Genomic DNA, 57671 nt, shown 5'->3' with positions numbered 1-57671 from the left:
ATATTTTATTCGTAAGCACATTGAAAAATACCAGATATATGTAAAGAGATGAGTTTTCAACTATATCAACCCCAACTGATATCAGAAAAGGTTTTTTATAGCTATTTAATAACTCTTTTAATGGCAATTTAGATGGATTTTTCTGTCTTTTATACTCTGGGCTTTCATCAAGTATATATCTCATATATATGCTAATTAATCCCATTGCTAAACTGAAAATGAAAGGTAATCTCCACCCCCAAGATTCAAAATCAGACACTTTTTTGCATATGAGTACCGCTATCAAGCTTAATACTGAACCAAAAATTGCGCTTAATACTTCAATGCTGCCAAAAAATCCTTTTTTGTTTTTAGGAGCATGTTCTATTAAAAATGGTGCATTTCCTGCTTCTCCTCCAAGAGATATACCCTGCAATAACCTTAAACAAACTACCAGCATTGATGCTAGTATTCCAATGCTTTGATAACCTGGAACAAAAGCAATTAATACGGTTGATAGAGTCATTAATATAATCGAGAGCAATAAGGCAACTCTTCTGCCATGCTTATCACCAATGTGACCAAATATAGCAGCACCGACTGGTCTCATTAAGAAACCCACTGCAAACACTCCAAAAGCTTTCAATACGCTGGTTAGTTGATCATCCGATGGAAAAAACACACTACCTATTATGTTTATTAAGTGGCCAAAAAGCATGTGGTCATACCACAATAAAGTGTTACAAATCAAACTTGAAAATATTACTTTTGTTATTTGCTGCATAATTTTCTATAGTTTGTTTAGTATTTAGTAATATACATTACTTTTTTTTATATAATAGAAAAATTTGAACATCATATTAATAATAGCATCTTATTAAATCTTAATATTTTTATATCATTGACTATATTCAAGTGTTTTTATATTATTGCCTATATACTTCCATATGTTTTAGTGGGAAGTTATTTTTATTTGTATGCACAGAGTCTCTTGATGGAGCACTATGACACACACTCCAGTTTTGTTAAAAGAGATGCTATCACTACTATCACCGCAGGATGATGGTATATATGTGGACGCCACATTTGGAGCTGGAGGGTATAGCAAAGCAATATTGGAGTCAGCTGATTGCAAAGTATATGCAATTGATAGAGATGAAACGGTAACTAAGTTTTATGATGATTTAAGCATTAGATATCCCGATAGAATAAAACTATTTATTGAGAAGTTTAGTAATGTTAAAAATTTATTAGATAGCAACAATATTGAAGGTATCGATGGAATAGTTTTTGACATCGGAGTTTCATCTATGCAGCTTGATAACGGAGATAGAGGGTTCTCATTTTTACATGATGGTCCACTCGATATGAGTATGGATAACTCTTCTTATATAAACGCTTCAACGTTTGTTAACGCTTTACGCGAAGAAGAAATCGCAAATACTATATATAACTACGGAGGCGAACGTCATTCTCGCAAAATCGCAAGAGCAATAGTAAATGCACGGAAGAAGAAAACTATCAAAACTACATTTGAGCTTGCGGATATTGTACGTTCTGTGGTGTTTCGTGGAAAAAGCAAAATTGATCCTGCAACCAGAACATTTCAGGCAATCAGAATATGGGTAAACGATGAGCTGGGAGAACTTGAAAAGGGCATTAAAGCTGCATCTGAGATTTTAAGTGAGAATGGCAAATTAATTGTCGTCACCTTTCATTCCTTAGAAGATCGTATAGTCAAAACTTTTTTTAAAGATTTATGTGCTACTGATTGCAAGACATTCTCTCTTCTAAATAAAAAAGTGATCGAAGCAAGTATAGAAGAAGTAAGTGCAAATCCGCGTTCACGCTCAGCAAAACTAAGAGCTATACAGAGGTTGTCATGAGAACTTTCTGCATCATCTCAATAGTTATGTTTTTTCTTAGCATTGTAGGACTATTTAAGGTAAAATTACATGTTCAGTCATTAAATAGAGAGCTAATAAAAATAAAAAGTGAAATTAATTTAGTGCAAAGTGATATGAAAGTTTTACAAGCAGAATGGAGCTATTTGAATAATCCAAAAAGGCTTGCAAGTCTTGTAAAGAAATACCTGAAAAATAACTCTTTAATACTGGCTAGCCAGGTTAAAAATCTTGACTCTTTAAATGGCCGCAGTGTGCTAGCACAACTTAAAATCCATGATCAACAGTGAGATTAAGTCTTATTTTTTACAGATGAGCACATCACAATAAAACTTACTTTGTATCCGTTCAGGATAGCGGCAAGGTAGTATAACCATAGAGTAAAAGTGAGTTTACAACAAATGGTGTCATCCCAGTGCTTGACACTGGGATCCAGCCTTTCCATAATCATCAAAAACATTGTATTTTAACGTAAAACAGCTATTTTTATGCTTACCAACTTAATAAAATTCCTGGATCCCAGTGGGCTTTGTTGCATCGCTAGCTATGATGGATTAAAGATAAAAAAGATAGTGAATATCAGTAGCTTATTATTCTGGTATTTATAACAAGAACGGTCAGTGAATACCTAAATTTGAGTAAAAGAAATTTCACTACCACTCACTAATCTGGCTAAAATTCAAGAATTTCAATGCTTTAGCTATTTTCAATAGAATTAAATTTATTAATATAAATAACAAATTACTATTCTTAAATTTGATCAGATTGATTGCAAAAAAACAAGATTTTCAATAGGTTGCTTATAATCCTAACTATAGTTAGCCTTTCATAAGTAGCGATGCAACAAAGCCATCCCAGTGTCTGGGCACTGGGATGACAAAGGAGAGCAGTGTCAGCTACTTGCATAACACCATTTGTTGTGCAACTTACTTTAGTATGAAATTGCTTGCGTAAGATTTTGGCAGCCTCTTAACATTTTTTGGCATTTCAATTATGTATTTAACGTTGCGTTTTTTTGCGTAGAATACTGCTTTTTCACGAGAATCAAACTTTAATACAATCTGTTTTTTTGGATCTTTTGAGCCAACCCACCCCATTAAAGGTTCAATGTAGTAAGAGCCAGATTCAATTTTCAGGTGCCAGAAATTTGTATTACCTAAACCAGATTGTGTTGCAGTTTTTGTTGGTTTATAAATCCTAAAAACTACTTTATCATCAATGCCCATAGTTCTTGTTAAATAAGCTTAAATATATATCTAAATAAATCCTTTCACAAACAATTAGTATGAAAGAATGAAGTTTGAAATAAATATTTTTATGTTATATTATTATTAAATTATATTAAAAGGATTAGCTGAATAGGAGTAACCGATGACGCAACAGGAAATAGTAACAATTAATGCAGAGTTACGTGATATAACAAAAACAAAAGCGATGCATTCTCTAAGGAAGAAAGGAAACATCCCTGGAATAATATATGGAAAGGGCCATGATAATGTAAATTTGACATTGTCTGCAAAGGAATTCACGAAGCAATATAAATCAGGTTCTCTTTCTGCACATTTGATAGAGCTGAATATTTCGGGCAAAAAGGAATATGCTCTTGTTCGCGATATCCAATTGCATGTAGTAAAGGATACTGTGCAACATGTTGATTTTCAATTTGTTGATAAAGGCAGTGAAATTAAAATAGACATACCTCTATCATTTGTGAATGAAAGTAAAGCCCCAGGGATCAAGTTAGGTGGAGTGCTTAATGTTTTGTGTCGTTCTATTGCTGTTAAATGCTCTCCTGATAAAATACCTCAGGTTATTGAAGTTGATTTATCCGGTAAAATGATTGGCCAGTCTATACATATTAATGATGTAAAATTACCAGAAGGTGTTAAGTTTGTAGCCCATGAAGAAGAAAATTTTACCATTGTTACAATTTCTGCTGCCGATAGTGACGTTGAAGAACCTCAAGCAGAAACAGAGGAATAGTGCACCTGATAGTTGGGCTTGGTAACCCTGGTAGTCAATATGAGTTAACTCATCATAATATCGGCTTCATCGTAGTTGATACAATTTGCAAATATTGGAATTTCCAGTCGTTCTCTAAAAAAGCCGATTATCTAATAACCTCTGGCATAATTAATGATAATAAAATCATGTTAATAAAGCCTTATTCATTTATGAATAATTCAGGCATCCCTGTTGCAAAAATACGAAATTTTTACAAATTATCGCTAGATAATATTGTTGTCATACACGATGACGCTGATTTGGAACTTGGAAGAATAAAAATAAAGAAAGGTGGTAGCTCTGCTGGACATAATGGACTTAAATCCATAGATAGTTTTATTGGCAACGATTATTGGCGCTTGAGATTTGGAGTGGGTAGACCTGAAGATCAAAGAAGCTTAGCAGATTATGTGTTATCAAAATTTTCAAATTTTGATAATGTTACTTCCTTAGTGGAAAAAATAGCAAAAAATATACACTTAATGCTGCAAGGAGATAATACAGCTTTTATCAATTTGATTGTATAATATTACGAAACACAGGGAGTGTATGGTCCCAGAGTGTGATGGTGTGGATTTAGTATGAACAATTCAGGAGATTTTGTCCACTGTAAAGATATAAACTCAAAAGGTGTAAGACCCTTAAGAGTTTTGAGTCTTTTAGCATAATTGTAGGCCATAACAAAGTCATAAAGATGCTCTTTGAGTTGCTGGTGAGACTGATAGTAATACTTCTTAACAGTGGCATTCTTTAAAGTTTTGTTCATACGCTCAACTTGCCCATTTGTCCAAGGATGGCTAACTTTTGTTAGACGGTGTTCAATGTCATTTTCTTCACAAGCTCTATCAAATATATGTTGAAAAGCGTATTTATGGCGTTTTTGGTTGGTAAATTGTACACTGTTATCTGTCAAAATAGTGTGGATTTTATATGGTAAAATTTTAATCAAATTACGTAGAAACTCAGCAGCTATAGGTTTTGTAGCACTTTTATACAACTCAACATACGTAAATTTGGATGTTCTATCTATTGCAACAAACAAATATAACTTTCCTTCTTCTGTTCTGACTTCTGCAATATCAATATGGAAATAGCCTATAGGATATTGTTTGAATTTCTTTTTTGGTTTAACTTCGCCATCAACATCTGGTAGTCTGCTAATGCTGTGCCTCTGTAAGCAACGATGTAGACTAGAGCGAGTCAAGTGTGGGATTGAGGTTTGCAAAGCGTAGAGACAATCATCTAATGGCAATAGAGTATGCTTACGAAATGCAACAATTACAGCCTCCTCTTCTAAAGTTAAAACAGTTGATCTTGCATGCTTCGGACCCATATCAGCGTCTTTGGCAAAAGACCGTTTTCTCCATTTAATGATAGTTTTTGGATTAAGGTTATAGTACCTGGAGAGTTTTGCTATGCTCTCTTTACTATTTTGTATTGCTCTACGAATTGTCTCTGTTGTTTTGGCGCACCCATGTAATATTTGTCCCATAATTCCTCCTTTGATGGTATTGTTTTCTCATATTTTATCATACCATCACACTCTGGGACCATACATCCCCCCCTCCCCCCCCTAATTCCTATATCAAACCTTTCTTTACTAGATTATATAGTCAATATAAAAAGCCATATAAAATTGCTTCCACTGCTGCCATGAGGAAATTGCTTATTCTTGCTAACTCTTTAGTCAGAGATGACAGGGTTTTTACTGAGGAATATAACTCTCTGTCTGTTTCTATCTAAGAGCCAGCATAGCTGTGGATAAGTACTTTTATCTGTATAAACGTGCTTATCCACAGCTACATCAATTTTTCTATTGACTTTTAACACAACTGCTGAACAGATACATTCGTCATCCCGCTACGTGTTAGCGGCCAAGATACCGCGGCGGTATGCCGTGGGAAACCTGACTTGCATTAGCTATAAAATAGTGATTTATATAAATCCCATAGCATGCCGAATGAAGCGTTTTTTGAGGAAATTTGAATTTTCAACTGCAATCAAGCCAAGATTTCTTAGTGCTTTAGCGCAGAATATTCTGTTGGAAAACATCCTATTTAATCCATCAGTTGCAAGCGCCATTGTAAAATTATCAAAGTATCTGTTACGTGAAATTTTCTTTAATAAATAACTACTGCCAACATCAATACCAGATGCTTTTGCGGCAACTACGTGCTTTATAATACTTTCTACATCTCTAATTCCAAGATTAAGCCCTTGACCTGCAACTGGATGAATTGAATGTGCTGCATCGCCGATAAGCAAAACTCTACCCTTATATAACTTTTTTGCAAAAGCAAAACTTAAAGGATAAAGTTTTCTTTCACCCTCTAATTTTATCTCTCCTAAATAAGAACCAAATCTTTTTTTAAGCTCTATAATAAATTCTTCTTCAGACAGATCCATTAGCATTTTTGAAATTTCAGATTTTTCTGTCCAAACTATCGAAGAAGTATAGCCACCCTTCATCGGTAGAATTGCAAATGGACCGCCAGGAAAAAAACGCTCTACAGCTAAGTTTTGGTGATGCAGTTTATGCTTTACATTAAATACTATGCTACTTTGTTTATAGTCAAATTTCACTGTCGGTATAGAAAATAACTCTGGTAATTTAGAGTTTTTGCCTTCAGCGCAGATAAGTAGCGATGATATTAATTCCTGGTTATTATCAAGAATAACTTCCACATATCCTGAATCATAAGCAATTGTTTTATAGGAATGTGGAGAGTATATATTTAGTTTATTCAGAAAATTATTGTTGATTGCATTCCATATAGCAGCATTGTTAATAACATAACCCATTGGTTCTTCACCAACCATTTTATGATTGTAATGCACAGTAACCGCATCTAATATGCATATATCAAGTATTGGCTCAGCTTCGCTTTCTATAAACTGCCAAATCCCTAATTTTTCCAATATTTTTTTCGAGCCTTGAGAAATAGCAAATGCTCGGTTGTCATCTACTACACGTGGCAAACTATTTTTTTCAATTACAGCTACAGACACAGAGTTACAACTGAGGCCAATTGCAGTAATAAGACCAAGTAACCCACCACCTGAAATGATTACATCATAATTCATTTTATTTACGCTAATTGTAAAATTATATTTTATCTATTTTGAAAATAGTTTAAACAAACTTTATAGACAAAGACCTATAGCTAACCCAAGAAAGGTTGTAACCAGACTGCATTCTGTGATTTTTAGCAAAACACGATCTTTCATTTGATCTTTCTTCAATTTAAAGTAAATACAGAAAATTGCTGCCTATAGCTAAACTGACTTAGATTTACCGACAACCGTCATCCCGCTGCTTGTTAGCGGGATCTAGAGATACCGCGGCGGTATGACGGTTCGCGGCGGCATAGCTATAGCTATCTTCAAAAATATGGTTGAATAATTGTTAATAATAGTGTATAATTATTAATATTTTTAAGCACTTTGGCTATGGCTTTATCTAAGTTTCTCGACCCTAAGCTGGATTTAACCTTTAAAAGAATCTTTGGCACTGAAAAAAATAAGAATATTCTCATACATTTTTTGAATGATATTTTAGGGTTTACTGAGATAAATACTATACAAGAAGTGGAATTCCTCAGTACTATAATGGATCCTGAAATTGCATCTGATAAACAAAGTATAGTTGATGTTCTTTGCAGGGATTCTAGTGGGGCCAGGTATGTGATTGAAATGCAGCTTACTCGCGATAAAGGCTTCGAAAAACGAGCTCAACTATATGCTGCTAAGGCTTACTCAAGGCAAGCTGATAAATCTGGTAAGTACATTGATTTAAAGAAGGTTTTCTTTATTGCTATCTCTAATTGTAATTTATTTCCTGATAAGCTTGATTATATATCCAGCCACACTATAAGAGATGAGAAAACCAATGAGCATGACTTAAAAGATTTTCAATTTGTATTTATTGAACTACCTAAATTTCCTAAGAATAAGGAAGAACAGCTAGAAAGCATAGTGGATCGTTGGTTATTTTTCTTCAAATATGCAGATGAAACTACGGAAGAAGACTTAAGGAAAATAGCAGAAAAAGCACCAATAATAAAGTTAGCCTACGATGAATTAGACAGGTTTAGCTGGAATGAAAAAGATTTAGTAGCTTATGAAGAAAGAATAATGGATCTACGGAAAGAAGAAGCCATTCTTGAATACAGACTTGACCTTGCTACTGAAAAAGGCATCCAAATTGGCGAAGAAAGAGGCATCAAAATCGGTAAAGAGGAAGGGAAAATTGAAGGAAAAATCGAAGGAAAAATCGAAGTCGCAAAAGCAATGCTGGCTAACAATGTTGATGTCAACACTATTGTCAAATTTACTGGCCTTTCTATTAGTGAGATTGAAGAATTAAGTGTGAACGGTTACCCCTACGTCATACCGCCGCGGCGCTAACTAGTAGCGGAATGACGGTTTTTCAAATTGTAGAGCCACTTTAGCTATAACATCTTTAGCAATACCTTCATAAATCCCTGCTAAATCTTCACTTAACATTAAAGGATTTCCACAATCAGAAGCATGGCATATTTGTGGATCTAGAGGAACTCTGCCTAGAAGTTTGATGCCCAGCTCCTCAGACATTTTTTTTGCACCGTCTTTTCCAAATATGTATATTTTTGAGCCGCTTTGAATGAAATAACTCATATTTTCTACAATGCCAATAACCGGTACGCTGAGCTTTGTAAACATATCATAAATTTTGCGAGCATCGATTAAAGAGAGCTCCTGTGGAGTTGAAACTATTATCGCCCCAGTTAAGTTAAAATTTTCCATAAGACTTAAATGCACATCGCCAGTTCCAGGTGGTGTATCAATTATCAAATACTCTATATCGGACCATTTTGTTCCCATTAGCAGACTATAAAGTGCTTTTGTAATCATAGGTCCGCGCCATATTGCTGCACGATCTTTATCGATAAAATAGCCAATTGAAATAGTATGCAGTCCATACTTTTCTATAGGCATTGCTTTACTATCCTGTATTTCTGGCTTTAATTTTTCAGCGCCAAGCATTTTAGGAATTGAAGGACCATATATATCTGCATCAACCAGCGCAACTTTGTGTTTTAACTTTGCTAATGAGAGAGCAAGATTTAGCGCAACTGTGGACTTGCCCACACCGCCTTTACCAGAGGCCACAACGATTATATTTTTCACTCCTTCGATATGTAATTTAGCTTTTTGTTGCCCAGTTTGTTTTTGACAAGTAGCAACCACGGTCACTTTTGTCACCCCCGGTATAGCTTTAACAGCTTGCTCACAATTTCTTCTTAATTCTTCATTTGCTTGCGTGTTACCGGCAACTTCAAGCACAAAACCAACATCTTGACCTTTAATAATAATTGAGGATATTATGCCAAGAGCGATCACATCTTTACCGCTTTTTTGCTCTATGACTTTTTTTAAGTTCTCTCTTACAATTTTTTCGTTGATCATTAGCCTTTTAGGTGATTTCTTCCTGAAGTCGTTTAATCTCAGCTTGAGGAAGGCCGGTTGTCTGAGAGATAATATCAATAGAGATGTCAGCCTTAAGTAGGTTTTTTGCTACTTCAATCTTTCCTTCAATCTTTCCCTCATCAAGTTTTTTAGCGAGGATGCCTTCTTCTTTCAGCAGATCCATTATTCTTTCTTCATATGCTACTAAATCTTTTTCATTCCAGCTAAACCTGTCTAATTCATCGTAGGCTAACTTTATTATTGGTGCTTTTTCTGCTATTTTCCTTAAGTCTTCTTCCGTAGTTTCATCTGCATATTGTTGTCTAAGTGAAGAAGGTCGCCCCTCCTCACTCGACTTCAAAACCGTACGTGAGACTTTGAGCCTCATACGGCTTCTCTCTAATTTGGTGCTTTTCATGCACACCTCCTGTGTAATTCATCGTGACAATGTCCATGTAACAAAGATAAGTTTGTGATCATATTGTTTCGTCTATTCTGGTCTTTGTGATGTATTTTTATTGTATCATCACTTTTAAACCATAGTCTACAATTATCGCATTTACTTTGGTGCAACCTCAATAATTTTATTACTCCTAGTGGCTTATCTGGTATTTTTCTCAGACGTTTACCCCAATATACCCAATCACCATCATATGGGGATCTGGTTTTTTGCACTTTGTTTAATAACATGATCGCTGTGTATAGTAAGACGTACCTTGTTACTTGTCATAAAGCGCCAGTTTTCGTTATTATACTTCTTAAAGTACTTTCTTTTTATCCAGCATTTCCCTTTGTTTGGGTGCCTAAAGACTGACCTTACCCAGAAAAAGTGGAGAGAAAGAAAGGAGTTTTTTCGGGTAAAATAAAATTTTGGAGGATTAGAAATGGTAAGAGAATATACAGCAGAATTCAAATTGGAAGCTGTTAAACTGGCAAATGAACAAAGAAAGGCAGGTCAAACAATTACAAAAATAGCAAAGGATTTAGGAATAAAGGGTGGTTTATTAGGAAAATGGATAAAGAAACACAACGAAAAAAAGTCGGCAGCAGATGCATTTCCAGGTAGAGGTAACATGGCTCCTTACGACAAAGAGAGGTTTGATTTACAAAGCAAGAGTAACAAGGGAAAGAGACATTTAAAAAAAAGCCCTGGCCAGTCAAAAAGAGTAAAATATTTTTTTATATAGTAACTGCTATAAAGTACAGGAATTATATAGGATTTTCTGCTAGTGGCTACTATAAGTGGACCACAAGAAAAATAAGCAGTAGAGAATCAGCAAATAAAGAGCTACTCGAAGCTATTCAAAAAATATATCAAGTTTCTAAATGTAGATATGGAGCTCCTAAAATTTATGCTGAATTGAAGGCTTTGGGTAAAAGTTGCAATTTGAAAACGGTGCAAAGTATTATGCAGAAAAATGACATCAGGGCTATACTGAGAAGAAAGTTTAAAATTAAAAAACAACAAACAGATAATAGAGCTGTAGCTCCCAATATACTAGATCAAAACTTTATTGTTGATCAACCAAATAAAGTATGGGATTACTTACATCAAAACCAAGGAGGGATGGCTATATTTGGCAGCAATAATTCTCACGTATGGTAGTTAATGAGTAGTGCAATAAATAAACAATTGGTTATGAACTCTTTATTAATGGCCATTAATAGGCGTAAACCTGTTAAAAATCTACTGCTGCACAGTGACCAAGGTTCACAATATACTGCGCAAGGGTATCAATATCTCTTAGCTGTAAAGAATATAGATGAGTAATAAAGGCTGTTGTTACGACAATTCTGTTGCAGAAAGCTTCTTTAGCTCATTGAAAAGAGAAATACTTATTGATACTTCACAACACTCTGCTCAACAAACTAGAACTGCAATATTTGAATACATAGAAATTTTTTATAACAAACAACGTCACTATTAACTATTGCATTCCAGAACAATTTGATGCATCATTCTTTTTGTAAAAAACATTCCACACTTTCTCTCCACTTTTTCTGGGTAAGGTCAATTGACAACTGTCCACTTTCTATTCCCATGGATTCATATTTTTTGCCTTGACCAAGAAAAAATTCAGCTATTGCCTTACTTTCTCTTGCAACAACTTCTTCCTTAACAATTTTTCCTTTCTCATCAACGATACTTATAAAAGTTTCTTTTAGTGAGATCGCTATAATATTCCATGAGACTGCTCCTACTAATAAAAGTTTAAATTATTTTTGAAGAACTTATTCTACTGAATTCGTTACTTCGTGCTAAAATAATGGACTCCATCATTCAACAGCAATTACAGTATGTTTACCCTTTTTCTTGTTATTTTTCTAATCTATAGTCAGCGTTCAAAACCATATTCGAAAAGTATCTCATATATTTCCAGATTTTTTTAATGCTGTTTATTTCATCCTCAACATTGCCTCTACCTTTATGAACTAAGTAGCAGCATTAAAAATTATAACGTATTCCTACTTCTAGAATCGCGTCCGGTATTTGTACTGGTGGTTTAAAGCCACTTAGTTGCCCGCCTGCGGTAATACCAACTGTACCAACTATCTGTGGAGCAATTTCATAATCAACACCGACCTTTAGTTTATAGGAAATAGAACCCAGTATTTTATCTACTACAGATGCCTTCTCTCCAGCAGCTTCAATATCTTTGCTTGCAGGTTCACTTGTACCACTGTTACCAAAGCCAAAAGGTATTACTTGTAGGTATCCTCCTGAACCTCCGCTGACATATAGCTTAACGGGATCAATATCAAGGTTAGGGTAATAACGGTAATTTGCTAATAAGCTAGCCCCCATTTTCTTTTCTTCTTTACCAAACATATCACTTATGTCAGTGAGAACCTCAAGTTCAAACTTAGAGTTTTTGTCATGATGATAACCAAAAACAACGCTAGGTTTTATTTTTAAGCCACCACCCCATCCAGCACCAAAGTTTAAACCTGCATAATACTGATCTTCTGACTTACTTGCACTATTATTAGCTGTACCTGCTAGAGATGAAGTGAGCAACACAGCTAAAGCACATAATCTTTTCATTTTCATATAACTCCTCATACAAAAAAATATATAATGCATAAGTATATATCCTTTATATTAAAAAAGATATAATCGCATGTTAAAAAGAGTATAACCATGAAGTCAAAGATGCGCTACGGATTTTTTATATAACTATATTTACTATCTTATTTGGTACAGCATATACAGTGCGAACTTTGTTTTGATCGATCTTACTGGACACAGAGTCTATCGCTATTTTCTTCAATTCTTCTTGAGGTAAGTTAATTGCCACTTCGATTGTCGCACGCAACTTTCCATTGATCTGCACTGCTATAGTTACCGTATCGTCAACTAATAATGATTCATCAGCTTTTGGCCAAGGTTGACCTCCTATTTCTTGCCATAGGCTTTCAGCTAAATGCGGCATAAATGGTTCGATTACTCTGATTAGTATGCATATACCTTCATTAATAAGAGATTTTCCAGCTGCTACGTCTATTTCAGCTATTAAATTCGTCATTTCACGAAATTTTGCCACTACACAGTTTAATCTGCAGTTTTCCAAGTCATCTGTAAGTCCATGTAAGAGTTTATGAATTTTTTTTCTGTACTCTAGAAGTCCACCCGTAACACTTTTGTTATCATAGTGCATATTCACAGGCTTAAGCTGCATGACCATACGCCACAATTTATTTACATAACGAGAACAACCTTCCACACCATCATCGGACCATTCCATATCTTTCTCTGGAGGAGTGTCAGACAACACAAACAAGCGGGCAGTATCAGCACCATACTTTTCTATGATAAAATTTGGATCAACTGTGTTCTTTTTCGATTTGCTCATTTTCTCGACTTTTCCAACTTGAACCTTAGCTCCTTGTGCAATCAACTCTTTTGCTTCTGCGGGAAATAGCCACTTACCATTTTCGTCTTTATAAGTTGCATGGCAGACCATTCCTTGAGTGATTAAAGTAGAGAAAGGCTCTTTAATATCAAAATAGCCACATTTGGTTAAAGCACGGCAGAAAAATCGTGAGTAAAGCAAATGCAGAATTGCATGCTCTATCCCACCTATATAATAATCAACAGGCATAAAACGATTACATGCATCTTTGTCTATTGATTTATCTTCACTACAGAATGCAGCAAAATACCAGGAAGACTCAAAAAAGGTGTCGAATGTATCAGTTTCACGCTCTGCTTGCTTTCCACATTTTGGGCAATCAACGAACTTCCAAGTTGGGTGTTTATCAAGCGGATTACCACCACTTGTAAATTCCACATCTGTTGGTAGAACTACAGGAAGGTCTTTTTCTGGTACTGGAACAGTTCCGCAGTCTCTGCAATATATGATAGGTATAGGGCATCCCCAATAACGTTGTCTCGAAATTCCCCAATCATGTAAACGATAGTTTGTTGTTTTCTCACCTATCCCTTTTTCTTTGAGCTTTTTAATGATTACTTCCTTTGCTTCACTAACCGTCAATCCATTTAAGAATTCAGAGTTGCACATTATTTCGCCGCCAGTGTAGGCTTCTTCTAGAGTCACTATGGCTTGTGCACCCTTTTCACAAATAACAGGAATAACCGGCAAATCGTATTTCTGTGCAAATTCAAAATCACGCTGATCATGTGCAGGGCACCCAAAAATCGCGCCTTCCCCATATTCCATCAACACAAAATTCGCTATGTAAAGCGGCAATTCCTTATCAAGAAATGGATGCTTGACGTTTAATCCGGTGTAAACTCCTATTTTTTCGTCATTTTCCTCCTTTGCTTTCATGCCATCGATAAAGTCTCGTATTTCTTTGTCCTTAAGATCCTGCACAATAGGGTGTTCTGCTGCTACCGCAAAAAAAGAAGCTCCAAACCAAGTATGAGGAGAAGTTGTAAAAATCTTTAATTTCTTATTTAAGCCAACTATTTCAAAATCTATAGTTACCACTTCAGATTTTCCTATCCAACGCTCCTGCATTGTTTTGACTTTTTCTGGCCAATTTTTCAAACTTTGCAGACACTTGAGTAAATCTTCAGCGAAATCAGTAATCTTTAAAAACCACTGGGATAACTTACGTTTTTCAACAACGGCGCCTGAACGCCATCCTTTTCCATCAACCACCTGTTCATTTGCAAGCACTGTTTGGTCCACTGGATCCCAGTTAACCCATGATTCTTTTCGATAGGCAAGCCCATGCTTTAAAAAATCCAGGAAAAATTTTTGTTCGTGTTTGTAATAATCAGGCTCACATGTGGAGAGTTCACGCTCCCAATTATAAGAAAGACCTATAGATTTCAACTGTGTACGCATATTATCTATATTCTCTTTTGTCCATGTTTCGGGGCTAATATTGTTATCCCTTGCTGCATTCTCAGCTGGTAATCCAAACGCATCCCAGCCAATTGGATGCAAAACCTCAAATCCATTAGCTCTCTTGTAACGCGCTATCACATCCCCTATTGCATAGTTACGTAAGTGTCCCATATGAATTTTACCAGATGGATATGGAAACATTTCCAACACGTAACACTTTTCTTGTTTACCACTCTTGCTTACAGAAAAATCCCATTTATCTTGATAAAATTTTTCAACACTTTTAAAATCATATTTCATATAAATCCAAATTCAATTACAGTTCATATGCATCAAAGGATCAACCGCTTGGCCATTATGTCGTATTGTGAAACACATCTGTGGATCTTTATCTTGTGTGCTTGATTTACCTGCAGATCCAATTACTTGACCTTGCTTTACTTTATCGCCAATTTCAACATGTATGTTTTTTAAATAGGAGTACACAGTCATGTAATTATCTTTGTGTTCCACTATAATTAAATTCCCATACCATCTCAGCCCTTTGCCTACATATATCACTTTGCCTGGTGCAGAGGAAACTACGTTCGTTCCATTTTGAGCAGCAATTTTTATGCCATCCTTACACATTTCATCAGAAGAGGTAGCTGAACCTTTAACTGGCATTACAAATTTACAATTTACCCCCACATTTTGTGTATTATTGTTATCTTTGTATATCCTATTTATGATGGCTTTTCTACTTTCTTTTTGCACTGAAGGCTCCCTAATTAAATGGTACTCTCTTGTATATTCCAGATCTCTTTTTCCGTAAAATTCTTCGCCTTTAAGCAGCACAGGTGCAGGTTTTTGCAGGCCACAGCCTATTAATATTGCTAATAACATAAGAAATGAGGCTATATGCCACATTTTAAACTCTCACAAAACTCCAAAATTTTAGCGAGACGTAGTGTTTCACGCCTGCTTGTTACTTTCCTCGTTATTTATTTTACTAGTTAAATAGTCCCTCAAATCGGTGAGTTCTTGCAACAAATTCTTTGTGACTTTTATATCATTACCAAATTCTTTTTGCACTCCTTTTATTGTATATCCTTTATCATATAGCATGTATTTTACTTTCTTTATGGCCTCTATACACTTGCGATCATATAGCCTTCTTCCTTTACGCTTTGTAGGCTTAATTTGATGAAATTGACCTTCCCAAAATCTCAAAACATGCTGTTCCAAATGTAGCTCTTCAGCTACTTCCCCAATCGTATAAAATAATTTTTCCTTGTTCATTAATTATTGATTGATTTTTTTATAATTTTTGAAGGCCTAAAAGAAACTGAATTTCTTGCCTGAATCATCACTTTCTCCGATGTATTTGGTATATTTCCTGGTCTTTCCTTCTTTTTCTTAACCAAGAATGTTCCAAATGACGATATTTTTACTATTCCATCCTTTACCAAGCTTGTCTTTATTTCGTCCAATATATCATCTATTATCGAAACAGAGTCTTCCTTTGATAATCCTATTTCTTGGTTTATATCTCCAGCTATCGTTGCCTTAGTTACTGTTGTGTCTTTTGTTGTAACGTGATCCATTATTGATAAATATTACAATACGTAAATATAATATAGCAATCGACTCGAGATTCAGCTACTTTATTTTTTAGAGTATGTCTCTTTTGTTGCATAATTTAAAATACCGGCAACTATCAATATCGCAAATATTGCAAAAAGTGCCATTTTATGATCTGTAAAAAGTGCTAACATTGACACTATAACTCCACTGCCAATAAACATAAATCCATTGATAATGGATGATGATGTGCTGATGTATTTTCGTTTCACAATCTCGCTGCCGACAGTAAAATTAAGCATATGTCCTCCCGCAAAAAACCCGAACATTAACATACAAAAGTACACAACGTGGACTGTTAAATGGCTGTATAGTAAAATAATAATTGAGACGCCTTGCAATAAAGCAAAAGCAGAAATTACATGTTTCCTATTTTTAAATAAGTTTGAGATTCGATCTGCAATTGGAGCACCAACTGCAAGACCAAGCCATAGTATTGCAGTTGCTATACCTGACTCCATTGCATTGAGTTCTGAGTTGCCCAGTAACCTTGGAGCCCACAAGGTATTAAGTGCTAAAAATGTTCCAAAAGTAATAGCACCCACCACTGAAGTTATCCAGATATCTCTTAATTTTAGCACTGTTAATATAGAGCACATTACTGTCTTCATAGAGCTTTTTATTGTGCGCTTTTCTGAGCTGCTTTCTGGAAGTGTGTTTGGACAAAAAAGCGTAAGTACAAATATCAACACACCAAATAGTATTATGCATACAATCAGATTTTTCCAATATGCATCTTCGGCAAGCAAGTTAGAGAACAGTATTTGAATTACCAAAGCAGAAAGGCTTGAAATTGTCTGCACTAGTGAAAACATTAGTCCAAATTGGGCAGCGGAAAAACATATGCTACTTGTGTGAGCAGCACCAATAAAACCAAATGATGCTCCAGTTGCAATCAACACTTGAGACAAAATCAAATGGGAGAAATTGTCACTATTAATAAGGACAAAAAACCCCAAGATCATAGTTGATAACGAGAAAAAATAAATTTTTTTACTGGAAAAAACATTAAACGTTGCTCCACTAAAAAATTGTAAGATGGCGAAAGTCCAAGTATATGCTGAATTAGCCAGTGCAACTTGCGCGATTGTAAGTCCAAGTTCCTTTTCGAGATTTACACTTATAAAGGTATAAATTATCTGCATGTTGCTGAATATAACAACCAAGTTACTAATCAGCCAAATGAACCAAGCCTTAGCTCTGCTTTCCATAAGATTTATTTTTATAAGTAATCTATTAGAAATTTAACACTAAGTCTCTTTTTAAGCTATTGTTTCCTGACTACTGTTATAGCTAACCCAAAAAACGGTTTCCCTACGTCATGCCGCCGCGGTATCTCTAGATCCCGCTAACAAGCAGCGGGATGACGAGCTTATCGTCACGCCGCCACGAACCGTCATACCGCGATTCATTCGCGGTATCTCAGCCGCTAACAAGTAGCGGGATGACGGTTGTCAGGGTGTCATGAAAGTAGCTGACACTGGAATCCAGAAAAAAAGAAATATGTATCAGCTACTTTCATTTGCTGCGCCTCGAAAATAAACGTTCATGTAGCTAAGCCATAAATCCAGTATAAAGACCTTTAATCATTGGCTTCGTAGTACTTCTCAACCAACTTATTAAGTAACCTTACACCAAAACCTACTGCTCCTCTTGGACAAATGTCAGTACCTTTCTCGTGCCAAGCAGTGCCTGCGATATCTAAATGTGCCCAGCAAGTTTCATTCACAAAACGCTGTAAAAACTGTGCAGCCATTATGCTATCTCCACCAGAGCCTGCAGGAGCGATGTTTTGAACATCAGCAATCGGTGAATCAATAATTTTGTCATAAGTTTCATTCATAGGAAAACGCCATAACTTCTCATTTACTTCATTTCCTGCATCAATCAGACGGTTTGCTAATTCATCATTATTTGAAAAAAGACCAGCATATTCGTTATTTCCAAGTGCAACCACTATAGCACCAGTTAAAGTTGCAAGATCAATCATAAATTTTGGTGAGAATCTATCTTGCGTATACCATAAAGCATCTGCAAGTATGAGCCTTCCTTCTGCATCGGTGTTCAACACTTCTATTGTTTGTCCAGACATTGAAGTTACTACATCACTTGGTCTTTGAGCATTACCACCCACTGCATTTTCTGCAAGTGCGACCACGCCAATTGCATTTACTTTTGCTTTTCGTCCTGCTAAAGCATGCATCACCCCAACCACAGTAGCAGAGCCTGCCATGTCATATTTCATCGACTCCATACCACGTGAAGATTTGAGTGATACTCCACCAGTGTCAAACGTTATACCTTTACCAACAAAAGCTATAGGCTTTTGTTCTTTAGAAGCTCCATTCCATTTTATCACTACTAATTTTGGTTCTTTACTACTTCCTTGTGCAACTCCAAGCAAGGCTCCCATTTTTTTCTCTTCCATCTGCTTTTTATCAAGCACCTCGATTTCAAGGCCAAGCTTAGTAAGTTCTTTTTTTATATGATCAGCATAGGATTCTGGATATAGAATGTTAGGAGGCTCTGTTATAAAAGAGCGCGCAAGAAATATACTCTCACCTTCTTGCCTTAAGTGCTCAAATGATCTTTCAGCATTACTTAATTGTTCATCTTTTACTAATACGGTAATCTCCTCTACCTCTGTAATTTTCTCATCCTTTTTAGTTTTATACTTATCAAACTTAAAACTACGCAGAAACGCACCATATGCAACATTTGCTGCACTACCTTCGATTAAAACCGCTGCTTTTTTAATTTTTAATCTGCTTAGCTCACAATATATTTTACCACCAATATTTAATTCTTTATTTTCATTCCATTCATCCTTCTTACCCAGTCCAACAACTATAACATTTTTTTCTTCTGGCAAAGCAGTAGAGAAAAATTCACCAAAACTTCCATTGAAATCGCTAAATTGCTTTATATTATCTATGACCTGTTTTCCTTGCAAAACTCCGCCATCATTTACGGTTTCGTTGTCTTCAAATAAACCCATTACTATTGTTTTAAAATCGGGCGAAATTTTAGAAATTGTTATTTTCATTGCTGGTATCTCCGTTGCAAATAATTGTAAACTGTACATAAAACATAGCAAAAACATCAGTAAGATATTTTTCATATACATCCTAAGTACAATAACACTTAAGTTTACTATGGACTCCCTTACATGCAAGGTTTTTTATCTTTTATTAGAGAACTTATTATATCCGCCCAAGGTAATGTTAAACGTATAGGTTTTTATGACCTGATCACTGTAAGTAAATGGTGTTATGAGAAGGCTTGCAAGCCCATTACTAACAAAATCTTCAAGAACAGGATCAGCGCAATTATCGCAATTATGGTCAGCAAAAAACATTTGCGTTGTGAATTCTGGAAAATCCGGATGTTGAACTAGAAAGTTGATATGTGGAGCTCTATCACCAATTTTACCAGGTGCTATCGTAATAAAATTATAATAGCCAAGATTATTCACTACAAACCTTCCTGATCCAGCAAAATTCAGATCATCCTCTATATTCTTATCGTAATGGTTCACGCCGCGTGAATTCGCGTGCCATATAGAAACTACAGCATTTTGTATTGGTAAGCAGTTTATATCAGTAATTCTACCCACTATGTGTATTAATTCCCCTATTGCACTATTTGGAGAACCAGGTTTTCTTCTTAAATTGTTTGAAGAGTTAAAATTTTTTGGCCTTGCATCAAGGTCATATATTTCTGGAGTTTCAATGCAGTTGAGCAAAACAGGATCAGCTGCAAATAGCGGCAAACTGAATACCATTTGTACTAAAAACGCTAATAAGATATTTTTCACATTCATTTCATTTATAATAGACTTCTTGCATAACCATATAACAAACTTTTATTGGGAATAGAAACGAAAAAACTTACTTTACAAACTCCGCCAGCCCTCTTATCATAAAACTGAAGGTATTCAGTTATCTTCATCTGTGCAGATTAAACAGCAAGAAAACAACGTAGTTGGCGTCTTATTTTTAATTTTTTGCACTATGTGCACCTTATGTCTTCACAATATTTCTAGGTTTTTACCTACACAAGCTGAAACGCGCTTATAAGTCGTTCAAGACAGTATAGTACGCCAATTTGCAGGATTAGAGAGTGACAACTAGCTAACACGGGGTTTCTTTTGCCTTTTTTTCTGTTTAGTAAATTGTATCCGTTCAGCGGAGTGGTAGAATAAGGTAGACAAAGTGATCTAAAAAGATAATCATAGAGCAAAAGTGAGGTAATGTGGTAAACCTTTTAGAACTTTGCAAAAATTTACAGCAAAAAATAGAAAAACTGGAAGCAGAGATAGAAAACTTAAAAGCAGAAAATAAAGCTTTAAAGATAGAGAACGCTGAATTAAAGGAAAGGCTTGGTTTAAACTCGAAAAATTCATCTCTACCGAGCTCTAAAGAATTGTACAAAACAAAAAAGGACAAGCCAAAAAGCGAAAGGAATGTTGGCGATCAGGTTGAGCATAAAGGAAATTTTCATGCTACAATGGAAGCGGATAAAGTAGTAAAAATAGAGTCGCCTAATATTTGCGAATGCGGAGGAGAGCTTGTAATATGCGAAAAACCTTATGTTCACCAAAAAGTTGATCTTCCGGAAATTAGGCCTTATGTAGTAATTGGAACATGGTCGTTGTTGGAGATGCAGAAAAAGAAAAAGTAGCAAGTTACCAGAAGGTGTTACGCCAGATACATTTGGTCCAAGGGTTAAGTCTATAATTGCAGCACTCAGCGGATTTTACAAAAACTCAAAGCGTGAAGTGGCTAGTATCATAAATGACATTTTTAATTTGAACATAAGTGTTGGCAGCATATCAAATCTTACTATTACCCACAAATATGAGGTTCGTGAGCAAGTCGCCATCCTTCTTCTAGATCAAAGAAACGTCTCCACCCTTTCCAAAGAGTAATTGGTCCTGGTTTTGGGTCGCTTTTTCTTGCTAAATGACCTCCAAGTTCACGAAACGGCTTCTTTTATAGTAGGGGCTATATTTGGACATGGTTTCCTGTGTATTTTAACATATAAAACTTTCCATTCTTCCTCAGCTAATAAGGCAGTACATGGTAATGTTGGGTTAGTTCTTGCAATTGATGTAATAAAGAAAATTCTCCAAGCAATAATGCTCATGACTGTTAAATACCTCATTAATCTTTCTGCTGTTCCAAGTCTACATTCCTCAACTTTGAGACCGGATTTAAAATTTTATGTAATATCTCTATTTTCCATCTAAGGAAATTGTAAGTTAAAAACGTGATATAAAAGAGATAAGAGAGAAAGATAACCCTGCTCACTAGGAATAGCGGGCGTGCGCGACCGAAAGGAAATTGGTATTACAACCGTTGGTATCAAGGTACGCTAGCCCTATCTCTCGATACGTTTGAATAGTTGCTTGGGACATATATATGCACCCGTTTACAATCTTAAATTAACTAAAACTATCGAGGTTTATTATGGTTACATCTTATCAAAATTTTATTGGCATTGACATCGGAAAATTTAAAAATGTCGTTGCAATTCACAAACAGAAGAATGCTGTCGAATTTGATAATAATGCTTCTGGTTGGCAACAATTATTTCAAGAGTTTTCAGATATTCTACCTAATGCTTTAGTGACTTTAGAAAATACAGGGAAATATGAGCTTGGCTTATCACATTTTCTTACCGACAAAAATATTGCCGTGCATCGAGCTAATACTCGTAAAGTAAAAAGCTTTATTTTATCTCACGGAGCTTTAGCAAAGTCTGATAGATCAGATGCAAGAGCTCTTGCTCAATATGGATTTGAACGCCATAGAACTATCTCTCTATTTGTACCTACCTCTACAGAACAATCAACTTTGGCTGCACTTTGTCAACGTCGTGATGATATTACGCAAATGAGAACTCAAGAAAAATGCAGACTTGAAGCACCGGAAAATGATCATATAAAAGAAAGCTGTCAAAAGACCATTGAGTTTTTCGATAGTCAAATAAACGAACTCAATGATACTATACAAAAGATTATTGATGAAAGCCGCGAATTACAACAACGCCAAAAAATTCTTAAAACAGTTCCTGGAATAGGTAAAAAGTTATCACAAGATTTTTTGTGTTTAATGCCAGAGCTTGGTTACTTAAACAGAAAAGAAGTAGCAAGTCTTGCCGGAGTTGCACCGCATCCAAAAGAAAGTGGTAAAGCTGTTGGTTACCGAAGGATTACAGGTGGTAGAAGTAACGTTCGTTCAAAGCTCTTTACAGCCGCTATGGCTGCTACAAGGTCAAAATCTATACTTGGCGCCTTTTATTCTAAGCTTGTTGAAAGTGGTAAGAAGAAGATGGTGGCTATAACAGCCCTAATGCGTAAAATTATAGTAATTGCTAATACAAGACTTAAAGAAGCAATTAATTTGCATACTTAAAAATCTTCACAACGGTAACTAAAATTGGCTAATGAATATGTGCGTCCACACAGACTTAAAGCACATATTCATTAGCTTAAGCAGAAATTGCTGTGGTAGCTGTTTGATATAAAATTCTATTTCTATGACAAACGGGTTTTTATTGCCCATATAATTTGCAAAATTACACAAATAAAAAAATTTTTAAAAAACATAGTTGATAGCAGAAAAAGCACCAATAATAAAGTTAGCCTACGATGAGTTAGACAAGTTTTGCTGGAATGAGAAAGATTTAGTAGCATATGAAGAAAGAATAATGGATCTGCGGAAAGAAGAAGCCATTCTTGAATACAAACTTGAGGAAGGTATAGAGAAAGGAAAAATCGAAGTTGCAAAAAATTTACTTAAAGCTGGTGTATCTGTTAATTTAATAGCTGAATCCACTGGCCTTTCTCAAGCTGAAATTGTACAGCTTAAGCAAGAAGTAGCCTAAGTATCACGTTTTTCAGGGCTTTTTTAGCTCGGCAGTGGTCTGAAAAGTCCATTTTTCACTTTATAAAATGTTTATATTTTACCACCTACTTTATTTGAATAAGTTCTTCTGCCACACTCTGAACGGATACTTGAATCAGGCTCAAGTTGACAAGTAGATGTTATCTTGTTATAATAAATATTTATTAATTTAATCTTAACTTAAGAGGGTATTTATGGTAGCAAGTGATAGTGTTTTAAAAAGGTATGCGTTAGCCTATATAAAGAAATTAGGTAATAATAATAATATTGAAGGGTTTCTACAGTATTGTAATAATACACCGAATTTAACTTGGAGCAAGGAGAATTTTAAAAATGTGTATGAAGAATTTACACATCCAAATTCAAGCAATAGGCACGATACAGGAAGCAGAAATGATCAATATAACGCAGGGAATAACGCACAACCTACAGGCTCTCAGACTACACATATACATGTATACAATGATAGAGGTTTAGATTTTTGGGATTATTTACTACTTCGCAGCCTGTTTGGTGGTCATACTACAGTTATAAATAACCCTGGTTTCAGTAGTGGTAGCCATCAAAGCAGAGAAGATAAGAAAAAAGACTCAGAAGACAATAGAAAGTTATTAGCTTTAGGTATGGTAGCTGCAGTTGTGTGTGTTGCTTTCCATGCTGGTATGTGTTTTTGGTATAACAGCAGCAGAAAAGTGGCTAGAAAAGAAGAAAAAATAGATTACCTGGATAGTAAATTTAAAACGTTCAGAAATATAGAATTTGCGGTTGGCGCTGTTTCTTTGGCAGCTTTGGTAGCTTGTGCTGTTTACCCAGTCTTACCAGTGTGGGGTTTAGTTATCCTTGGCGTTAATTCTCTTGTGTGTTTTACTGGTGGTTTAGCTTTTCATATGAAGCATGAGGAAGAATCAGAAAATATCGAGAAAGCTGAAAGAGCGGTAGATAGCTATCTTAAACAAGGGCATGGTTATGGAGATTCTTCTCGTTATGATGCACCACCTCCTTACTTTTCTCAAGATCCTAATACTACTCCAACTGCTCCTCCTCAAAATGCATTTGATAATCCTTATTTGCAACAGAAGTTTGGGAATTGTAAGGGGTTCACGCGTGATAAAAATTAACAGTTTTATTTTTAGCCAAATTAATTGAATCAAGCTACAAAACCTGCTAAAGTTAACTTTGTGAAAGCACCCTTAGCTCAGTTGGATTAGAGCATTTGACTACGGATCAAAAGGTCGGGCGTTCAAGTCGCTCAGGGTGCACCACATTTTATAGGAAACAGAAGTCACACTTGAAATTAATATATGTAATACCTATCTTTAAAGGTTAAACACTAAACTATTATATATGAGCAAAAAAGACTACTATGATCTGCTGGAAGTAGGCAGAAATGCCAATATTGATGAGATAAAAAAAGCATATAAAAAATTAGCGTTAAAATATCATCCTGATAGAAATCCTGGCAATAAAGAAGCAGAGGAAAAATTTAAAGAAGTAACAGCTGCATATGAAGTTCTGTCTGACTCTGAGAAAAGGGCAGGCTATGACCGTTATGGCCACGAAGGTGCTTCTGGTGGATTTCAAGGCTTTAGCTCTGCAGGAGATTTTAGCGACATATTCAATGACTTCTTTGGTGGAGGATTCGGTGGTGGTGCAAGTAGATCGAGAGCAAAAAGAAGTACAACAGGAGTATCTGGAGCAGACCTACGTTATGATCTTGAAATTACCTTAGAAGATGCATTTAAAGGAATACAAGCGCCTATACATTATGTGACAAATGTAAAATGTGATACATGCCAAGGCACAGGTGGCGAAGGAGCAATTAAACCAGTTCAGTGCCACACATGCCAGGGAAGCGGTAGGATTAGAACTCAACAAGGCTTTTTTACCATCGAAAGAACATGTACTACATGCTATGGGGAAGGAGAAATAATACAAAACAAATGTAAGAAATGTGGTGGAAGTGGACGTAGAAGAGATGAAGTAAATATATCCGTTTCAATTCCAAAAGGCATAGAAGAAGGAGCTAAGGTAAGGATAAGTGGTAAAGGAGAAGCTGGAACAAAAGGTGGAAAAAGTGGAGATTTATACGTATACGTGAAAATAATTTTCCATAAAATCTTTGCTAGAAATAAAGCAGATTTACACTGTAAAGTGCCTATAAGAATGACACTAGCAGTGCTTGGTGGTGAAATCGATATTCAATCAATTGATGGAGCTAAAATAAAAGTAAAGGTCCCTGAAGGCACTCAAACTGGTACCAAACTACGTTGTAGGGAAAAGGGTATGCCATATATGAACTCACATGCTCGTGGTGATTTATACGTACAGGTAATAGTTGAGACTTTAAATCCAAAAAATTTAACTAAAAAGCAAATTGAACTATTAAAAGCGCTTGAAGAAGAGGAAAATGCAAGTGTACAACAGCAATCTGAAGGGTTTTTTAGTAAAGTAAAAAAAAAATAAGAAATCTGCTAAATGACATAAAGGGGTAACTGTTTACGGGTTTTCATTTAATCCTGCAATTTTTTGATCTCACTCATGGAAAACTTAACAATAATTAGCCAATAGAAACTTCTTAGCTCCTTATAGCCAAAGTGGCTTAGGTTTACCTACAATTTGAAAAACAACAAATTCGTCATTCCGCTACTCGTTAGCGGAATCTATACCGCGAATAAATCGCGGTATGACGTTGGGAAACCTTTCTTGGGTTAGCTATAAAACTATGTAAAAGCAATAAATTTCTTTATTTAAGGTCGAAGTTTTGCTATTCTCAGGTTTTAATAATTTAAATTTAATGAATATAAACAAAAATGAGTTTTTATTTCTTCCGCTTGGGGGAGTAGGAAGAATCGGGATGAATGTTAGCCTATATCATTACCAAGGTAAGTGGATTATGATCGACCTTGGTGTTGGTTTTGCAGATGAAACTATGCCAGGTGTTGAGCTGCTCATTGCTGATATAGATTTTATTGCTCAAAGAAAAAAAGATTTACTTGGAATAATAATTACACATGCACATGAGGACCACTGCGGTGCAGTGCCCCACTTGTGGGAAGAGTTGCAGTGCTCCATATATACAACAAAGTTTACGGTTAATTTTCTTAAAGAAAAACTAAAAGAATTTCGATTGGAAGGTATAGTGCCTGTAAAAGAGGTAGACATAAATGGCAGCATAAATTTGGGTCCTTTTACCGTCGAGTTTATAAATGTAACTCATTCAATTCCTGAGGCAAATTCAATATTAATTAGCACTGAAATGGGTAGTGCACTCCATACCGGAGACTGGAAATTTGATCCAAAACCTGTTGTTGGATTAACTTCTAATATGGAGCGTCTAAAAGAAATTGGCGATAAAGGTGACCTGCTTGCAGCAATTTGCGATTCAACCAATATATTAAGCAAGCATCACCCTGAGTCAGAAGGTGAAATTTATAATAATATTTATAACATAATAAAGCGGTCTAAAAAATTAGTTGCTGTTTCGCTATTCGCTTCAAATGTGGCACGAATTGAAACGATAAGCCAAGCTGCAAAAGCACTAAATAGAAAAGTAGTTTTACTTGGTAGATCTTTATGGAGAATAGTGAAAGTTGCGCAAGATAGTGGTTATTTAACTGATTCTCCTCAGTTTCTTGAAGCAAAGGAAGCAGTAAATTTTCCAAGGGAAGAACTGGTGCTACTTTGCACAGGTTGTCAAGGTGAGCCACTGGCAGCTACCGCAAGACTTGCTGCTAAGAGTCATCAAGCATTTAAAATGCAGCAAGGTGATACCATGATCTTTTCGTCAAAAATCATTCCTGGAAATGAAACTCGTGCGCACAACATGCTCAATGCCTTTATTGAGATGGGGGTAGAAGTTATTACTGAAAAAACAGAGCATGTTCATGCTTCTGGGCATCCAACAAGAGAAGAGCTAAAGGAAATGTATTCTTTAATAAAACCGAAGATGTCTATTCCAGTTCACGGCGAATATATTCACACGCATGCACATGTAAAATTTGCTAAAGAGTGCGGTGTGGCAAAAGCAATAATGATTGCACCAGGTGATATTGTTAATTTGGAGAACGGAGAAAAAGTTGATTCAATTGATGTTGACTACTTTGGTATTGATGGTATGCTGCTACGTCATCCGGAGAGCAGTGTTATAAAAATGCGTAAAAGGATGAGAGATGCCGGAGTTATTGTGGTAACAGCAGTTGTAAACAAGAAAAATAAATTGCTTGCTAAACCAAAAGTATTTGTACCTGGTGTTTTTGAAGTGCTAGAAGATGCAGCTACCATACAGAAAATTGTCAAGAAAGTTGAGTCGTTGTTTAGTTTGCAGCCAACAAAAAAAATTAAAAATAAGATTGAAAGTTCAATATTGAGTATCTTAAAGGAATATTTACTAAAAAGGCCTATAATTGAGGTTCAGATAGAACAGGTATGAAATGAATGAAGCTATTCGTTCATCTGGTGTTATTTATTTCGTTATTTATTCCTTATTTTACAAAAGCTGCTTTATATGTTGATATAAAAAAAAGCAGTGTTGGTAACATTGGTCTTGTTGTATCTAAATGTACATGTAAAACAGCGTTGGAAAGCGAATTAAGCGAAAATATTGCAAAGGTAATAGGAACAAATTTATCTAATTGTGGCTTATTTAATGTAAAACGTGGCGCGGAAGCTGAATCTAAATCTTGGAAAAGCGATACTGTAGTCACAGTAAGTTTAAGCGAAATATCTGGTAGTGCATTAGAGCTATCATTTCGTTTATTTGACACTTTTACAAAAAGAGAATTACTTACTCAGTCAGTTGTTTTTCCAGCAAAAGACTGGAGAAAAATTGGTCACCTCGTTTCGGATGTGATACATGATAGATTAATTGGTGAGAAAGGGCACTTCAACACAAAAATCACGTATATCGCTGAAGAAAAAGATAGCAACTACAAATCTGTGCGTAAAATTGCTGTGATGAATCAAGATGGAAGTAATATAAAATACTTAACAAATGGCAATAGATTTGTGTCAACACCGAGATTCTCACCAAATGGAAAGGATATTGTTTATATCTCGTACGCAAATGGTAAAAGTTATATAATATTAAAAAATTTAAAAGATAACACTGAATCAATAATCAGCGCATTTGAAGGAGTTGTTTCTGCACCAAGATTTTCTCCCGATGGTAAATCTCTTTTAATTTCCCACTCATTGGGTGGTGAAACGAATATATTATCTTTGGATTTAAGTAGTAAACGAACAAAAAAAATTACTAAAGGTTCAGCTATAAGCACTTCTCCCTCTTTTTCTCCAGATCAAAAGTATATGGCTTTTAGTTCTGATATAAGTGGGAGTCAGCAACTGTACGTTATCGATTTTACTAACAAAAGTAAAAAACCTAAAAGAATTAGTTTTGGAAGTGGAAGATATGCTACGCCTGTTTGGTCGCCAAAAGGAGATCTGATAGCTTTTACAAAGATTCAGTCAGGAAAATTTTACATAGGAGTTATGAAGCCAGATGGCAAAGAAGAACGTCTGCTTTCAGAGGGGCATAAAATTGAATCCCCGGCATGGCTACCAAATGGTAGAGAAATCATTTTTACAAGAACAGAATCACCAAGCAACTCTAAACTATATTTAGTAGACTTAGTAAAGAAAAATCAAAAAATGGTTTCCACTCCCACAAATGCTTCTTTACCGGATTGGTCTTATTTTTGAAAGTAGATCTATTATAGGTTTGATATGAGCCTTATTTTACTTTAATCGCTTATAACCTTTGGCACTACAAAATACCCATGCTCAGGTTTTGTATTGGACAATATCTCTTTTTTAATGTTTTGAGAATTTATAACATCATCGCGTACATGAATGTCCTTGTCTATGCTGCCATAACGCATAGGAGAAACACCTTCAGTATTAACTTGCAATAAAGTATCGTGTATCCAATCCAGCATTGTCAGTTCTTTGGAGTAGTGATCAATCTCGTCATTTGATAACTTAATCCTTACAAGCTGTGCAATTTTAAGCATTTCTTCCTTGGTAATTGTTATTTTTCTCTTATTTGCAAATTCTATTAGTGAAGTGATAACGTCTTCTGTTGACTTAGCTGGCATTTCTACCTCCTTGGATGAAGTGAGTTAAAATATTTACAACCGAAACAACTTCTATTTTACCAGTTTTTTCAAGTTTGTGAAGTATGGTATCCGTAATCACTAATTTATCTAAAGAAGAGGAAGAGATTTTCTCAACTGCACTTCCTGAAAGCACACCGTGTGTGATGCATGAAGTTACGGACTTTGCTCCGTAACTTTTTAAAGCAAGAGCTGCATTACACAACGTTCCACCAGAGTCAACTATATCATCAACAATGACACAATTTTTGTTTGCAACTTCTCCTATTATGTTCATTACTTGAGATGTGCCTGCTTTCTCCCTATATTTATCTACTACAATAATCTTATCACTTAACCCTATCTTGTACTTTTCCTCTAAAGCCCTCGCAAAAGCACGTGCTCTGCCAATTGCCCCAACATCAGGTGCAACAATTGCCAAATTTTCCGTGTTTATAGAGTCAACAAATGCTTCAAAGCAGTTCAAATTAGTTACCGGTACATCAAAGAATCCTTCAATTTGACTTGAGTGCAAATCAATAACTGCAACACTACTTGCACCTGCAGTTTGAATAAGATTTGCAACTAATTTAGCACTTAAAGCAGATTGCATATTATTGTTTTTGATAATTCTATCTTGTCTGCTATATCCATAATAAGGAATAATTACTACTATCCTTTTGGCTCCTAATCTATTTACTGCATCAATTATAAGCAGAAGCTCCATAAGGTTATCATTCACAGGGGGAGAAAGAGATTGTACTATGTATACTTCTTGATTATACAGATCATTTGCTACTTCTACATTTACCTCGCCATCGGTAAACTTTGATATCCAAGCAGAGGATGGTTGAACATCTAGCCGGTTAACTACTGATTCCCCTAATTCCTTACTAGCATTACCTATTATTATCTTCATAACGCACTAATTGAGTTTTTAAGATTATACAGAAATTGTAAAATAATTGAAATGTAAGTTTCTTTATCTAGTATTCTTGTCGGCGAATTAGGTATCTCTTGTACAATGACCTGTCATTTTCACGCATTGTTTCAATATACAGACCCAAATTGAAACAACTATACAAAATCCTGCTTATGTTTCAAGATAAATGACTTTAATGAAATATAATTTATCTAGTCATTTGTATCTGCTAACATACTACACTTCCCATTGTAGAGCCTCTGCAACTTACTGAAATTTATAATCGCTTTATAAAAAGTTTTATACTCTTTGCTTAATTGGAGGTGCTACCTCTGCACTTTCTGCTCTGTCTAGGGTACTACTTGGTTTTTCTGCAGTAATTTTTTGAATGCTACCATCTACCTTATTCTTGATATCTGCTCCATATGATCTTAATACTTCAATAGCTTTTTCGTTTCCACTATTCAGCGCAATATCCAAAGCATCCATTCCATCATTATTTTTGTGGTTGATAAAATTCTCTAAATCAAAGATTTTTATATATTGCTCAATGATGAATTCTACCACTTTTCCAGGGCAATTATTAGCGGCAGGAAAGAGTACTGCATTGTTATTATTGTCTTTCTTTGTTACATCTGCTTTGAGCTTGTCTATCAAATACTTGATAATTTCTATTCTGCTATCATCTTCTGCTTCAGTGCACTGCCTAGCAGCTAAAAACAGAGCTGTTCGCCCATTATTGTCCACATCTTCAATATCTTGTCCCTTATCAATTAAGGCTTGTATTATATTTTTGTTCCCATACAAAGCAGCAAAGTGAAGAGGAGTATACCCTTCGGTGCTTTCTCTTTCATTAATCAATGCACCATGGCTAGCTAGTAATTCTATAAATTCTGGCGTATTTGCAAAAACTGCAAAGTGCATTGGTGTTAGATCATCTTTACCATGATTTTGAGTTTTTGCATTAACGTTTGCTCCATTTTTTATTAGCAATTTTGCTATTTCTAATTGTTTGCGTCCGATGGCAATATGCAGTGGCGTACGATTGCGTTCATAATGATCATTGACGTTTGTGCCACACTTTATTAGTAGTTCTGCAGCTTCAATATTACCTTCCTGAATTGCAACATATAAGGAAGCATATCCATCTTTTGTTTCCTCTGTCATACGAAATTGCGAACATGTTAGTTCATATATTATTAAGGATTATTATTAAGTTTTTATTAATACAATATTAATGTAGCGGGATGACGAGCTTATCGTCATCCCGCCGCGAACCGTCATACCACTGCGAACCGTCATACCGCCGCGGTATCTCTAGATCCCGCTAACAAGCAGCGGGATGACGGTTTTTCAAATTATCGTAAGTCAGTTTAGCTATAGCTACAAGTTTCATTCTTCCCTTACAAATAACTTTACTGCGTCCTTTTTTCGGATTCAGAATTAGCAAGAAACGTTCTTGTAAGGTGGTCTACTAAAATTTTGCTTTATAAAACAATGTCTGAACTATGCAATTAATACATTATCAACACAACTGATTCATAAAAGCAAATATTATAACCACGAAGAGAGGAAATGTTATACTTAGTTTAATAAGAAAGACCTTGAGAAAAAAAATGACTCATCAGGTAAACGATTCGAAATTGAAAGAGAAAGATGAAAAAAATATTTTAAAATTAGCATCAAAAATAAAAGGCAAAAAAAGTAGCATTGCTGAAGAACTAGAAAAAATATCTAAAAAGGAAAAACAAAGGATTCTTACTACGGAAGTAAGCAAACATCGGGGTAAAGAACCAACTATTATATCACTTGCTTATGCTATACTACGTAAAGATAGTATAGCTGTTGAGAAAATGTTAAGAGTAGCTAAAGAAAACGGTATTCTGAAAGACATTCTTGACGCAACAACAACTATAAAATATCCAGGTGGTCAGGAAGAAACTTGCACACCACTTACTTATGCCATATTATGTAAAAATAGCAAAACTATTGAAGAAACTTTAAAAGTCTCTAAAGAAAACGGTATTCTGAAAGACATTCTTAACACAACAATAACCATAAAACATAAAAATAATCAAAAAGTAACTGATAAGTTACTTGCCGCATTACATGATCGCAAAGTTATTCAAGAAATTTTAGACATAGCTAGAGAAAACGATATTCTGAAAGACATTCTTAATGCAACAATAACTATAAAATATCCAGATAGTGAAGAAAAAATCTACACACCACTTACTTATACAATATCATGTAAAAGCAACGAAGCTTTTAATACAACAAGAGCTATAAATCAAGATGGTCAGGAAAAAACTCACATCCCATTTCCTACCGTTTCCGTACTTGATGAAAGAGAAACTGAATTAAAATTAAAAGAAAAAAGACAAAGTAGAAGAGATGAGGGATTAAATTTTAACAATGGTAGTAGTGACAAAAATGTTGAAATAAAAGTTAATGGGGATATCTTGTTGCAGCATAGTAGTGGAACTAAAAATGAAATAAATCATACTGCTGTACGTAATGATGTAGGGGGGGTAAAGCCTCTAATAGAAAGTAGAGTAAATGTTAAAGTACAGAATATAAATGCAGTGATTGCAACTTCTGTGACATTTAAAATGATTGCAACTTCTGTGACACTTGAGTTGGTAGCTAGTAAAATAACATGTGTACTGTCAAAACCCACCACTAAATTGGAAGAAGTAGCTATAACATATTTTCAAGGTTTAGCACTATATTTGTGAAACTTAATTTATATGTGCTAAACAAGATGCTGATTAGTTTTATAGCTAACCCAAGAAAGGTTTCCCTACGTCATACCGCCGCGGTATCTCTAGATCCCGCTAACAAGTAGCGGGATGACGATTGTCGTTTAGCCATAAATATTTAAGAAATTTACCAAATGAAAAAAAAGGCAAAAGAAGCCCTGGGGTTATTATCCGCTTTAAAATATTGGCGTTTTTTATGTTTTAAACGCTTGACAAGCAAGATTAAGCTGCTTTTAATTGCAACTAACTTACGCTGCAAATGTTTAAGAAGTTTACTAAGCAGAAAAAAAGACAAAGAATCCCCGAGTTAGCTAGTCTTTTACTATCTCTGTCGAGTATTGGCATTTTTTGATGTCTTGTAACGCTTTATAAGCGCGTTCAGCTTATTTAGATAAAAATCTAGATGTAGATGAAGTTTTGTAAAGACATACAGTATCTATATACTGCAAAAAATTGAACATAAGACGCCGATACATTAAGTAATCCTTACCTTTTAATCTGCAGATTGGCGAAAGCAAATACAATAGCTTCAGTTTCATGATAAGGGGGCTGGCGGAGTTTGTCAAGGAAGTTTTTCGTTTCTGTGAACCACCTGCTAACCGACAGCTAACATTAACTACCGATATCGTATCTGAAGAAGCCCCCTGGCCATTCTAAAAAATTTAATGCTGAGTACAGCTTACTTTTGGCTTCCTCTATAGTGCTCCCTTCTGCTACTATATTTAGCACTCTTCCGCCATCGGAAACTAAGTTACCACTTTCATCGAATTTAGTACCAGCATGAAACACCAACACACCAGGAATGCTTTCAATCTTATCTAATCCTTTAATTACTTCTCCCTTTTGATAATCACCCGGATAGCCTTTACTTGCAACAACTACACAAACTGTAGATTTGTTGTTAAGTTCCACCATTTTGACATTTAACTTTCCTTCTGCAACTGACAACATCAATTTTAACAAATCGCAATTTGAATCAAATCTAGGTAATATAGATTGCGTTTCTGGATCACCGAATCTAACGTTATACTCGAGAAGTTTTGGGCTATCTTTGCAAATCATTAAACCAGCAAAGAGTACTCCTTTATAAGACGTACCCATGTTAACCAATGCTTGAGCTGTAGGGTATATTATTTTTTGGATAATTTTTTGCTCCATGTCCTTACTTATAATTGAAGGTGATGAGTACGACCCCATACCTCCAGTATTTTGGCTTTCATTACTTTCATCAACTCTCTTATAATCTTTTGCACACCCAAGAGTTACTACTTTCAACCCATCAATAAGAGCAAAAAAACTTACTTCTTCTCCAACTAAAAACTCTTCTATGATTATTTCTTCACCTGATTCACCAAATTTTTTCTCCACTAGCATTGAATTTATTGCTGAAAAAGCTTCGCTTTCTGTATTACATATAACCACCCCTTTTCCTGCTGCAATTCCATTTGCTTTCACTACAAGTGGAAACTTTATTTTATTGCTACGTACAAAATCTTTAGCTAACCCTTCATCAACAAAACACTCGTACTTGGCAGTTGGTATACCATATCGTTTACATAGTCCCTTGGTGAAAGACTTCGATCCCTCAAGTTTTGCAGTTGCTTGACTTGGAGCAAAAACATTTATTCCCTCTGCAACTAAATCATCAGCAAGCCCATCAATTATTGGTTGTTCTGGACCAATAACAACCAACTCTATATTTTCTCTCTTGCAAAATTGTGTAACATCTACTGAATTTTGAATATTTACATCCACAAGAGCCCCAAGATCTTTCATAGCTTGGCGACCAGGAGTTACATATAACTCAGTCAAGATAGGAGATTTTTTTAGAGCCCAAAGTAGAGCGTGCTCACGCCCACCAGAACCTATAACCAGAACCTTCATCTTTATTTCCTCGCTTTTCTATATGTCAAAATTATTATTTGCTTATAACAGTATCATTACTCATGTATTTTTGCAACACGTTTGGTATTGCAATCGACCCGTCAGAATTTTGATAATTCTCCATTATGGCAATAATCGTTCTTCCTATAGCTAAAGCTGAGCCGTTTAAAGTGTGAATATATTTTTTCATCTTTTTATCAGTTTCTGAAGAGTATTTAGCGTTCATCCTTCTTGCTTGAAATGCACCACAATTTGAGCAGCTTGATATTTCTCTATATTTATTTTGCCCAGGTAACCATACCTCTATGTCATAAGTCCTTTGTGCAGCAAAACCCATATCGCCACTGCAAAGCAGCATTACTCTGTATGGCAATTCTAATTTTTTTAATATCTCTTCAGCAACACTCGTCATACGCTCAAGCTCATCATTTGATTGGTCTTCAGTTGTGATGCTTACCAACTCCACTTTACCAAATTGGTGTTGCCTTATCATGCCCCTGGTATCGCGACCTGCACTACCTGCTTCTTTACGAAAGCACTCCGAATATGCAGTAAAGCGAATAGGCAGTTCTTTTTCTTCCATTATTTTGTCAGCAACTAAATTTGTTAAAAACACTTCACTTGTGGGAATCAACCTCAATTCGTCGGTAGTTAAATACGAATCGTCAGAAAATTTCGGTAGCTGACCAACATTATACATAGCTTCGTTTTTCACCAAAGCCGGGTGGTACACCTCAGTATAGCCAAATTCATTAACATGCATTTCAAGCATACAATTTATTAGCGCTCGTCCAAGCTTAGCTAACTGTCCTTTTAATATCGTAAATCTTGATCCGGAAATTCTCGCCGCTTGTTCGAAGTCCATTAAACCTAACTTTTCCCCGAGCTCATAATGAGATTTTGCTGTAAAATCAAACTGTCTTTTTCCTCCATATCTTCTCACCTCTAAATTAGAGTTCTCATCTGCGCCTATTGGCACATCTTGCGCAGGAATATTCGGCAAGTTAGATAAAACATTCACTAACTTATCCTTTTCTGCTTGTTCTTTTAAGCTGATTGCCTCTATCTCATTTGTGATGCTTTTTGACAACTCTATTTGCTCTTCACAGGGGCTCTTGCTCATTTTAAGCTTTTTTATTTCCTCTGTGATTTCATTGCGCTGCCTATTCAAATCCTGCAGTTTAGTGGTTAATGATCTTTTCTCGTGATCGATTTCTAATATCTCTTCCGCAGTAGATTCTCTAATTCCCCTGCTTTTCATTGCCTTTTCAAATCCTTCAGGGTTTTTGCGTATATATTCTATATCGTGCATATATTGTGCTATTACTAACATTGTTACTGTACTCCAAAAGCTCTTAATATTCAATATATTCTCATACTACTAAAATTATTATGGTTGATTTTTTTGTTAGAATTTGTTAAAATTTAATTAACTTAGCGTTCATAGGGTGTAGTATGTTGGGTATTACAAAAAATAATCAGAAAGAGAGCACTGACTTTGCTGGTGAGGAATTCGTTATCTACGCTACTTGTGTATGCCTAGCAGCCACATTCGCTGCTGGCTGTTTAGGGGCGGTAATAGGATCCCCTCTATTGACCTTTCCACTTGCTATGCTCATCTCTAACCCCGTAGTTTGGGTTTTAATGGGAATAATTCTTACAGTAGCATACAAAATGGTTGTTGAACCTTTATTTTACTTAGCGAAGAACTATATTAATGGAAAAAGAGCTTCAAAGGGGGAAAAGAGTGAAGAAAAAGATACAGAACTACAAGATTTGCAAGGCAAGACTCCAGAAAAGCAAGCAAGACCGAAAACTCCTGATAGGGATAGTGGTATTTTTGACTGCAAAGAAAATAAGGATTCTTTTGTATATAAGACAAATAAAAAAGAAGATTATAAATTTTGGTTAAGTAATTTTGATATTGCAGAGATTGCAAAAAGTTACTATGGATGGATGCCATATCGTAAAAAAGGTCACAGGGAATTTTCCAAAGGAGTGTTCTTTTCTTGCCTCGATAATCTTACATCTTTTCTGGGGAACCGATTGCAAGAATATAAAGATAAAGTAAAAGGGGATAACAATTTAGTATTATCTTCAATTCTTAACTTAAATAACAATCATTGGGTAACATTGGTTATTTCTCATGATGAAAAGAGTAAAAAGTTTAGAGCATATTATTGCGATTCATTTGGTGAACCATTACCAGAAGAGGTATCAAGTGCGCTACAGAAAACTCTAGGAATAGACAATAGTAGTATTAGAAACTCAAAAGCTAAACAACAAGATGATAAGTATAATTGTGGAATATTTGCCTTAGAGAATGCTAAGAAAATTACAGATATGCTGAAAGCAGGCAAATCGTTTGATGAAATTGATGATCAGCTAAAATATGAACTTAGTTCAGAGCAATTAATAGAGAAGAGAAAAGAATTTGCAAAAGCGTTGAAAAAGGATGAACAAAGCAGGGCTGGCACGCCAAGCCCTGTATTAGGTGGTCCAGGAAATATAAGTCGTAAAGATAGCGGAGTAAGTTTAGATTCAGTAGAAAGTAAGCAAACAAAAATTGTTCAATATAATACTACAGGTGATGGCAACTGCTTTTTCCATGCGGTATTTGGTGATAATAGCTCTGGTCAATATAAAACTGAAAAAGCACAAGATATGAGAATGGAATGGCACAAATTTTTAAGTCAATTTAACTCTTTGAATGATCCAAGGATGCCTGAGTTATTGAAGGGACAGATGCAGAAAGTTTTTGGTGCATTCTTAGAAAATCCAAATCATTTGATTGGTATGTCGGACTCAATAAAAGATTTGGTTCAGCATACAAACAGACGGGTAGAGAAGATCAAAAAAAAGACTAATAAATTAATAAAAAAGTTATGTTGTCTTACAACATTAAAAGAAAATGAAGTTATAGGTGATTTAAGAAGCATTAGTGCTAGTAATCTCAATATTAGTGAAAGAAAATATGATAGAAATTATAATAGTGATACTGCAGCAAATTCTTTTCTCAATGGCAAATCCATTTATAGATCTTATCTAGAGGCAATCAGCAGCCAAAGTTACCATGTTTTCATAGAAGAAATTTCTATCTTAGCTTCGCTGGCTAATATTGAAATTGACGTCTACTATAAAAATAATGGTAATGATGTAAATACATTGTTTCTGCCAAATGCGGGAATGATAAATGAAGGTTATCAGCAGAACAACGAGCTATGGGGAAATAAAGAACAAGAAACGGTATACTTGGCACCTGGTCATTATGAGAGAGCTGAGATAGTAGAGGTAGAGCCTTCTCTTATGGAAAAAGTAAGTTCGGCTATACAAAGTGTTGTAACAGTATGTGTAAATGCGCTAGGTTTGAACACATAGAATATATGTCCCTACAAGTAGGAAATTTGACAATTGATTCTCCAGTTATTTTAGCTCCAATGTCTGGAGTGACTGATTATCCGTTTAGAAGTATTGTGAAGAAACTTGGTGCAAGTTTGTTAGTTTCAGAGATGATCGCAAGCAGAGCTATGATTATGCAAACTCGCCAGAGTTTGCAAAAAGCAAAAGTCGATGCATTAACTGCTGTGCAGCTTGCTGGGTGTGAGCCAGATGTTATGGCGGAGGCTGCAAAATTAAACGAGGACATGGGAGCAAAAATTATAGACATAAACTTTGGTTGCCCTGTTAAAAAAGTTGTAAACGGTTATGCAGGATCAGCGCTAATGCGTGATGAGAAAAAAGCCGCTGAGATAATTGAAGCTGTGGTCAAAGCAGTGAATATGCCAGTTACGGTGAAAATGCGCACTGGATGGAACGATGAAAATCGCAATGCCCCGAGACTTGCGAAAATTGCCGAAGACTTAGGAGCAAAAATGATCACTGTGCATGGAAGAACAAGAGCGCAGCTTTATAATGGTCAAGCAGATTGGAAATTCGTTAGAAATGTTAAAGAGCAAGTGAAAATTCCAGTTATAGTAAATGGCGATATTAAAAATTTAAATGATATTCAGAATGCTCTCAAAGAATCTGGAGCAGACGGAGTGATGATAGGTCGTGGTGCCTACGGTAAACCTTGGCTGATTAATCAAGCAATGAACTTTCTCAGTGGAAGTGAAACTTCTGAGCCAACAGCTTCAGAGAGATTAAGCATCATACTCGAGCATTACGACAATATTCTTGAGTACTATGGAAATGACACAGGAATAAAGATGGCCCGCAAACACATAGGTTGGTACAGTAGCGGGCTTCAAGGCTCATCTGAATTTCGTGTGAGAGTAAATAACATGACAGATAGCACAGAAGTGAAAGAAAATATTATTGGCTTTTTTGGTCAAGAGACACACTAGCTGTACTCAATTCGACTGATCGTATGCCACTACGCTCTCTTCCTCACCAGAGTGTAAATGACAACCATTATCCATCAACCATTCCTCGTCATAAGTTTCAATATCAAAATATTTTTCATATTTATCCACATTATCACAAAGTGAAAGTGCTCTGATCTTATTCATAATCAAACCTGTACCAGCAGGAATTAATCTTCCTACTATAACATTTTCTTTTAATCCACTTAAAGGATCACTCTTCCCGCAGAATGCTGCTTCTGTAAGTACTTTTGTTGTCTCTTGGAAAGAGGCAGCAGAAATAAAGGAGCTAGTTTCAAGACTTGCCCTAGTAATCCCCTGCAGAATAGGAAGATAATGAGTAGACCGTTTGCCAGAGTTACTCATAGCATCATTTTCCCTATCAACTTCCAGCTTGTCAATGCTTTCGCCAACCAAGTACATAGTATCACCAGGATCAGTAATTTCCACTTTTTGTAGCATTTGTTTTAAGATCACCTCTAAATGCTTATTGTCTATACGAACACCCTGCAATCTATAAACTTGCTGTATTTCAGAAATCATATAGTGCGCTAAAGCTTCTAACCCAAGCACACGTAAAATATCATGGAGATCAGGGTCACCATCCATCAATAGATCACCTTTACGTACAAAATCACCTTCATTGACTATTACATGCTTACTTCTTGATACCAAATATTCAACTGGAGAAATTTGTTCATCTACAGGTTTAATTAATATACTGCATTTTCCTCTACGGTCTTTTTCAGAAAACGCTACATAGCCATCTATCTCACTAACAATAGCATGCTCTTTAGGACGACGTGCTTCAAATAACTCTATAACCCTCGGTAAACCACCAGTAATATCACGAGTTTTAACTGACTCTCTTGGTGTTCTTGTAATAACATCACCTGCATGAACCTTCTGGCCATCTTGTACATTGAGCACTGCACCGATTGGTATAAAATAACATGCTTCAACGCCACTTGCGAGTGTCATTACTTTACCATTATCGTCAAGCAGCACAATACGAGGACGTAAATTAGCTCCACCAGAATGCAATTTCCAGTCTTTTACTACTTTGCTTGATATTCCTGTAGATTCATCCATCACTTCAGTGATCGAAATTCCATCTTTTAAGTCCTGATAAGACACTGTACCAGTCTTCTCCGTGATAATAGGCAATGTATAAGGATCCCATTCCGCAACTTTATCGCCAATTTTTACTGACCCACTCTCATCTACATAAAGCTTAGCGCCGTAAGGTACACTGTGCTTCAACTTCTCACTACCAAGGCTATCAATCAACACGACTTCACAGGAACGGCTTATCACAATTTTATTTCCGTTTCTATCTATAATTATATTACTATTGTTTAACTTTATTTTAGCATTAATAGAAGCTATAATATTCGAGGATTCAACGCCTCTAGTCATTACTCCACCTATATGAAAAGTACGCATCGTTAACTGAGTACCTGGCTCTCCAACAGATTGAGCAGCTATAACACCAACTGCTTCACCTATTGAAACAATTTTACCAGTTGCAAGGTCTCTTCCATAACATAAAGAACATACACCAGGACTTATTTCACAAGTTAAAGGCGATCTAATTTTTACAACATCAAGACCTGCAATGCTGATTTGCTTTACTTTATCCTCATCAATTAATTCCCCTGCTTTTACTAATAATTCTTTTGTCACTGGGTTATATATATCATTTGCAGCTGTTCTACCCAGCACAACACTCTCTAGAGATGCAACTATAGTACTTCCTTCAACTGTAGCTCTCACAACAAGACCATTTTTTGTTTTACAGTCATGCTTTGTAACTATGCAATTTTGAGATACATCAACTAAACGACGAGTTAAGTATCCAGAGTTTGCAGTTTTAAGTGCAGTGTCAGCTAAACCTTTACGCGCACCGTGAGTAGAATTAAAGTATTCAAATACGTTCAATCCTTCACGGAAATTAGAAATTATAGGTGTTTCTATAATCTCACCAGAAGGTTTGGTCATGAGCCCTCGCATTCCTGCTAGCTGTTTCATCTGTGAAGTAGAACCCCTTGCACCAGAGTTAACCATCATATACACTGAGTTGTACTTACTATTTCCATCATATATAGATATTGCTTTTAACATATCATTAGCTATCATATCCGTACACTTAGACCATTCATCTATAACCTTGTTATACCTCTCACTTCTAGTTATTAGCCCATCTTGATATTGCATAGAGAATTTCTTAATTTCACCCCTCGCGTGATCAACATGTGTAGCTTTAGTTTCAGGTATAACCATATCACAACGACCAAAAGAGACACCAGAAAATGTGGCATACTCAAAGCCAAGTACCATTAATTTATCAGAAAATGCCACTGTAGCACTTTGACCACAGTTACGATATACCAAATCAACTATACCAGTTATTTCCTTGACTGTTAATATCTGATTTATTAGATCGAAGCCTAGATTCTCATGCTTAGGAAAAATTTGCCATAATATTAAACGGCCAGGAGTTGTACAAACAGTTTTATAGTGAGTTTCACCGCTGCTATTAATATACTCCATCCTATACTTTATACTAGAATGAATATGTAAAGTACCATCACTCAAGGAATGCTCAACTTCACAAAAAGCACCAAAAGATGGTAAATTATCTTCCTTAGGTTCTTGTAAAGTCAGATAATATATACCAAGTACTATATCTTTACTAGGAACTATAATCGGTCTGCCATTAGAAGGACTTAAAACGTTATTAGTGGACATCATCAACACCCTAGCTTCAAGCTGAGCTTCCAATGAAATTGGCACATGCACTGCCATTTGATCACCATCAAAATCAGCATTAAACGCCGTACAGACAAGCGGATGAAGCTGTATTGCTTTGCCTTCAATAAGGATTGGCTCAAAAGCCTGAATACCAAGTCTATGTAGCGTAGGCGCTCTATTCAACAAAACAGGATGCTCTTTTATTACCTCTTCAAGCATATCCCAAACTTCTGGTTTTTCTGCTCTTATCAACTTACTAGCAAACTTAATAGTTGGAGCCATACCATACATCTTAAGCTTTGAGTAAACAAAAGGTTTGAATAGTTCAAGAGCCATTCTTTTTGGTAATCCACACTGATTTAGTTTCAAAGTTGGACCAACAACTATTACAGAACGTCCAGAGTAGTCTACCCTTTTTCCTAAGAGGTTCTGGCGAAAACGACCCTGTTTTCCTTTTAACATATCACTAATGGACTTTTTATATCCAACAGCACCAGCTTTATTTACCAAAGTATTACGACAACTATTATCAAAAAGAGAATCAACTGCTTCTTGTAACATCCTTTTTTCATTACGAATCATAATCTCAGGAGGATTTAAGCTCAACAATTTCCTCAACCTGTTATTTCTATTAATAATAGTCCTATAATGATGATTCAGATCAGAAACTGCAGGACGACCACTCTCAAGCGATACCAAAGGACGCAAATCAGGTGGTAAAATAGGTATAGTTGTAAGTATCATCCACTCAGGCCTATTTCCAGATTTAATGAAGTTTTCAACAATACGCAATCTCTTTATAATTTTCTTTCTTCTTATCTCAGAAGCAACAGATTCTAATTCTAGTCTTAAATCCTTCCTAATTTCATGTAAATCAAGGCGCGTTAGCAACTCTCTTATAGCTTCAACACCTTGCATAGCTACAAAACTATCGATCCCATAGCTATCTTTAGCTTCATTATAAGCTTTTTCACTAATAATCTCACCTTTTTCAAAAGGCGAAACAAGAGGATCTATTACGATATAATTATCGCTATATAAAATATTCTCAATATCTCTGAGAGACATATCTAATAATGCTCCAATTCTTGAAGGAAGCGATTTCAAAAACCATATATGAGCAACAGGAGATGCAAGCTCTATATGACCCATCCTTTCTCTTCTTACTTTAGAAGATGTAACTTCTACTCCGCATTTTTCGCATATGCGACCTCTGTGTCTTCTTTTTTTGTATTTTCCACATAAACATTCATCGTCATTGACAGGGCCAAAAACCTTAGGGCAAAATAATCCACCTTTCTCAACTTTGAACGTACGATAATTTGCAGTTGAAACATCTTCTATCTCACCACAAGATATACGCTTAATACTTTCAGGGCTAGCAATCGATATGCTAACCTCATTAAAAGGTTGTGCAATGTTAGTGTGAGATATATCTTCAATCACTACATCATTTTGCTTTAAATCTACATTTAAACATAAAGAACGTAGTTCTTTTATCATCACATTAAAGGATTCAGGAATTCCACATTCAAAATTACTGTCACCTTTTATTATCGATTCATAAATCTTAACTCTACCATTAATATCATCAGACTTCACAGTTAACATTTCCTGCAAAGTATAAGCAGCACCATAGGCTTGTAATGCCCAACATTCCATTTCACCAAAACGCTGACCACCAAAATGAGATTTTCCTCCAAGAGGTTGTTGAGTAACCAAACTATAAGGCCCTACTGAACGCGCATGAATTTTACCATCAACCAAGTGGTGCAACTTAAGCATGTACATGTAACCAACTGTAACCTTGCGGTCGAATTTTTCACCACTGCAACCGTCATATAATACAGCTTGTCCAGAGTTATCTAAACCAGCAAGTTCAAATAATTTTGCTATTTGTTCATCTTTTGGACCCTCAAATACAGGTGCAGCAACAGGAACGCCATCACGTAATTTGCGTGCAAATTCAATGAGATTATTATCACTAATATTACGAATATCATTACAGATAGATACGTTACTGCCATAGCTATAAACCTCAATCAGGAAGTTACGTAAATTGCTGTATGAACTTTTACAAGAGTTCAAATAGTTCTCTACTAACTCATTCAACTCGTCATTTAGTGCATTCTTATTAGGTGTATTTAAAACAGAAGCCGTTATTTCATCATCATCAATATTTTCAATTTTTTTATTATCAAGGTATGCTACTGCAAATTGTGTAAAATTATCATCGTTAAGGGACCTAATTCCCTTGCAAAAAGCACTTTTGATCTTATTGATCTCATCGAGAATATTACTTACCTTTTCCCCTAATTTTCTACAAGCCCAACCTACATGCGTTTCCAGTATTTGCCCTACATTCATTCGTGAAGGAACACCAAGAGGGTTAAGAATAATATCAACAGGAGTACCATCTTCCAAATAAGGCATATCTTCCACTGGCACAACTCGAGAAATCACACCTTTATTTCCATGTCTACCAGCCATTTTATCCCCTGGTTGCAGACTATGTTTCACAGCAATGAAAACTTTTACTGACATCGACACACCTTGAGGCAGGTCATAACCTTCATGTAATTTTTCTACTTTTCGCTTAAACTGTGCTATTGCATGTGATACTTTTTCATCAAAATCTTTTTTTAAGCTCTTAACTTGCTCAGAAATGGATTGGTTTTTTAATCCTATACCCCACCATTGCTCACGTTCAATAGAGTCAAATTTTTCTCGATCTTGAGAACCAGAATTAATAAGAAGTTTCTTCAATTCATCATAGAAATATTCACTAGTAACATTGATTATATAATCTCGCTCTTCCTCAAAGTCATTTATCTCTTTTTGTTTGATGAGTAATGCCCTTTCATTTTCTTCAACCCCCCTGCGTGTAAAGACTTGTACATCAATTACTGTCCCTTCAACATCTGGAGATGTATATAAAGAGGAATCCGCACAATCGAATGACTTTTCACCAAAAATTGTCATTAATAACTTCGTTTCAGGAGGCAATGAAAGAGAAGGTTTAGGTGTAACTTTACCTACCAGAATATAGCCTGGACCAACTCTTGTACCAATTTTCACTATACCACTATCATCCAAGTGATATAGATTTTCTTCATTAACACCAGGTATAGCACGAGTTATTTTTTCTGATCCTAAAGGGGTATCATGTACAACACAGTCAAATTCTTCTATATGAATAGAAGTAAAGAGATCTTTTTTAACAACTTCACTAGAAATAATAATAGAGTCTTCAAAATTATAACCTTGCCAAGACATAAAAGCGACTAGCAAATTTTTACCAAGCGCCAACTCACCACTGTTAATTGCAGGACCATCAGCTATTACATCACCCTTTTTAACATAATCACCTACGCACACTAGCGGTCTTTGATTAATACAAGTATTATGGTTAGAACGCTGAAACTTCCTTAGATGATAAATATCTACGTCCAAGTAGTTAACCCTTTCTTTATCAAAAGCACGTATAACTATAGAGTTACTATCAGAACTATCAACTATGCCATCGCGTTTTGCTAAAACTACAGCACCAGAGCCAGAAGCTACAAAAGACTCCATACCAGTAGCAACCAGAGGAGCGGTAGGCTTCAATAAAGGTACGGCCTGACGTTGCATATTTGAGCCCATTAATGCTCTATTAGCATCATCATTTTCTAAAAATGGAATCAAGGAAGCTGCAACTGATATTACCTGCTTAGGAGATACGTCAATGTAACTAACTTGGTCGCTACTTACCATGACGAAGCTACCAGCATATCTACAGTATAGCATGTCATCAACAAAGCAATTATTTTCATCAAGCTTTACGCTAGTGTCAGCTATATGATGTGAGCCTTCGTCTATAGCAGAAAGATACTCAATTTGATCAGTAACAACCCTATTGACTACTTTTCTATAAGGGCTTTCAATGAAACCATATTTATTAATACGCGCGTATATAGCTAAGCTGTTGATTAACCCTATATTTTGCCCTTCAGGAGTCTCAATAGGGCAAATTCTTCCATAATGAGTTGGATGAACATCACGCACCTCAAATCCTGCCCGTTCTCTTGTTAAACCGCCAGGACCTAACGCGGATAACCTTCTTTTATGTGTTATTTCAGATAACGGATTAGTCTGATCCATAAATTGAGATAATTGAGAAGAATTGAAGAAATCTCTTAAGACATTAGTTAACACTTTTGGATTAATAAAATCAGATGGAGAAACTTTATCTAAACTAGAAGTGGACATAGAATCAACTATTGCGCGTTCCAATTTCAACAACCCAGTTCTAAATTGATTTTCTATAAACTCTCCAACTGATCTTACTCTTCTGTTTCCTAAATGATCAATATCATCTACAGATCCTTGACCGTCACGTAACAATACTATTTTTTTCACAATTTCAATAATATCTTCATGCGTTAAAACAGTTAAATCCTCATCATAATTTAATCCAAGGTAAGAGTTAAGCTTCAACCTACCAATGTTAGACAAATCATAATATTCCGGACTGAAGAAAAGATTACGGAAAAACTCTTCTATTATCTCTAAAACAGGAACTTCACCAGGACGCAAAACTCTATATATTTCATATAGTGCATCCTGATAAGACATGTTTTCATCTAAGAAAAGCGTATTTAATATATAAGGTCCAACAAACAAATTATCTATGTTCAACACTGATATTTCATCTACAGATAATAACTCAAGCTTCTTTATGTCTTCCAGCTTTATAGATTCACCAGCAGATAAAATTTTCGTAGAGCTAGCACTATCCATTAAATCTTCTGCGAGGAATAAACCACATATAGAATTAAAAGGAACCAGATACTCTTTCAATTCATTATCATATAGCTTTTTAGCTAGTCTTGAGGTAATACGAACGTTAGCTTTAAGCAGCACATTACCTTCAATATCCATTAAGTCGAAAGGCAGCCTCACTCCTTTAAATTTATCAGGAACAAAAGGCACTTTCCAACCATCTTTATGTTTTACATACTTTATTTTCTCATAAAATCTATCGAGTATATCATTATTTGATAAACCCAACGCCTTTAATAAAACTGAGATTGGCAATTTTCTTTTTCTATCAACACGAAAATACAAATGGTCTTTAACATCAAATTCAATATCAAGCCAAGAACCCCTATAAGGAATAATTCTAGCAGAATAGATCAATTTACCAGAATTGTAAGTTTTTCCCTTATCGCTATCAAAGAATACACCAGGAGACCTATGCATTTGTGAGACGATAACTTTTTCCACACCATTAATGATGAAAGTGCCCTTATCAGTCATCATAGGCAACCCACAAAAGTGGACTTTCTGCTCTTCTATAGATTTTACAACGGTTGCAAGTTTAGAATGATCTCCACTCTCTTTAATCGATTTATATTCATCAAGAGAAATACCATCCTGCATAACAACAAGACGTATAGAAGCAATAACCTGAGCAGAAAAAGTTACACCACGCTTTATACACTCAGATTCATCATACTTAGGATCATCCACCCTACAACTTATAAACTCAATAGTAGCCCTACGCAAAGGATCATTTATTGGAAAGATTGTATGAAAGATAACTTCAAGTCTTTCATTACCCTTATTCTGAGGAGTAAATGAATCATACGATTCTTTTTGAACCTTAACCAAATCCAATAAAGAATCTCTTAAATCAATCGACCTAGAATAAGAAACTCTAGGAACAAAAGCACCAGAAGCGTACATATAAGAAGAATCAACCATTAAAATACCCCAAACTAATTAAAAGAGCTATATCAATATAAAATTAATACATTAAATATTATTCAAGCTCCACTTTAGTTGCTCCTGCTTCAATAAGTTTTTGCTTGATTTTTTCTGCTTCGTCTTTAGGAACATTAGCAGTCAAATCTTTAGGTAAAGATTCAACCAACTCTTTTGCTTCTTTTAAACCCAATGTAGAATTAACCTCTCTCACAGCTTTAATAACTCCTATTTTTTTACTCGCATCAATTTCTTTAATCACAACTTTATATTCAACTTTCTCTTGAGCAGCAGGAGCAGCAGCATTATCGCCAACAGGCGCCCCAGCACCAACAGCTCCACCAAGAAAAGAACCAGCAGGCAACCCTATTTTCTCTTCTAGAACTTTTACAAGTTCAGAAGCCTCTAATAGATTTAAAGATAATATTTTATCAACCAAATCACTTGTTACATTACTCATAATTACCACCTTACTTAACAATAAATTTATTTTTTAGAACTATAATAATCCAAAACTCTCATAAGCCTCATAGAAGATGAATTAATAGACAACGCCAATCGAGCAGGAATATCATAAGATATTAAACGCATAATTTTAACACGCAATTCATCCAGAGAAGGCAACTTAGCCAGTTTATTAACATCTTCCACTGTTAACAATTCATTTAAATGAGCCGCGCAAATCACAGACATTTTTTCTTTGTTAGCATTAGCAAAATCAACTATTAACTTTGCAGCTTCTACTATGCCACTAGAGTATATAATAGCAACAGGACCAGAAAATTTGCCTGATAAATAAGAAAATTTGCCAGTCCTTTCCAAAGCCAAGCGAGCCAGAGTATTTTTAACTACTAATACCCCACCTGTTATAGACTTCAGGTTATTCCTCAGGATTAATGAATCATTAGCATTTATAGATTTAAAATTTACTAATATTAAGAAATCATTATTTACAAATACGTTTATTGTGTTCTGTATAAATTCATCCTTATTTTTACGCTTCACGGTATCGCTCCCTTAAATTATATCTTCCACTTTGCTTATCTTATAAGCTTTACCCATAGTTGAATTTAAAAAAACACCCTTAAAGTAAACTCCTTTCACAGAAATAGGTTTATTATCTTTAATTACTTTAAGAAAGGCTTTTAAATTTTCTAGCAAGTCATCAATATCAAATTTAATATTTCCTAATTTACCATGAATAACACCATTTTTATCTGTTCTAAATTTTATCTGACCAGACTTAATGGTTTTAATAGCTTCTGCAATGTTAGAAGTCACAGTACCAAATTTAGGGTTAGGCATCAGCCTTTTAGCACCCAATACTTTTGCAATAGGAGTGATTTTTGCCATAAAATCAGGAGTAGTAATGCACCAATCAACATCTAATTTTCTACCTTTTTTTATTTCTTCAACTAAATCCTCTCCTCCTGCAATATCAGCACCAGCTTTTTCAGCTTCTAATAAATGTTTATCTTGAGCGAAAACAGCTACTTTAATATTCTTCCCGATACCTTTAGGCAAAACTACTGTACCACGCACCTGCTCTTCAGATTTACATGAATCTACGCCTAGATTGACCGCAACATCAACTGATTCATTAAATTTTGCTGAAGCAGACTCAACAATCTTCTCCAAACACTGCTTAGGATTACCATTATATGTATTCATTTACCTAACCTTCCACAACTTCTATACCCATAGATTTTGCAGTGCCTACAACCATTTTCACTGCTGAATCTTCATTATCCACTTTCATATCAACCATCTTGCACTTTGCCACTTTAATTATAGCAGACATAGGTAATTTAGCCACTAATTCTTTACCAGGATTACCAGAACCTTTACTTAATTTAGCTTCCTGCTTAAGTAAATAAGCCACAGGAGGACCGCTGACAGTAAAATCATGAGAGCGATCATCCTTTATGGAAATTCGCACTGTTACTAAATCACCTACTTTATAATTAGCGTTAGCAGCGCTAGTAACTTTATTAAAAGCTTCACAAAACTTAGGAACAGGTATACCACGCGGACCAAGTACTGAAGCAATTTTTGGTCCTGGAACTGCTTTTCCAGCTTCCATAAGTAAGTTAATCTTAGCAACTACAACACTCATAATTAATCCTCTATTTTCTCTACTTGAGCCAGATCAAGCTCTATTATTGTCGGCTTACCTAAAATCGATACTTCCACATTAATAATTTTTTTCTCATCGTTTACCATATTTACCTTACCAGTAAAATTTTGAAAAAGACCATCATTAATTTTCACTTTTTCACCTTTTTCATAACCATAACCTAACTTCTTTGTCTCTTGAGCATTATAAAGTGCATTACACATTGAGTGAATCTCATCATCCAAAATTACCTTTGGAATATTACCATTTTTCAAAAATCCATAAACCTTAAGAGATTTTGGTATATTATTGATAAAATTCAATACTTCATCGCATAAATTCACGTATAAAAAGACATAACCAGGAAAGCATTTCCTTCGTGTAGCAATTTTCTTAGATTTTAACTCTATTTCACTTAGCTCTTCATATGGAATAAAAACTTCCTTAAAGTAATCATTAACACCCAATCTCATAGAATTTTCCAATATATGTTGGCGCACTTTCTCTTCACAATTGGAAGCAACTCTCAAGATATACCATTTATATCTATTAAATTCTTTACACTTTAAACTTATCTCATCATCTGAAATCATCTCAAAATCACCAGATTCGCCACTACAGAATCCAGGCGTTTGATTCAAAATATTTTTGCTTTCATCACACAGATGCATATATACATACACTTCACATAACTCTTTTATATCAGACTTTGAATTACATACCGTTTGATAAGGAATAAACACTTCCTTAAAATAAACAGCATTACTTACCAATTCGCGTATGTTTTGCTCATATCCATAATCAACTTTAATGATATACCATTTATATTCACATTCCATAAATAATTCCAAATAAAGCCTTAATTACGTAAAGAGACATAAAATCCACAAAACAGAAGAAAATCGAAAAGCATAATATAACAATCATTACAACAAATAGAGATGACAACACCTCCTGTTTCTTTACCCAAGCAATTCTTCGTATTTCTTGCTTTATATCACAGAAAAAACCACACAAACTTTTTAACATTTCCACCACAACATTAATGCAGGAGCGATAGGAATTGAACCTACAACCTCTGGTTTTGGAGACCAGCGCTCTACCAATTGAGCTACACTCCTATAACTCAAACTCTCACTCCAAAATTTCAGAAACAACACCAGAACCAACAGTTCTACCGCCTTCTCTTATCGCAAAACGCAATCCCTTATCCATTGCTATCGGTACTTGCAATTCTACTTCTACACTCACATTATCTCCTGGCATTACCATCTCCTTCCCATCTAGCAATTTTATGCTCCCAGTTACATCCGTTGTCCTTAAATAAAACTGTGGCTGGTAATTCGCAAAAAATGGTGTATGCCTTCCTCCTTCCTCTTTCTTTAATATATAAACCTCCGCCTTAAACTTTCTATGCGGTGTTATCGTCCCCGGTTTCGCTAATACTTGCCCTCTCTCCACTTCTTCTCTTTTTGTTCCTCTTAACAATATTCCTACATTGAGTCCTGCACTTCCCTTATCCAGCAACTTCTTAAACATCTCAACACCTGTGCATATCGTCTTTTGCGTCGCTTTCAGACCTATTATCTCTATCTCTTCTCCCGTCTTTATCTCTCCCTTCTCTATTCTTCCTGTTACCACTGTTCCTCGCCCCGATATCGAAAATACATCTTCGATTGGCAATAAAAATGGTAAATCCACAGGCCTTGGTGGAACCGCTACATATTCATCTAACTTTTCCATCAATTTGTCTATTGATTTCTTTCCATATTCGCTGCTGTCATCCTCCAGCGCCTTGAGCGCTGAACCAACCACCACAGGCACTTCATCCCCTGGAAATCCGTATTTACTCAGTAATTCCCTCACTTCCATTTCTACTAAATCTATCATATCAGCATCAGCAACATCAGCTTTATTTATATACACCACGATATATCCAACACCTACCTGCTTCGCCAGCAATATATGCTCTCTCGTTTGTGGCATTGGCCCATCAACCCCCGACACTACCAATATCGCCGCATCCATCTGTGCTGCACCTACTATCATGTTCTTTACATAGTCAGCGTGTCCAGGACAATCAACGTGTGCATAATGCCTTTTTTCCGTCTGATACTCAACATGCGCTGTTGCTATCGTTATCCCCCTCTTCCTTTCTTCTGGCGCTTTATCTATCTGATCGTACGCTACAAAATTTCCATAATGCTTCGTTATCGCCGCTGTTAACGTCGTCTTCCCATGATCCACATGTCCTATTGTTCCCACATTTACATGCGGCTTTCCAAATGCTTCCACTACTGCTGTCATAATTATTACCCTTAATTATACTCTAACTTTAACTCATCAACCACATATTGTGGCACTTGCTCATAACAAGAAAAATGCATACTATACTGCGCCCTTCCCTGAGACATAGAACGCAAAACGTTGATATAACCAAACATATTTGCAAGAGGTACCGAAGCAGTAATTATTTTACTATTATTACCTAAATCGAGCATATCAGCAACATTTCCTCTTCTACTATTTATATCACCCATAACATCACCCATATATTCTTCAGGAGTAATGATTTCAACTTTCATTATAGGCTCCAGCATTTTTGGACCAGCTTTATTTGCCATCTCTTTAAAAGCACCTTTAGCAGCAAGTTCAAAAGCTAAAGGACTAGAATCAACCTCATGAAAAGCACCATCAAGAAGGGTAGCCTTAAAATCAATCAACGGAAATCCCGAAATTACACCACCTTCTTTTATCAACTCCAAGCCATTTTCTACCCCAGGAATATACTCTTTTGGAATAGCACCACCTACAATTTTACTTTCAAATTGAAACCCAGAACCAGGCTCAAGAGGTTCAAATTTTATTTTAACCTTAGCAAACTGACCAGCTCCACCAGATTGTTTTTTATGAATGTAATCAATTTCAACAGATTTAGTGATAGTTTCACGATATGCAACCTGAGGAGCACCGACGTTAGCCTCAACGTTAAATTCGCGCTTCATTCTATCAACAATAATCTCAAGATGGAGCTCACCCATGCCTTTCAATATAGTCTGGCCACTTTCCGCATTTACTGACATTCTCAAAGAAGGATCTTCTGCAACCAACCTATTTAGAGCAATACCTAATTTTTCCTGATCTGAAGTGGTTTTAGGTTCCACAGCAATTTCAATAACAGGCTCAGGAAATTCCATACGCTCCAATAATATAGGAAAATCAACAGAACATAAAGTATCTCCGGTGGTTGTTTTCTTTAGCCCAACTAAAGCAACTATATCTCCAGCCCTAGCCTCAGTTATATCTTCTCGGTTATTTGCATGCATAAGTAACATTCTGCCAATCCCTTCAGTTTCGTTTTTTAACGCATTTGAAACGGTAGATTTAGACTTTAATTTACCAGAATAAATACGGATAAACGTCAAGCTGCCTACAAATTTATCCGTCATCACTTTAAATGCAAGAGCAACAAATTTCTCTTTTTCTGAAGGTTTGACCTCAATTTTCTTTTCTGAATCTTTAGGATCAATTCCAACAATTACATCAACATCAATAGGAGAAGGTAAAAAGTCAACTACACCATCTAAAAGTGGTTGTACGCCTTTATTTTTAAAAGCTGATCCACATAACACAGGAACAAATTTTCCTTTAATGGTCCCATTTCTCACGCATTTTTTCAGTAAATCCACTGGCAGATCATTAGACTCAAAGTAAGTATTCATCGCTTCATCATCCATCTCAGCTGCAGCATCTAATAAAAGATTTCGATATTCTTGAGCCTTATCAAGCAAATCAGAAGGAATATCTTCATAAGAAAATTTAGCGCCCAACGTTTCTTCTTGCCATATAATGGCTTTCATAGAAATAAGGTCAATTATACCTTTGAAATCTTTCTCACTCCCTATTGGTAAATGAATAACTAAAGGTGCTGCACCAAGCTTCGTCTTTATCATATCAACACATCGATAAAAATTTGCCCCTATTCTATCCATCTTATTAACAAAGCAGATACGAGGAACGCTATATTTATCAGCTTGACGCCACACTGTCTCAGATTGAGGTTCAACTCCAGCAACTCCATCAAATACAGCAACTGCACCATCCAAAACCCTTAAAGATCTCTCAACTTCAATAGTGAAATCAACGTGACCAGGAGTGTCTATTATATTGACCCTATGATCATTCCAAAAACATGTTGTTGCAGCAGATGTGATTGTAATACCACGCTCTTTTTCCTGCTCCATCCAATCCATAGAAGCTGCACCATCGTGCACTTCACCAATTCTATTTTGCTTACCAGTATAAAATAAAATACGCTCTGTTGTGGTAGTCTTACCAGCATCTATGTGAGCCATTATCCCTATATTTCTGTATTTAGATATTCCAATTTCCATATCACAATTAATTAGCTAACATTAAAAACGAAGATGAGAAAATGCCTTATTAGCTTCAGCCATTTTATATTTTTCTTCGCACATCTTAAACGCACCACCGCGTTTATTATAAGCATCCAGTATTTCAGATTGCAAACAATCAACAGTGGTTTTTCCACTCTTTTTTCGAGCAACAGAAGTTGCTTTAGCAATCCACCTTAACGCTAAAGAAACCGCTCTATCTTGTCGAACTTCAACAGGCACTTGATAAGTTGCACCACCAATGCGTCGAGAACGCACTTCTATAGAAGGAGTAACATTTCCTACTGCTGTCTCAAAAATTGATAACCCACCTTCGCCTATTTTCTTTTCAGCTAAAGACAAAGCGTCATAGATAATCTTTTCTGCAGTAGATTTTTTACCACATTTCATGATTGTATTAATGAAACGCATCAGCAAAACACTGCCGTAACGCGAATCAGGACTTATTTCTCTTTTTTTTGCTTTATTCCGACGAGCCATAAACTTTAACCAGATTTCTTTACACCATATTTTGAACGAGCTTTCTTTCGATTTTGCACACCACGCAGATCAAGGGCACCTCTTATTATGTGATAACGCACACCTGGCAAATCTTTAACCCGCCCACCACGTATCAAAACAACAGAGTGTTCTTGTAAATTATGACCTTCACCAGGTATATAAGCCGTCACTTCACCATACCCACTAATTTTTACTCTGGCTACTTTACGGAGTGCTGAGTTAGGCTTTCTAGGAGTTGTAGTATACACCTTAGTGCAAACACCTCTCCTTTGAGGGTTGCTTTCTCCCAAAGCTGGTACCTTTTTCTTATGGGTCAATCCTAATCTACCCTTACGTATTAATTGATTTATCGTAGGCATATGTTATAAACTCAAGCTCATTAAAATAACTAAGTTTTTAGTTATAAAATAATAAACCTCAATAGTCAATATAAAAATAAACATTACTACTCTAATAATTAAGCTCAACTGCCTTGAAAGCCATCAGTAGACTTCTTGCACTACCTCCCAAGCCACAACTGTCATTCAGTAGAAACGAAAAAACTTACTTGACACCCTTCGCCAGCCCCATTATCATGGTACTGAAGGTATTCATTTATCTTCAATCTGTGCAGATTAAATGACAACAGTATTACGTAATTGGCGTCTTATTTTTAATTTTTTGCACTATGCACACTTTACGTCTTCACAACATTTCTGGGTTTTTACCTATATAAGCTGAAACGCGCTTATAAAGCGTTTAAGACAGTATAGTACGCCAATTTGCAGGATTAGAGAGTGACAACTAGCTAATACGGGATATCTTTTGCCTTTTTTTCTGCTTAGTAAATTTCTTAAACATTTAAACTAAGGTGAGTTGCATTTAAAAGCAGCTAAATTGCAGTGTTTAAGACTTAAAAAACGCCAATACTGAAAATAGACAATGACTAGGGCTTCTTTTGCCTTTTTTTTTGCTTGGTAAATTTCTTAATATTTATGGCAACATGAACTGAGCAGGAAGGTGTCATTCCAGTGCTTGACACTGGAATCCAGTTTTCCATATAATCTCATCGAAAATGTTGTAACCACTTTCTGTGCTAGTTTGCTTGCTTACAAGCAAACTTTTCTGGATCTCAGTGTCTGGGCACTGGGATGACAGGGGAGGGAGGCTACTTGGATGACACCATTCTTTTTCCTGGATCCAAGTAGTCAGGGCACTGGGATGACAGGAGAAGGTACTAGGATGACACCCTGACCTCGTCGTCCCGCTACGTGTTAGCGGAATCTAGAGATACCGTGACGGTATGACGTAAAGCTCGCATTAGCTATACTTTTATGCTCACCAACTTAGCTGGATCCAAGTAGTCAAGCTACTTGGATCTGCAAATTGCAATGTTCGTACAGCTGCGTGCTTGACACTGGGATTTAGCGCAGCTACCCTAAACTGGAAGCTCATCTTGCTATTTTTGGCTGAAAGAAACATATTTTTAGAATAATGAAAACAATCAGCACTTTAATTCAAGAAGGATCGGAGTTATTATCGTCACATAAAGTTGAATCACCACATTTAGATTGTGAAATCATCATGCAGCACGTACTTGGAGTGGAAAGATCATTTATAATTGTGAACCATGCTGATCAAGTGCCGATGGAGAAAGAACTTTTATTTTGGAAATTAACAAAAAAAAGAGCGGAAAGATATCCAATATCGCAAATAATAGGTAATCGTGAATTCTGGAGTAAAAATTTTATAGTTAACCAGCATGTTTTAGATCCAAGGCCAGATAGTGAAACAATAATCCTAGCAGTGTTAAAATATTACCCAAACAAAAAACAGAAACTAAAAATTGCAGATTTTGGTACAGGCACAGGTTGTTTATTGATATCCGTACTTAGTGAGTATGAATATGCTGTTGGCGTCGGTTTTGAAAAAAGCTTGGAAGCATATAAAGTTGCCTATCAGAACACAAAAAAACATGATCTTCTCAGCAGAGCCAAAATATTTCCAAGTTCGTGGACAGAGTGCAGAGGTTCATTCGATCTTATAATCAGTAATCCTCCATATATTAAAAGAAGCAAATTGAAAGACTTGCAAGCTGAAGTGCAAAAGGAACCAAGAATTGCCCTTGATGGTGGTATTGATGGTTTGAGCTGTTATTTGAGCATTTTTCCAATATTGAGAAAGTGCCTTAAAAAAAATGGGTTTGCGATATTGGAGATAGGTGAAGATCAAAGCAATATTGACAAAATAATCCCCTCATACGAATTAGCTTTTCAGGAATATGTATATGACTTAGCGGGAATGAAGAGATGCATTGTTGTGAAAAGAACATAGCTAATGTTTTTTTGCCTTCATCCCATATTATCCTATATCATCCCAGTACCCTCTACCTAGTCATCCAAGTAGCGTGACTACTTGGATCTATATTTAACTAGATCCTATGGTCAAGCCATAGGACGACAGGAACGGTTTTATGCATTTTTTAAAGGGCAACATGTTTAAGCTTTGCTGGCAAAATGGAAAGTAAGACCAGCCTCTATACCGTGTGTGTGAAATAGTTGATTACCTATATTTATTTCCTCAGTTACTTTGCTACCTGAGCTAGGATTAAGCTTCTTTTTTTTATCATTATTAGGGTCGTCTACCACTTGTCCTAACCTTTTTGCTGTAAGCTTAATATCGCTACCAATAGCACCAAAACCTCTATATCCGATATGCATATTTACATCTTCGTTTATGCGATAGTCAAAGCCAGCTTTTAATTGACCTGCGGGTCTTATTGACGGTTTTTCAAACATCGTCATTCTTGTTGCACCGATCCCAATACCAACGTAAGGAGAAAAAGAGAAACGGTCACTTTTCCAATGATGATAAACATTTGCCATTACAGATATGTTCTCAATTTGGTCATGACTAACTGCAGCACTATAGAGATAAGTTTCTTTAT

The 57671-nt window shown here is 35.6% G+C and carries 50 protein-coding genes, 2 tRNA genes and 3 pseudogenes (2 of these 55 only partly in view); 22 read left to right on the top strand and 33 right to left on the bottom strand.

All coding sequences use genetic code 11. From position 1 onward, the window contains the following. Positions 1-763 carry the 5' portion of an MFS transporter gene (locus ABWU40_RS01705; protein ID WP_353279262.1) on the bottom strand. The gene continues 485 nt to the left of window position 1, outside the view, so the window shows 763 of its 1248 coding nt (coding positions 1-763); it begins with the start codon at positions 761-763; its stop codon lies off the left edge, out of view. A 220-nt stretch (positions 764-983) separates the two neighbouring features. Between ABWU40_RS01705 and rsmH the strand changes: the two genes are divergently transcribed. Further along, entirely contained in the window at positions 984-1865 is an 882-nt protein-coding gene (gene rsmH / locus ABWU40_RS01700; RefSeq protein ID WP_015588811.1) for a 16S rRNA (cytosine(1402)-N(4))-methyltransferase RsmH, read from the top strand. Continuing rightward, positions 1862-2173 carry a hypothetical protein gene (locus ABWU40_RS01695; RefSeq protein ID WP_010962410.1) on the top strand — a complete coding sequence of 104 codons (312 nt, stop codon included), beginning with the start codon at positions 1862-1864 and terminating at the stop codon, positions 2171-2173. The genes rsmH and ABWU40_RS01695 overlap by 4 nt, the downstream gene beginning before the upstream one ends. A 636-nt stretch (positions 2174-2809) precedes the next feature. On the opposite strand, the gene ABWU40_RS01690 is transcribed toward ABWU40_RS01695, so the two are convergent. Continuing rightward, positions 2810-3109: an NADH dehydrogenase ubiquinone Fe-S protein 4 gene (locus tag ABWU40_RS01690; RefSeq protein ID WP_141456789.1), complete on the bottom strand. Its 300-nt coding sequence runs from the start codon at positions 3107-3109 to the stop codon at positions 2810-2812. A gap of 145 nt (positions 3110-3254) precedes the next feature. Here ABWU40_RS01690 and ABWU40_RS01685 point away from each other — a divergent pair, with 145 nt between their 5' ends. Together ABWU40_RS01685 and pth are read left to right on the top strand one after the other, a co-directional pair. Continuing rightward, entirely contained in the window at positions 3255-3866 is a 612-nt protein-coding gene (locus ABWU40_RS01685; protein ID WP_010962412.1) for a 50S ribosomal protein L25/general stress protein Ctc, read from the top strand. Further along, positions 3866-4414: an aminoacyl-tRNA hydrolase gene (gene pth, locus ABWU40_RS01680; RefSeq protein WP_015588814.1), complete on the top strand. Its 549-nt coding sequence runs from the start codon at positions 3866-3868 to the stop codon at positions 4412-4414. The genes ABWU40_RS01685 and pth overlap by 1 nt, the downstream gene beginning before the upstream one ends. Positions 4415-4416: 2 nt before the next feature. Here pth and ABWU40_RS01675 read toward each other — a convergent pair whose 3' ends face one another. Both ABWU40_RS01675 and ubiH read right to left on the bottom strand, forming a co-directional pair. Further along, a complete protein-coding gene (locus ABWU40_RS01675) occupies positions 4417-5379 on the bottom strand; it encodes an IS481-like element ISWpi4 family transposase (protein ID WP_015588815.1) in 963 nt (320 codons plus the stop codon). 443 nt (positions 5380-5822) lie between these two features. Beyond that, positions 5823-6971, bottom strand: a complete 1149-nt coding sequence (gene ubiH / locus ABWU40_RS01670) for a 2-octaprenyl-6-methoxyphenyl hydroxylase (RefSeq protein ID WP_141456788.1) — start codon at positions 6969-6971, stop codon at positions 5823-5825. A gap of 366 nt (positions 6972-7337) precedes the next feature. On the opposite strand from ubiH, the gene ABWU40_RS01665 reads away from it, so the two are divergent. Then, positions 7338-8294: an Rpn family recombination-promoting nuclease/putative transposase gene (locus ABWU40_RS01665; protein WP_353279259.1), complete on the top strand. Its 957-nt coding sequence runs from the start codon at positions 7338-7340 to the stop codon at positions 8292-8294. On the opposite strand, the gene ABWU40_RS01660 is transcribed toward ABWU40_RS01665, so the two are convergent. Both ABWU40_RS01660 and ABWU40_RS01655 read right to left on the bottom strand, forming a co-directional pair. Next, the gene (locus ABWU40_RS01660; protein ID WP_015588818.1) at positions 8295-9335 is read right to left on the bottom strand and encodes an Mrp/NBP35 family ATP-binding protein; all 1041 of its coding nucleotides are present in this window, start codon (positions 9333-9335) and stop codon (positions 8295-8297) included. 7 nt (positions 9336-9342) lie between these two features. Then, positions 9343-9753: a hypothetical protein gene (locus tag ABWU40_RS01655; RefSeq protein ID WP_174517022.1), complete on the bottom strand. Its 411-nt coding sequence runs from the start codon at positions 9751-9753 to the stop codon at positions 9343-9345. A gap of 466 nt (positions 9754-10219) precedes the next feature. Here ABWU40_RS01655 and ABWU40_RS01650 point away from each other — a divergent pair, with 466 nt between their 5' ends. The 4 genes from ABWU40_RS01650 to ABWU40_RS01635 are packed head-to-tail and all read left to right on the top strand — an operon-like array spanning position 10220 to position 11263. After that, positions 10220-10522, top strand: a complete 303-nt coding sequence (locus ABWU40_RS01650; protein WP_081818090.1) for a transposase — start codon at positions 10220-10222, stop codon at positions 10520-10522. Continuing rightward, positions 10507-10941, top strand: coding sequence for an IS3 family transposase (locus ABWU40_RS06290; protein WP_320157096.1), 435 nt, complete (start codon positions 10507-10509; stop codon positions 10939-10941). Before ABWU40_RS01650 ends, ABWU40_RS06290 begins: the two co-directional genes overlap by 16 nt. 3 nt (positions 10942-10944) lie before the next feature. Next, positions 10945-11106 carry a DDE-type integrase/transposase/recombinase gene (locus ABWU40_RS06285; RefSeq protein WP_010082071.1) on the top strand — a complete coding sequence of 54 codons (162 nt, stop codon included), beginning with the start codon at positions 10945-10947 and terminating at the stop codon, positions 11104-11106. Continuing rightward, positions 11099-11263: an IS3 family transposase gene (locus ABWU40_RS01635; RefSeq protein ID WP_010082072.1), complete on the top strand. Its 165-nt coding sequence runs from the start codon at positions 11099-11101 to the stop codon at positions 11261-11263. Before ABWU40_RS06285 ends, ABWU40_RS01635 begins: the two co-directional genes overlap by 8 nt. Before the next feature lie 518 nt (positions 11264-11781). Here ABWU40_RS01635 and ABWU40_RS01630 read toward each other — a convergent pair. From ABWU40_RS01630 to ABWU40_RS01595, 8 genes are all read right to left on the bottom strand, one after another. Next, complete coding sequence (locus tag ABWU40_RS01630; RefSeq protein ID WP_353279257.1) at positions 11782-12387, bottom strand: hypothetical protein; 606 nt, start codon at positions 12385-12387, stop codon at positions 11782-11784. A 118-nt stretch (positions 12388-12505) separates the two neighbouring features. Further along, on the bottom strand, positions 12506-14956 hold the full coding sequence (gene leuS / locus ABWU40_RS01625) for a leucine--tRNA ligase (RefSeq protein WP_353279254.1): 2451 nt from the start codon (positions 14954-14956) through the stop codon (positions 12506-12508). A 12-nt stretch (positions 14957-14968) separates the two neighbouring features. After that, the gene (locus tag ABWU40_RS01620; protein ID WP_006279879.1) at positions 14969-15565 is read right to left on the bottom strand and encodes a murein hydrolase activator EnvC family protein; all 597 of its coding nucleotides are present in this window, start codon (positions 15563-15565) and stop codon (positions 14969-14971) included. A gap of 45 nt (positions 15566-15610) precedes the next feature. Then, the gene (locus ABWU40_RS01615) at positions 15611-15937 is read right to left on the bottom strand and encodes a MerR family transcriptional regulator (RefSeq protein ID WP_006279880.1); all 327 of its coding nucleotides are present in this window, start codon (positions 15935-15937) and stop codon (positions 15611-15613) included. After that, positions 15937-16242, bottom strand: coding sequence for an integration host factor subunit alpha (locus ABWU40_RS01610; protein WP_006279881.1), 306 nt, complete (start codon positions 16240-16242; stop codon positions 15937-15939). The genes ABWU40_RS01615 and ABWU40_RS01610 overlap by 1 nt, the downstream gene beginning before the upstream one ends. Before the next feature lie 60 nt (positions 16243-16302). Next, positions 16303-17490 (bottom strand): MFS transporter, encoded by a 1188-nt coding sequence (locus ABWU40_RS01605; protein ID WP_141456806.1) that lies wholly within the window; start codon positions 17488-17490, stop codon positions 16303-16305. A gap of 371 nt (positions 17491-17861) precedes the next feature. Next, a complete protein-coding gene (locus ABWU40_RS01600) occupies positions 17862-19325 on the bottom strand; it encodes a leucyl aminopeptidase (protein WP_353279252.1) in 1464 nt (487 codons plus the stop codon). A gap of 135 nt (positions 19326-19460) precedes the next feature. Then, complete coding sequence (locus tag ABWU40_RS01595) at positions 19461-20102, bottom strand: protocatechuate 3,4-dioxygenase (protein WP_015588781.1); 642 nt, start codon at positions 20100-20102, stop codon at positions 19461-19463. 431 nt (positions 20103-20533) lie between these two features. Between ABWU40_RS01595 and ABWU40_RS01590 the strand changes: the two are divergent. Next, positions 20534-21119, top strand: a pseudogene (locus ABWU40_RS01590) (DUF6444 domain-containing protein); the annotation flags it as partial. Positions 21120-21126: 7 nt separating this feature from the next. On the opposite strand, the pseudogene ABWU40_RS01585 reads toward ABWU40_RS01590, so the two are convergent. Then, positions 21127-21531: pseudogene (locus tag ABWU40_RS01585) on the bottom strand (IS4 family transposase); the annotation flags it as partial. A gap of 219 nt (positions 21532-21750) precedes the next feature. On the opposite strand from ABWU40_RS01585, the gene ABWU40_RS01580 reads away from it, so the two are divergent. The 7 genes and pseudogenes from ABWU40_RS01580 (at position 21751) to ABWU40_RS01550 (ending at position 28887) form a co-directional block, all read left to right on the top strand. Then, on the top strand, positions 21751-22698 hold the full coding sequence (locus ABWU40_RS01580) for an IS110 family transposase (RefSeq protein ID WP_015588780.1): 948 nt from the start codon (positions 21751-21753) through the stop codon (positions 22696-22698). A 199-nt stretch (positions 22699-22897) separates the two neighbouring features. Then, positions 22898-23170 (top strand): annotated as a pseudogene (locus tag ABWU40_RS01575) (hypothetical protein); the annotation flags it as partial. A gap of 214 nt (positions 23171-23384) precedes the next feature. Further along, on the top strand, positions 23385-24308 hold the full coding sequence (locus tag ABWU40_RS01570) for a hypothetical protein (protein ID WP_015588779.1): 924 nt from the start codon (positions 23385-23387) through the stop codon (positions 24306-24308). 66 nt (positions 24309-24374) lie between these two features. Next, positions 24375-24452: transfer RNA gene (locus tag ABWU40_RS01565), tRNA-Arg, on the top strand. Between the two features lie 82 nt (positions 24453-24534). Next, the gene (dnaJ, locus tag ABWU40_RS01560) at positions 24535-25653 is read left to right on the top strand and encodes a molecular chaperone DnaJ (RefSeq protein ID WP_015588778.1); all 1119 of its coding nucleotides are present in this window, start codon (positions 24535-24537) and stop codon (positions 25651-25653) included. Positions 25654-25984: 331 nt separating this feature from the next. Beyond that, positions 25985-27619, top strand: coding sequence for a ribonuclease J (locus ABWU40_RS01555; RefSeq protein ID WP_012673044.1), 1635 nt, complete (start codon positions 25985-25987; stop codon positions 27617-27619). Between the two features lie 5 nt (positions 27620-27624). Next, a complete protein-coding gene (locus tag ABWU40_RS01550; RefSeq protein WP_353279249.1) occupies positions 27625-28887 on the top strand; it encodes a protein TolB in 1263 nt (420 codons plus the stop codon). A 41-nt stretch (positions 28888-28928) separates the two neighbouring features. On the opposite strand, the gene gatC is transcribed toward ABWU40_RS01550, so the two are convergent. From gatC to ABWU40_RS01535, 3 genes are all read right to left on the bottom strand, one after another. Further along, positions 28929-29282: an Asp-tRNA(Asn)/Glu-tRNA(Gln) amidotransferase subunit GatC gene (gatC, locus tag ABWU40_RS01545; RefSeq protein WP_015588776.1), complete on the bottom strand. Its 354-nt coding sequence runs from the start codon at positions 29280-29282 to the stop codon at positions 28929-28931. Next, on the bottom strand, positions 29272-30198 hold the full coding sequence (locus ABWU40_RS01540) for a ribose-phosphate diphosphokinase (RefSeq protein WP_015588775.1): 927 nt from the start codon (positions 30196-30198) through the stop codon (positions 29272-29274). Before ABWU40_RS01540 ends, gatC begins: the two co-directional genes overlap by 11 nt. Before the next feature lie 303 nt (positions 30199-30501). After that, entirely contained in the window at positions 30502-31368 is an 867-nt protein-coding gene (locus ABWU40_RS01535; protein WP_141456808.1) for an ankyrin repeat domain-containing protein, read from the bottom strand. Positions 31369-31817: 449 nt separating this feature from the next. On the opposite strand from ABWU40_RS01535, the gene ABWU40_RS01530 reads away from it, so the two are divergent. Both ABWU40_RS01530 and ABWU40_RS01525 read left to right on the top strand, forming a co-directional pair. Further along, on the top strand, positions 31818-32939 hold the full coding sequence (locus ABWU40_RS01530) for a hypothetical protein (protein WP_353279246.1): 1122 nt from the start codon (positions 31818-31820) through the stop codon (positions 32937-32939). A gap of 158 nt (positions 32940-33097) precedes the next feature. Further along, positions 33098-33274, top strand: coding sequence for a hypothetical protein (locus ABWU40_RS01525; RefSeq protein ID WP_155968924.1), 177 nt, complete (start codon positions 33098-33100; stop codon positions 33272-33274). Between the two features lie 301 nt (positions 33275-33575). Here ABWU40_RS01525 and purD read toward each other — a convergent pair whose 3' ends face one another. Together purD and serS are read right to left on the bottom strand one after the other, a co-directional pair. Beyond that, complete coding sequence (purD, locus tag ABWU40_RS01520; protein ID WP_015588772.1) at positions 33576-34847, bottom strand: phosphoribosylamine--glycine ligase; 1272 nt, start codon at positions 34845-34847, stop codon at positions 33576-33578. Positions 34848-34881: 34 nt separating this feature from the next. Next, a complete protein-coding gene (gene serS / locus ABWU40_RS01515; protein WP_141457322.1) occupies positions 34882-36159 on the bottom strand; it encodes a serine--tRNA ligase in 1278 nt (425 codons plus the stop codon). A 143-nt stretch (positions 36160-36302) separates the two neighbouring features. On the opposite strand from serS, the gene ABWU40_RS01510 reads away from it, so the two are divergent. Next, positions 36303-38225: a Ulp1 family isopeptidase gene (locus tag ABWU40_RS01510; protein WP_151807695.1), complete on the top strand. Its 1923-nt coding sequence runs from the start codon at positions 36303-36305 to the stop codon at positions 38223-38225. 5 nt (positions 38226-38230) lie between these two features. Further along, positions 38231-39193 carry a tRNA dihydrouridine synthase DusB gene (gene dusB, locus ABWU40_RS01505; RefSeq protein WP_012673040.1) on the top strand — a complete coding sequence of 321 codons (963 nt, stop codon included), beginning with the start codon at positions 38231-38233 and terminating at the stop codon, positions 39191-39193. Positions 39194-39199: 6 nt separating this feature from the next. Here dusB and ABWU40_RS01500 read toward each other — a convergent pair whose 3' ends face one another. The 12 genes from ABWU40_RS01500 to rpsL form a co-directional block, all read right to left on the bottom strand. Continuing rightward, a complete protein-coding gene (locus ABWU40_RS01500; RefSeq protein WP_353279244.1) occupies positions 39200-47713 on the bottom strand; it encodes a DNA-directed RNA polymerase subunit beta/beta' in 8514 nt (2837 codons plus the stop codon). A 58-nt stretch (positions 47714-47771) separates the two neighbouring features. After that, positions 47772-48173: a 50S ribosomal protein L7/L12 gene (gene rplL, locus ABWU40_RS01495; RefSeq protein WP_015588768.1), complete on the bottom strand. Its 402-nt coding sequence runs from the start codon at positions 48171-48173 to the stop codon at positions 47772-47774. 26 nt (positions 48174-48199) lie between these two features. Beyond that, a complete protein-coding gene (rplJ, locus tag ABWU40_RS01490) occupies positions 48200-48718 on the bottom strand; it encodes a 50S ribosomal protein L10 (RefSeq protein ID WP_015588767.1) in 519 nt (172 codons plus the stop codon). Positions 48719-48730: 12 nt separating this feature from the next. Next, positions 48731-49384, bottom strand: a complete 654-nt coding sequence (rplA, locus tag ABWU40_RS01485) for a 50S ribosomal protein L1 (RefSeq protein ID WP_141456824.1) — start codon at positions 49382-49384, stop codon at positions 48731-48733. A gap of 4 nt (positions 49385-49388) precedes the next feature. After that, on the bottom strand, positions 49389-49829 hold the full coding sequence (locus tag ABWU40_RS01480) for a 50S ribosomal protein L11 (RefSeq protein WP_015588765.1): 441 nt from the start codon (positions 49827-49829) through the stop codon (positions 49389-49391). A gap of 2 nt (positions 49830-49831) precedes the next feature. Continuing rightward, positions 49832-50668, bottom strand: a complete 837-nt coding sequence (gene nusG / locus ABWU40_RS01475) for a transcription termination/antitermination protein NusG (RefSeq protein ID WP_015588764.1) — start codon at positions 50666-50668, stop codon at positions 49832-49834. Then, on the bottom strand, positions 50658-50858 hold the full coding sequence (gene secE, locus ABWU40_RS01470) for a preprotein translocase subunit SecE (protein WP_022626186.1): 201 nt from the start codon (positions 50856-50858) through the stop codon (positions 50658-50660). Before secE ends, nusG begins: the two co-directional genes overlap by 11 nt. Positions 50859-50877: 19 nt before the next feature. Further along, a tRNA-Trp gene (locus ABWU40_RS01465) sits at positions 50878-50950 on the bottom strand. Positions 50951-50963: 13 nt separating this feature from the next. After that, positions 50964-52136, bottom strand: coding sequence for an elongation factor Tu (gene tuf, locus ABWU40_RS01460; protein ID WP_010962309.1), 1173 nt, complete (start codon positions 52134-52136; stop codon positions 50964-50966). An 11-nt stretch (positions 52137-52147) separates the two neighbouring features. Then, positions 52148-54223 (bottom strand): elongation factor G, encoded by a 2076-nt coding sequence (fusA, locus tag ABWU40_RS01455; RefSeq protein WP_141456828.1) that lies wholly within the window; start codon positions 54221-54223, stop codon positions 52148-52150. A gap of 21 nt (positions 54224-54244) precedes the next feature. Beyond that, a complete protein-coding gene (gene rpsG, locus ABWU40_RS01450; protein ID WP_141456830.1) occupies positions 54245-54724 on the bottom strand; it encodes a 30S ribosomal protein S7 in 480 nt (159 codons plus the stop codon). A gap of 5 nt (positions 54725-54729) precedes the next feature. Then, a complete protein-coding gene (gene rpsL, locus ABWU40_RS01445) occupies positions 54730-55104 on the bottom strand; it encodes a 30S ribosomal protein S12 (protein WP_006279787.1) in 375 nt (124 codons plus the stop codon). A gap of 1114 nt (positions 55105-56218) precedes the next feature. Here rpsL and prmC point away from each other — a divergent pair. Beyond that, complete coding sequence (gene prmC, locus ABWU40_RS01440) at positions 56219-57058, top strand: peptide chain release factor N(5)-glutamine methyltransferase (RefSeq protein WP_010962305.1); 840 nt, start codon at positions 56219-56221, stop codon at positions 57056-57058. A 164-nt stretch (positions 57059-57222) separates the two neighbouring features. On the opposite strand, the gene ABWU40_RS01435 is transcribed toward prmC, so the two are convergent. Next, positions 57223-57671: the 3' portion of a P44/Msp2 family outer membrane protein gene (locus tag ABWU40_RS01435; RefSeq protein WP_141456832.1), read on the bottom strand. 400 nt of this gene lie beyond the right edge of the window; the window shows 449 of its 849 coding nt (coding positions 401-849); its start codon lies off the right edge, out of view; the stop codon is at positions 57223-57225.

It is taken from the genome of Wolbachia endosymbiont (group A) of Cydia amplana (genome assembly GCF_964028495.1).
Classification (GTDB): domain Bacteria; phylum Pseudomonadota; class Alphaproteobacteria; order Rickettsiales; family Anaplasmataceae; genus Wolbachia; species Wolbachia pipientis.
The sequence above is the reverse complement of the archived record's forward strand: the minus strand, read 5'-3'. Positions and strand labels throughout refer to the sequence as shown.

Excerpts from the sequence above, each read along its gene's own strand:
- ABWU40_RS01665 (WP_353279259.1), top strand. The coding sequence starts at position 7,338 with ATGGCTTTATCTAAGTTTCTCGACCCTAAGCTGGATTTAACCTTTAAA.
- ABWU40_RS01480 (WP_015588765.1), bottom strand. The coding sequence starts at position 49,829 with ATGAGTGTTGTAGTTGCTAAGATTAACTTACTTATGGAAGCTGGAAAA.
- ABWU40_RS01615 (WP_006279880.1), bottom strand. The coding sequence starts at position 15,937 with ATGAACAAGGAAAAATTATTTTATACGATTGGGGAAGTAGCTGAAGAG.
- ABWU40_RS01540 (WP_015588775.1), bottom strand. The coding sequence starts at position 30,198 with ATGAAGATAATAATAGGTAATGCTAGTAAGGAATTAGGGGAATCAGTA.
- ABWU40_RS01500 (WP_353279244.1), bottom strand. The coding sequence starts at position 47,713 with ATGGTTGATTCTTCTTATATGTACGCTTCTGGTGCTTTTGTTCCTAGA.
- rsmH (WP_015588811.1), top strand. The coding sequence starts at position 984 with ATGACACACACTCCAGTTTTGTTAAAAGAGATGCTATCACTACTATCA.
- fusA (WP_141456828.1), bottom strand. The coding sequence starts at position 54,223 with ATGGAAATTGGAATATCTAAATACAGAAATATAGGGATAATGGCTCAC.
- rplL (WP_015588768.1), bottom strand. The coding sequence starts at position 48,173 with ATGAGTAATGTAACAAGTGATTTGGTTGATAAAATATTATCTTTAAAT.
- ABWU40_RS01595 (WP_015588781.1), bottom strand. The coding sequence starts at position 20,102 with ATGAATGTGAAAAATATCTTATTAGCGTTTTTAGTACAAATGGTATTC.
- ABWU40_RS01635 (WP_010082072.1), top strand. The coding sequence starts at position 11,099 with ATGAGTAATAAAGGCTGTTGTTACGACAATTCTGTTGCAGAAAGCTTC.
- leuS (WP_353279254.1), bottom strand. The coding sequence starts at position 14,956 with ATGAAATATGATTTTAAAAGTGTTGAAAAATTTTATCAAGATAAATGG.
- ubiH (WP_141456788.1), bottom strand. The coding sequence starts at position 6,971 with ATGAATTATGATGTAATCATTTCAGGTGGTGGGTTACTTGGTCTTATT.
- ABWU40_RS01620 (WP_006279879.1), bottom strand. The coding sequence starts at position 15,565 with ATGTGGCATATAGCCTCATTTCTTATGTTATTAGCAATATTAATAGGC.
- ABWU40_RS01580 (WP_015588780.1), top strand. The coding sequence starts at position 21,751 with ATGGTTACATCTTATCAAAATTTTATTGGCATTGACATCGGAAAATTT.
- ABWU40_RS01690 (WP_141456789.1), bottom strand. The coding sequence starts at position 3,109 with ATGGGCATTGATGATAAAGTAGTTTTTAGGATTTATAAACCAACAAAA.
- nusG (WP_015588764.1), bottom strand. The coding sequence starts at position 50,668 with ATGGAATGTGAATATAAATGGTATATCATTAAAGTTGATTATGGATAT.
- ABWU40_RS01685 (WP_010962412.1), top strand. The coding sequence starts at position 3,255 with ATGACGCAACAGGAAATAGTAACAATTAATGCAGAGTTACGTGATATA.
- rpsG (WP_141456830.1), bottom strand. The coding sequence starts at position 54,724 with ATGGCTCGTCGGAATAAAGCAAAAAAAAGAGAAATAAGTCCTGATTCG.
- ABWU40_RS01550 (WP_353279249.1), top strand. The coding sequence starts at position 27,625 with ATGAAGCTATTCGTTCATCTGGTGTTATTTATTTCGTTATTTATTCCT.
- ABWU40_RS01570 (WP_015588779.1), top strand. The coding sequence starts at position 23,385 with ATGGTAGCAAGTGATAGTGTTTTAAAAAGGTATGCGTTAGCCTATATA.
- ABWU40_RS01655 (WP_174517022.1), bottom strand. The coding sequence starts at position 9,753 with ATGAAAAGCACCAAATTAGAGAGAAGCCGTATGAGGCTCAAAGTCTCA.
- ABWU40_RS01535 (WP_141456808.1), bottom strand. The coding sequence starts at position 31,368 with ATGACAGAGGAAACAAAAGATGGATATGCTTCCTTATATGTTGCAATT.
- prmC (WP_010962305.1), top strand. The coding sequence starts at position 56,219 with ATGAAAACAATCAGCACTTTAATTCAAGAAGGATCGGAGTTATTATCG.
- ABWU40_RS01630 (WP_353279257.1), bottom strand. The coding sequence starts at position 12,387 with ATGAAAATGAAAAGATTATGTGCTTTAGCTGTGTTGCTCACTTCATCT.
- rplA (WP_141456824.1), bottom strand. The coding sequence starts at position 49,384 with ATGAATACATATAATGGTAATCCTAAGCAGTGTTTGGAGAAGATTGTT.
- ABWU40_RS01510 (WP_151807695.1), top strand. The coding sequence starts at position 36,303 with ATGTTGGGTATTACAAAAAATAATCAGAAAGAGAGCACTGACTTTGCT.
- purD (WP_015588772.1), bottom strand. The coding sequence starts at position 34,847 with ATGAAGGTTCTGGTTATAGGTTCTGGTGGGCGTGAGCACGCTCTACTT.
- ABWU40_RS01660 (WP_015588818.1), bottom strand. The coding sequence starts at position 9,335 with ATGATCAACGAAAAAATTGTAAGAGAGAACTTAAAAAAAGTCATAGAG.
- gatC (WP_015588776.1), bottom strand. The coding sequence starts at position 29,282 with ATGCCAGCTAAGTCAACAGAAGACGTTATCACTTCACTAATAGAATTT.
- tuf (WP_010962309.1), bottom strand. The coding sequence starts at position 52,136 with ATGACAGCAGTAGTGGAAGCATTTGGAAAGCCGCATGTAAATGTGGGA.
- ABWU40_RS01675 (WP_015588815.1), bottom strand. The coding sequence starts at position 5,379 with ATGGGACAAATATTACATGGGTGCGCCAAAACAACAGAGACAATTCGT.
- ABWU40_RS01525 (WP_155968924.1), top strand. The coding sequence starts at position 33,098 with ATGAAAAAAAAGGCAAAAGAAGCCCTGGGGTTATTATCCGCTTTAAAA.
- ABWU40_RS01650 (WP_081818090.1), top strand. The coding sequence starts at position 10,220 with ATGGTAAGAGAATATACAGCAGAATTCAAATTGGAAGCTGTTAAACTG.
- ABWU40_RS01600 (WP_353279252.1), bottom strand. The coding sequence starts at position 19,325 with ATGAAAATAACAATTTCTAAAATTTCGCCCGATTTTAAAACAATAGTA.
- ABWU40_RS01605 (WP_141456806.1), bottom strand. The coding sequence starts at position 17,490 with ATGGAAAGCAGAGCTAAGGCTTGGTTCATTTGGCTGATTAGTAACTTG.
- ABWU40_RS01530 (WP_353279246.1), top strand. The coding sequence starts at position 31,818 with ATGACTCATCAGGTAAACGATTCGAAATTGAAAGAGAAAGATGAAAAA.
- ABWU40_RS01555 (WP_012673044.1), top strand. The coding sequence starts at position 25,985 with ATGAATATAAACAAAAATGAGTTTTTATTTCTTCCGCTTGGGGGAGTA.
- serS (WP_141457322.1), bottom strand. The coding sequence starts at position 36,159 with ATGCACGATATAGAATATATACGCAAAAACCCTGAAGGATTTGAAAAG.
- dusB (WP_012673040.1), top strand. The coding sequence starts at position 38,231 with ATGTCCCTACAAGTAGGAAATTTGACAATTGATTCTCCAGTTATTTTA.
- dnaJ (WP_015588778.1), top strand. The coding sequence starts at position 24,535 with ATGAGCAAAAAAGACTACTATGATCTGCTGGAAGTAGGCAGAAATGCC.
- ABWU40_RS06285 (WP_010082071.1), top strand. The coding sequence starts at position 10,945 with ATGAGTAGTGCAATAAATAAACAATTGGTTATGAACTCTTTATTAATG.
- ABWU40_RS01695 (WP_010962410.1), top strand. The coding sequence starts at position 1,862 with ATGAGAACTTTCTGCATCATCTCAATAGTTATGTTTTTTCTTAGCATT.
- secE (WP_022626186.1), bottom strand. The coding sequence starts at position 50,858 with ATGTTAAAAAGTTTGTGTGGTTTTTTCTGTGATATAAAGCAAGAAATA.
- rpsL (WP_006279787.1), bottom strand. The coding sequence starts at position 55,104 with ATGCCTACGATAAATCAATTAATACGTAAGGGTAGATTAGGATTGACC.
- ABWU40_RS01610 (WP_006279881.1), bottom strand. The coding sequence starts at position 16,242 with ATGGATCACGTTACAACAAAAGACACAACAGTAACTAAGGCAACGATA.